The 57,671-nt window shown below is 71.8% G+C and carries 46 protein-coding genes, 1 pseudogene and 1 riboswitch (1 of these 48 running past the window's edge); of the genes and pseudogenes, 13 read left to right on the top strand and 34 right to left on the bottom strand.

Annotated features, from left to right (window positions below):
• Window positions 1-139: 139 nt before the first annotated feature.
• Window positions 140-796: pseudogene (locus AB0M30_RS38005) on the bottom strand (DDE-type integrase/transposase/recombinase); the annotation flags it as partial.
• Window positions 797-816: 20 nt separating this feature from the next.
• Window positions 817-2,880 carry an MMPL family transporter gene (locus AB0M30_RS38010; protein WP_364594483.1) on the bottom strand — a complete coding sequence of 688 codons (2,064 nt, stop codon included), beginning with the start codon at window positions 2,878-2,880 and terminating at the stop codon, window positions 817-819.
• A 77-nt stretch (window positions 2,881-2,957) separates the two neighbouring features.
• Between AB0M30_RS38010 and AB0M30_RS38015 the strand changes: the two genes are divergently transcribed.
• Entirely contained in the window at window positions 2,958-3,389 is a 432-nt protein-coding gene (locus AB0M30_RS38015; RefSeq protein WP_364594486.1) for a MarR family transcriptional regulator, read from the top strand.
• 274 nt (window positions 3,390-3,663) lie between these two features.
• Window positions 3,664-3,969, top strand: a complete 306-nt coding sequence (locus tag AB0M30_RS38020) for a hypothetical protein (RefSeq protein WP_364594489.1) — start codon at window positions 3,664-3,666, stop codon at window positions 3,967-3,969.
• Window positions 3,970-4,057: 88 nt separating this feature from the next.
• On the opposite strand, the gene AB0M30_RS38025 is transcribed toward AB0M30_RS38020, so the two are convergent.
• The 9 genes from AB0M30_RS38025 to AB0M30_RS38065 form a co-directional block, all read right to left on the bottom strand.
• The gene (locus AB0M30_RS38025; RefSeq protein ID WP_364594492.1) at window positions 4,058-4,684 is read right to left on the bottom strand and encodes a DUF4360 domain-containing protein; all 627 of its coding nucleotides are present in this window, start codon (window positions 4,682-4,684) and stop codon (window positions 4,058-4,060) included.
• 184 nt (window positions 4,685-4,868) lie between these two features.
• Window positions 4,869-5,741 carry a spermidine synthase gene (locus tag AB0M30_RS38030; RefSeq protein WP_364594495.1) on the bottom strand — a complete coding sequence of 291 codons (873 nt, stop codon included), beginning with the start codon at window positions 5,739-5,741 and terminating at the stop codon, window positions 4,869-4,871.
• Window positions 5,741-6,100 carry an adenosylmethionine decarboxylase gene (gene speD / locus AB0M30_RS38035; protein WP_091311046.1) on the bottom strand — a complete coding sequence of 120 codons (360 nt, stop codon included), beginning with the start codon at window positions 6,098-6,100 and terminating at the stop codon, window positions 5,741-5,743. Before speD ends, AB0M30_RS38030 begins: the two co-directional genes overlap by 1 nt.
• Window positions 6,093-7,241, bottom strand: coding sequence for a type III PLP-dependent enzyme (locus tag AB0M30_RS38040; protein WP_364594498.1), 1,149 nt, complete (start codon window positions 7,239-7,241; stop codon window positions 6,093-6,095). Before AB0M30_RS38040 ends, speD begins: the two co-directional genes overlap by 8 nt.
• Before the next feature lie 22 nt (window positions 7,242-7,263).
• Complete coding sequence (locus AB0M30_RS38045; protein WP_364594501.1) at window positions 7,264-9,807, bottom strand: DUF5127 domain-containing protein; 2,544 nt, start codon at window positions 9,805-9,807, stop codon at window positions 7,264-7,266.
• 343 nt (window positions 9,808-10,150) lie between these two features.
• Window positions 10,151-10,627 (bottom strand): MSMEG_6728 family protein, encoded by a 477-nt coding sequence (locus AB0M30_RS38050; protein ID WP_364594722.1) that lies wholly within the window; start codon window positions 10,625-10,627, stop codon window positions 10,151-10,153.
• Window positions 10,628-10,725: 98 nt separating this feature from the next.
• Window positions 10,726-11,019 carry a DUF1883 domain-containing protein gene (locus AB0M30_RS38055; RefSeq protein WP_360181118.1) on the bottom strand — a complete coding sequence of 98 codons (294 nt, stop codon included), beginning with the start codon at window positions 11,017-11,019 and terminating at the stop codon, window positions 10,726-10,728.
• A 113-nt stretch (window positions 11,020-11,132) separates the two neighbouring features.
• The gene (locus AB0M30_RS38060; protein ID WP_364594504.1) at window positions 11,133-11,840 is read right to left on the bottom strand and encodes a hypothetical protein; all 708 of its coding nucleotides are present in this window, start codon (window positions 11,838-11,840) and stop codon (window positions 11,133-11,135) included.
• Window positions 11,841-13,064: 1,224 nt separating this feature from the next.
• A complete protein-coding gene (locus AB0M30_RS38065) occupies window positions 13,065-13,553 on the bottom strand; it encodes a MarR family transcriptional regulator (RefSeq protein ID WP_364594507.1) in 489 nt (162 codons plus the stop codon).
• Window positions 13,554-13,581: 28 nt separating this feature from the next.
• Between AB0M30_RS38065 and AB0M30_RS38070 the strand changes: the two genes are divergently transcribed.
• Together AB0M30_RS38070 and AB0M30_RS38075 are read left to right on the top strand one after the other, a co-directional pair.
• The gene (locus AB0M30_RS38070) at window positions 13,582-15,027 is read left to right on the top strand and encodes a phenylacetate--CoA ligase family protein (RefSeq protein WP_364594510.1); all 1,446 of its coding nucleotides are present in this window, start codon (window positions 13,582-13,584) and stop codon (window positions 15,025-15,027) included.
• A 181-nt stretch (window positions 15,028-15,208) separates the two neighbouring features.
• A complete protein-coding gene (locus tag AB0M30_RS38075) occupies window positions 15,209-15,883 on the top strand; it encodes a class I SAM-dependent methyltransferase (protein ID WP_364594513.1) in 675 nt (224 codons plus the stop codon).
• A 93-nt stretch (window positions 15,884-15,976) separates the two neighbouring features.
• Here AB0M30_RS38075 and AB0M30_RS38080 read toward each other — a convergent pair whose 3' ends face one another.
• Both AB0M30_RS38080 and AB0M30_RS38085 read right to left on the bottom strand, forming a co-directional pair.
• Entirely contained in the window at window positions 15,977-18,547 is a 2,571-nt protein-coding gene (locus AB0M30_RS38080; RefSeq protein WP_364594516.1) for a hypothetical protein, read from the bottom strand.
• Between the two features lie 49 nt (window positions 18,548-18,596).
• Window positions 18,597-18,905 carry a DUF4326 domain-containing protein gene (locus AB0M30_RS38085; RefSeq protein WP_364594725.1) on the bottom strand — a complete coding sequence of 103 codons (309 nt, stop codon included), beginning with the start codon at window positions 18,903-18,905 and terminating at the stop codon, window positions 18,597-18,599.
• A 242-nt stretch (window positions 18,906-19,147) separates the two neighbouring features.
• Here AB0M30_RS38085 and AB0M30_RS38090 point away from each other — a divergent pair, with 242 nt between their 5' ends.
• A complete protein-coding gene (locus AB0M30_RS38090) occupies window positions 19,148-19,537 on the top strand; it encodes an STAS domain-containing protein (protein WP_364594519.1) in 390 nt (129 codons plus the stop codon).
• 4 nt (window positions 19,538-19,541) lie between these two features.
• Here the strand turns inward: AB0M30_RS38090 and AB0M30_RS38095 are convergent, their stop codons facing one another.
• The 7 genes from AB0M30_RS38095 to cutA all read right to left on the bottom strand — a co-directional run bounded on the left by AB0M30_RS38095 (window position 19,542) and on the right by cutA (window position 24,134).
• Complete coding sequence (locus AB0M30_RS38095; protein WP_364594522.1) at window positions 19,542-19,922, bottom strand: response regulator transcription factor; 381 nt, start codon at window positions 19,920-19,922, stop codon at window positions 19,542-19,544.
• Window positions 19,919-21,340 (bottom strand): PAS domain S-box protein, encoded by a 1,422-nt coding sequence (locus AB0M30_RS38100; RefSeq protein WP_364594525.1) that lies wholly within the window; start codon window positions 21,338-21,340, stop codon window positions 19,919-19,921. Before AB0M30_RS38100 ends, AB0M30_RS38095 begins: the two co-directional genes overlap by 4 nt.
• Before the next feature lie 51 nt (window positions 21,341-21,391).
• Window positions 21,392-21,790 (bottom strand): ATP-binding protein, encoded by a 399-nt coding sequence (locus AB0M30_RS38105; protein WP_364594528.1) that lies wholly within the window; start codon window positions 21,788-21,790, stop codon window positions 21,392-21,394.
• A gap of 71 nt (window positions 21,791-21,861) precedes the next feature.
• Complete coding sequence (locus AB0M30_RS38110) at window positions 21,862-22,509, bottom strand: response regulator transcription factor (RefSeq protein ID WP_364594531.1); 648 nt, start codon at window positions 22,507-22,509, stop codon at window positions 21,862-21,864.
• A gap of 52 nt (window positions 22,510-22,561) precedes the next feature.
• Window positions 22,562-23,026: a DUF6292 family protein gene (locus AB0M30_RS38115; RefSeq protein WP_364594534.1), complete on the bottom strand. Its 465-nt coding sequence runs from the start codon at window positions 23,024-23,026 to the stop codon at window positions 22,562-22,564.
• Window positions 23,027-23,093: 67 nt separating this feature from the next.
• Window positions 23,094-23,795 (bottom strand): RraA family protein, encoded by a 702-nt coding sequence (locus tag AB0M30_RS38120; protein WP_364594537.1) that lies wholly within the window; start codon window positions 23,793-23,795, stop codon window positions 23,094-23,096.
• 9 nt (window positions 23,796-23,804) lie between these two features.
• Complete coding sequence (cutA, locus tag AB0M30_RS38125; RefSeq protein WP_364594540.1) at window positions 23,805-24,134, bottom strand: divalent-cation tolerance protein CutA; 330 nt, start codon at window positions 24,132-24,134, stop codon at window positions 23,805-23,807.
• 100 nt (window positions 24,135-24,234) lie between these two features.
• Between cutA and AB0M30_RS38130 the strand changes: the two genes are divergently transcribed.
• Together AB0M30_RS38130 and AB0M30_RS38135 are read left to right on the top strand one after the other, a co-directional pair.
• Window positions 24,235-25,641, top strand: coding sequence for a hypothetical protein (locus AB0M30_RS38130; RefSeq protein ID WP_364594542.1), 1,407 nt, complete (start codon window positions 24,235-24,237; stop codon window positions 25,639-25,641).
• Window positions 25,642-25,775: 134 nt separating this feature from the next.
• A complete protein-coding gene (locus AB0M30_RS38135; protein WP_364594545.1) occupies window positions 25,776-26,927 on the top strand; it encodes an FAD-dependent monooxygenase in 1,152 nt (383 codons plus the stop codon).
• On the opposite strand, the gene metH is transcribed toward AB0M30_RS38135, so the two are convergent.
• Entirely contained in the window at window positions 26,909-30,553 is a 3,645-nt protein-coding gene (gene metH, locus AB0M30_RS38140; RefSeq protein ID WP_364594548.1) for a methionine synthase, read from the bottom strand. The genes AB0M30_RS38135 and metH overlap by 19 nt on opposite strands.
• Before the next feature lie 14 nt (window positions 30,554-30,567).
• Window positions 30,568-30,646: riboswitch (S-adenosyl-L-homocysteine riboswitch) on the bottom strand.
• A gap of 302 nt (window positions 30,647-30,948) precedes the next feature.
• Here metH and AB0M30_RS38145 point away from each other — a divergent pair.
• Window positions 30,949-31,809 carry an LLM class F420-dependent oxidoreductase gene (locus AB0M30_RS38145; protein WP_364594551.1) on the top strand — a complete coding sequence of 287 codons (861 nt, stop codon included), beginning with the start codon at window positions 30,949-30,951 and terminating at the stop codon, window positions 31,807-31,809.
• Window positions 31,810-31,861: 52 nt separating this feature from the next.
• Here AB0M30_RS38145 and AB0M30_RS38150 read toward each other — a convergent pair whose 3' ends face one another.
• Window positions 31,862-33,262, bottom strand: coding sequence for a sugar porter family MFS transporter (locus AB0M30_RS38150; protein ID WP_364594554.1), 1,401 nt, complete (start codon window positions 33,260-33,262; stop codon window positions 31,862-31,864).
• A gap of 312 nt (window positions 33,263-33,574) precedes the next feature.
• On the opposite strand from AB0M30_RS38150, the gene AB0M30_RS38155 reads away from it, so the two are divergent.
• Window positions 33,575-36,337 (top strand): cellulose binding domain-containing protein, encoded by a 2,763-nt coding sequence (locus AB0M30_RS38155; protein WP_364594557.1) that lies wholly within the window; start codon window positions 33,575-33,577, stop codon window positions 36,335-36,337.
• A gap of 341 nt (window positions 36,338-36,678) precedes the next feature.
• Here AB0M30_RS38155 and AB0M30_RS38160 read toward each other — a convergent pair whose 3' ends face one another.
• The 5 genes from AB0M30_RS38160 to AB0M30_RS38180 are packed head-to-tail and all read right to left on the bottom strand — an operon-like array spanning window position 36,679 to window position 41,472.
• On the bottom strand, window positions 36,679-37,680 hold the full coding sequence (locus AB0M30_RS38160) for an NAD(P)-dependent alcohol dehydrogenase (protein ID WP_364594560.1): 1,002 nt from the start codon (window positions 37,678-37,680) through the stop codon (window positions 36,679-36,681).
• 28 nt (window positions 37,681-37,708) lie between these two features.
• Window positions 37,709-38,410 carry an HAD family hydrolase gene (locus AB0M30_RS38165; protein WP_364594563.1) on the bottom strand — a complete coding sequence of 234 codons (702 nt, stop codon included), beginning with the start codon at window positions 38,408-38,410 and terminating at the stop codon, window positions 37,709-37,711.
• Window positions 38,407-39,222 (bottom strand): carboxymuconolactone decarboxylase family protein, encoded by an 816-nt coding sequence (locus tag AB0M30_RS38170; protein WP_364594566.1) that lies wholly within the window; start codon window positions 39,220-39,222, stop codon window positions 38,407-38,409. Before AB0M30_RS38170 ends, AB0M30_RS38165 begins: the two co-directional genes overlap by 4 nt.
• Window positions 39,223-39,262: 40 nt before the next feature.
• Window positions 39,263-40,063 (bottom strand): AfsA-related hotdog domain-containing protein, encoded by an 801-nt coding sequence (locus AB0M30_RS38175; protein ID WP_364594569.1) that lies wholly within the window; start codon window positions 40,061-40,063, stop codon window positions 39,263-39,265.
• A 32-nt stretch (window positions 40,064-40,095) separates the two neighbouring features.
• Complete coding sequence (locus tag AB0M30_RS38180; RefSeq protein WP_364594572.1) at window positions 40,096-41,472, bottom strand: hypothetical protein; 1,377 nt, start codon at window positions 41,470-41,472, stop codon at window positions 40,096-40,098.
• 601 nt (window positions 41,473-42,073) lie between these two features.
• Between AB0M30_RS38180 and AB0M30_RS38185 the strand changes: the two genes are divergently transcribed.
• Window positions 42,074-43,258: a cellulose-binding domain-containing protein gene (locus AB0M30_RS38185; RefSeq protein ID WP_364594575.1), complete on the top strand. Its 1,185-nt coding sequence runs from the start codon at window positions 42,074-42,076 to the stop codon at window positions 43,256-43,258.
• A 10-nt stretch (window positions 43,259-43,268) separates the two neighbouring features.
• Here the strand turns inward: AB0M30_RS38185 and mgrA are convergent, their stop codons facing one another.
• Both mgrA and AB0M30_RS38195 read right to left on the bottom strand, forming a co-directional pair.
• Complete coding sequence (gene mgrA / locus AB0M30_RS38190; protein WP_364594578.1) at window positions 43,269-44,264, bottom strand: L-glyceraldehyde 3-phosphate reductase; 996 nt, start codon at window positions 44,262-44,264, stop codon at window positions 43,269-43,271.
• Between the two features lie 50 nt (window positions 44,265-44,314).
• A complete protein-coding gene (locus AB0M30_RS38195; protein ID WP_364594581.1) occupies window positions 44,315-45,508 on the bottom strand; it encodes an AGE family epimerase/isomerase in 1,194 nt (397 codons plus the stop codon).
• A gap of 167 nt (window positions 45,509-45,675) precedes the next feature.
• On the opposite strand from AB0M30_RS38195, the gene AB0M30_RS38200 reads away from it, so the two are divergent.
• Complete coding sequence (locus AB0M30_RS38200; protein ID WP_364594584.1) at window positions 45,676-46,800, top strand: lytic polysaccharide monooxygenase; 1,125 nt, start codon at window positions 45,676-45,678, stop codon at window positions 46,798-46,800.
• A gap of 64 nt (window positions 46,801-46,864) precedes the next feature.
• On the opposite strand, the gene AB0M30_RS38205 is transcribed toward AB0M30_RS38200, so the two are convergent.
• Window positions 46,865-47,815 carry a LacI family DNA-binding transcriptional regulator gene (locus AB0M30_RS38205; protein ID WP_364594587.1) on the bottom strand — a complete coding sequence of 317 codons (951 nt, stop codon included), beginning with the start codon at window positions 47,813-47,815 and terminating at the stop codon, window positions 46,865-46,867.
• 272 nt (window positions 47,816-48,087) lie between these two features.
• Between AB0M30_RS38205 and AB0M30_RS38210 the strand changes: the two genes are divergently transcribed.
• Both AB0M30_RS38210 and AB0M30_RS38215 read left to right on the top strand, forming a co-directional pair.
• Window positions 48,088-49,359, top strand: a complete 1,272-nt coding sequence (locus AB0M30_RS38210) for an ABC transporter substrate-binding protein (protein ID WP_364594589.1) — start codon at window positions 48,088-48,090, stop codon at window positions 49,357-49,359.
• Window positions 49,360-49,407: 48 nt separating this feature from the next.
• Complete coding sequence (locus AB0M30_RS38215; RefSeq protein ID WP_364594592.1) at window positions 49,408-49,935, top strand: GNAT family N-acetyltransferase; 528 nt, start codon at window positions 49,408-49,410, stop codon at window positions 49,933-49,935.
• A gap of 184 nt (window positions 49,936-50,119) precedes the next feature.
• Here the strand turns inward: AB0M30_RS38215 and AB0M30_RS38220 are convergent, their stop codons facing one another.
• From AB0M30_RS38220 to AB0M30_RS38235, 4 genes are all read right to left on the bottom strand, one after another.
• Window positions 50,120-51,949 carry a glycoside hydrolase family 6 protein gene (locus tag AB0M30_RS38220; protein WP_364594595.1) on the bottom strand — a complete coding sequence of 610 codons (1,830 nt, stop codon included), beginning with the start codon at window positions 51,947-51,949 and terminating at the stop codon, window positions 50,120-50,122.
• A 34-nt stretch (window positions 51,950-51,983) separates the two neighbouring features.
• Window positions 51,984-53,516 carry a cellulase family glycosylhydrolase gene (locus tag AB0M30_RS38225; protein WP_364594598.1) on the bottom strand — a complete coding sequence of 511 codons (1,533 nt, stop codon included), beginning with the start codon at window positions 53,514-53,516 and terminating at the stop codon, window positions 51,984-51,986.
• 10 nt (window positions 53,517-53,526) lie between these two features.
• Window positions 53,527-56,445, bottom strand: a complete 2,919-nt coding sequence (locus tag AB0M30_RS38230; RefSeq protein WP_364594601.1) for a glycoside hydrolase family 48 protein — start codon at window positions 56,443-56,445, stop codon at window positions 53,527-53,529.
• Between the two features lie 635 nt (window positions 56,446-57,080).
• Window positions 57,081-57,671, bottom strand: partial view of a LacI family DNA-binding transcriptional regulator gene (locus tag AB0M30_RS38235; RefSeq protein ID WP_364594728.1) — the 3' portion only. Its footprint extends 405 nt past the window's final position; the window shows 591 of its 996 coding nt (coding positions 406-996); its start codon lies off the right edge, out of view; the stop codon is at window positions 57,081-57,083.

Genomic DNA, 57,671 nt, shown 5'->3' on the forward strand with positions numbered 1-57,671 from the left:
AAGGCCGCCTTGGGTGCGTTCAACGCAACCAAGGCCACATTGGGGCGCTCGGGGACCGGGCCGCTGTCACTGAACTTCGGACGCGCGACACTAGCTGCGGTGTCTCGGGGAAGTTGGTCAACCGGCGGCTTGCCGCCGTTTAGCTGTGGGGTCGGTGGTGATGGGAGAAGCGCGGCCATCCCGGTAGCGCGGTCCGCCGGAGGGTTCCTGACGGGAGATGCGGGCGTAGGCCCATCCCTCGGCCATGGTGCGGTGGAACCGTTCGATTTCCCGTGGGTCTGTGGCCAATCTGGCCGGGTCCGTTTCGGGGTGATCGCCAGTTTGGTGCAGGTGTCACGCCAGGCGTGAGACCTGTAGGCCGACCCGTTGTCCGACAGCACACGCCCGACGGTGACGCCCCGGACGGCGAACCAGGCCACTGTCCGCCGCAGCACCGCGGTGGCGGTGGCGGCGGTCTCATCAGCGTGGACTTCGGCGTAGTCGACGCGGAAGTGGTCGTCGAGCACCGTGTGCGCGAACCCGGTCCCGATCTTGGGGCGGTGGTAGGCGATGCCGGGGTCGCCCGGCGTGGCGGCGCGGTTGCGGTCGCCTTGGGCGCGGCCGACGAACCGGGGTCCGCCGCCGTTGATCCGGCAGCGCACCAGGATCGCGTGCACCGCGGATGCGGGCAGGCCGAGCCAGCCGCCGATCCGGACTGGCCCAGCCGCTTGCGCCACCGCAGCCGCACGATTGCCCGCACGAGCCGTTCGGGGGTGCGGGCCGGGCTGTGGTGCGGGCGGCAGCCGCGGTCGGCCATCCCAGCCAAGCCGGCGCGCCCTACGCTTCTCCGCGCGCCAGCTTCGACGGCCACCAGATGCGCCGCCCGACGTCGACGGTCAGCGCCGGCACCAGCAGCGACCGCACCAGCAGGGTGTCCAGCAGCACGCCGAACGCGACGATGAACGCGATCTGGGCCAGGAACAGGATCGGGATCACCGCAAGCGCCGAAAACGTCGCCGCCAGCACCACGCCGGCCGAGGTGATCACCCCGCCCGTCAGCGACAGCCCGCGCAACGTCCCGGCCCGCGTTCCCCGCGTCAGGGCCTCCTCCCGCACCCGGGTCATCAGGAAGATGTTGTAGTCGATCCCCAGCGCCACCAGGAACACGAACCCGAACAGCGGCACCACCGGGTCCGCGCCCGGGAAGCCGAAGATGTGGTTGAACACCAGCGCCGACACGCCCATCGTCGCCGCGAACGACAGCACCACCGTGGCGATGAGCAGCAGGGGCGCCAACAACGATCGCAACAGCAGAGCCAGGACCAGGAAGATCACCAGCAGCACGATCGGGATGATCAGCGCGCGGTCGCGCTTCGACGTCTGCTGGGTGTCCAGCTGGATCGCGGTCGGGCCGCCCACCTTGGCGTTCGCCTCCGGGACCGCGTGCACCGCGTCGCGCAGGCGGGCGACGGTGGCGACCGCCGCTTCCGAGTCCGCCGGGTCCGTCAGCACCGAAAGGATCTGGACGCGGCCACCGACCTCCTTGGGGCGGCCTCCGGGGCCCGGCAACGGGAAGGACTGCGCCACTCCGTCTATTGTGGACGCCTTCAGGACCGCCGGCAGCGCGCCGGCGTCGGCGATCGTGATCGCGGGTGCGCCGAGGCCGCCCGGGAAGTGGCGGCCGAGAATGTCCTGGCCCGTCCCCGATTCGACCTCGGTCAGGAAGACGTCCGACTGCGCGGTGCCGGACGCCTTGAGCTGCGGCAGGAACGCGACGCCGATCCCCAGCACCAGGGCCGTCACCACCCAGACCGTGCGCGGCCGGCGGCCGACCAGGCGCGCCACCCGGCCCCAGATCCCGGCCGTCTCCGGGTGCGGCGAGCCCAGTGCCGGCTTGAACGGCCAGAACGCACCACGGCCGCACAGGGCCAGCGCGGCCGGCAGGAACGTGGTGGACGCCAGCAGCGCGGCGCCGATGCCGATCGCCGCGACCGGGCCCAGCCCCTTGTTGGAGTTGAGGTTGCTGAACAGCAGGCACAGCACGCCGAGCACGACGGTGCCCGCCGACGCCGCGATCGGTTCGAGCGTGGCGCGCCAGGCGAGCTTCACGGCGTCGAACCGGCTCGGCGTGTCGCGCAGCTGCTCGCGGAACCGCGCCACCAGCAGGAGCGCGTAGTCGGTCGCCGCGCCGAAGACGAGGATCGAGAGGATGCCCTGGCTCTGGCCGTTGAGCGCGAGGACGTCGTGCTTCGCCAGCAGGTAGACGACGAGGCTGGCGAGGCCGAGGGCGAACACGGCCGACAGCAGCACCAGGAACGGCAGCAGCGGGCTGCGGTAGACCGCGACGAGGATCAGCGCGACCACGCCGCCGGCGACGAGCAGCAGGATCCCGTCGATGCCGCCGAAGGCCTTGACCAGGTCGGCGATCTGCCCGGCCGGCCCGGTGACGAGCACGGTCAGGCCGTCCGGAGCGCCGCCGAGGCGCGCCCGGACCTCCTTGACGACGTCGGCGGGGTTGCCGTCGGCGAAGATCGGCACGGCGAGCTGCGCGGCCTGGTCGTCCCGCGGCGCCTGCTCCGGTTTGCCGAGCGGACCGGCCACCCCGGGCACGCGCGCCAGCTCCTGCGCCTTGACGTCGAGGAACTGCCGGTCCGCGGCGGTCAGGCCGCTCGTGCGCTCGGCGACGACGGTGGCGGGCAGCACCTGGCGCGGGGTGAACGCCTTCTGCTCGTCGGCGACCTCCGTGGCCTCGGCCGAGCGCGGTAGGAAGGCGGCGTTGTCGTTCTTCGCGACCTCGCTGAGCTTGCCGGCGAACGGCCCGCCGAACCCGCCCAGGCCGAGCCAGGCGATCACCAGCAGGGCGGGGATCAGCCAGCGGAGGCGGCGCGGGTTCTCGTTCATGGTCGCTAAGGTCCCTTCAGGCGCGAACACGCCCAATTGTTCAGCAAGCTGAACATTTTGCACGACGACCCGGAGTGATGGTGAGCACAACCCCCGAACCCGACCTCGGCACCTGGCCGACCGGCCGGCTGCTGGCGGTGGCCGCGCGGCTGGTGGAACAACGCTGGGTGGCCGTGCTCGACGGCATGGGCCTCACCCACGCGGGTCTCATCGCGCTGCACACGCTGCGTGACGGCCCGCTCCCCCAGCGGACGCTGGCCCAGCGCTGCCAGGTGACCGACCAGACGATGAGCCGCACCCTCGACCGCCTGGCCAAGGCCGGCTTCGTCAGCCGGGCCGCGGACCCGGCCGACGGCCGCCGCCAGCTGACCCGGCTGACCGCGCCGGGCCGGGCCGTGCACGAGCGGGCCGTGCGGGCCGAACCCGCGCTGCTCGGCGGCCTCGGCGACGACGACGCGTTCCGCGCCGGCCTGCTGGATCTGATCACCCGGCTGTCCGCGGGCGATTGAGAGCACGCGGTGCTGGGTAGCTCTTCCTACATGTGGATCGCGGTGAGCACCCCAGTGGCCGTCCTGATCGCCACCGTTCTGATGGAGCGGTTCGAACGCCGGTTCCGCTTGGCGCCGAGCGCCGAGACCGAACCCGGTGCGGCCCCGAGCTGAGCGGGCCCGCTCTCTCGCGTGATCCGCGTCTCACTCTCCACCGGAGAGAACCTCGAGCACCCCTTCACCGACTGACCGGGTAGCTCCGGTTCGCGGAGAACCGGGCACGAGGGAGGCAGCGATGACGCACGAAAACCAGCCGCCGAAGGGCGCGCGAGCCACGGTGCGGGTGAGCCCGAATCCCACCACGCACCGGGGCCAGGAAGTGACGATCACCGGGACCTGCGGCGGAGGCACCGGACTGAAGTCCGTGCTCGGCGGGTTTCCCGACCGGCCCGCACTGGAAAACATCCGGATCCTCGAGTCCGGGCCGGACCGGTTCGTGGCCACGGCGAACGTGGCCGGGCACATCGGCAACGGAGTGGGGCCGGTGTTCGTCGACTGCGGCGGCGAGGCGGGCGTGACGTTACTGGTCACCCACGTCTGAGGGGCACCGCTAATGGGGTACGGCAAACCCGCTCACCGGCCAAAGCCCTCAGCCGGCGAGCGGGCGCCTCGGCAATGACCGCCCTAATTCAGCAGGTCTTCCACGCGAAGTGGTAAATCGTGTCCACGCTCGCGTGTTCGGAATCCATTTCGATGTAACTGCCACCGGCCGAGGAACCGGCGTCCGCCCGCAGTTCCGCATTGATGTTCAGGTTGCGGCTCTCCCCGCACGGGGCGAACACCAGCTCGGCCACGTCGGTGGTGTCGGTGGCCCGCCACACGCCGTGGAACGGGCCGGGGAAGGTGTGCCGCACCCGGGCGGTCGGCGACGTCCCGGTGAAGTAGTAGTTGGCTTGCTCGAGCGCGCTCGCCCCGCTCTCGATGTGCGCGAAGCCGCGGTACTCCACCTCGGCGATCGCGTACGTGAATCCTTGCGGCACGTGGACGAGCACGTTGATCTGGCAGTTCTTCCGGCCTTCGAGCGCGGACACGCCGCCGCCGGCCTTCGCGGTGAAGTTCGTGTAGCGCACCGTGAACGAGGTGTTGTCGGACGCGACGTCGGCCGACGCGGTGGCCGTGCCCGCCGGGCAGCCGGAGCCGTTGATCGTCTTGATGTCGAGCGTGATCTTTTCGCTCGGGGCCGAATCCGCCGTGGCATCGACGGGAGCGACGAGGGTGGACAGAATCAATGCGCCTACGACCGACATACCGAGCATGACGCTCCTCCAAATGGGCCACGGTGCCTGGTGGTGATGATGATCGCGCGCGGAGAGGATCGTAGCGCGATCGCAACCTTTTCGACGGCCACTGAATGGAGTAACACGAACACGCAGCGAGCGCGGGAAATCCATTTCCCGCTAATTCACCTTTCCCAGGCCTCGATATTCGGGGAATCGAAGGTCAAGACGCCTGGTTCAGACCATCGACGCGGAGGGACCGGGGCGGGGTACATCCGCCGAGCAGCGCTTCGGCGTCCAGCGTCGCCGCCCCGCTCCCCCGCTCCGCGAACCGCCGCGCCACCAGTGCGCCGGCGTCCTCGACCGGTTCCGCGCGGCCGGACAGGAACGCCCATTCGTGTTCGTCGGAGCCGAAGTACAGCACCGCGCCGAACACCTCACGGAACCGCCGCCAGGATGCCCGCAGCGTCTCGTTGCGCCACAGCGTCGGGCAGCCCGCCTGGCAGGTCACCACCCCGCCCGGCGCCAGCAGGCGCGCGCAGCGGGCGAGGAAGTCCGTGCCGTACAAGCGATTGTGCTGGGCCTCCGGATCGGTGTTCTCGTCGGGGAGGTCGATGACGATCACGTCGTAGTGCTCGCCCCGGCTCTCGGCCGCGGCGAGGAACGCCCAGCCGTCCGCATAGGACACCCGGACCGGCCCGTCGCCGCGTTCGGCCCGCGCCAGCTCCGCGGGGGTGTAGCCGTAGGGCAGGTGCTCGGCGCAGGCGCGGACGGCGTCGGCGTCGATGTCCACGTGGTCGACCAGCGAAGCACCGGCGGCGACCGCGAGCTGGCTCGCGACCCCCTCGCTCGAGCCGACGACGAGCACCCGGCGCACCCGCTCGGCCAGCAGCAGCGCGGGCACCATCAGGGCTTCGTGGTACACCAGCTGGCTGGCTTCGGTGCTCTGGCGCTCGCCGTCGCAGAACAGCGAACCCCCTTGCGCCGTCGTCCCGATCAGCACCTCCTGGTACGGCGTGCGCTCGTGGAACCGCACGTCACCGACCTCCCAGACGCGGGTGAGGCCGTCGCCGACCGGTTCGTGGATCAGGGGCATCAGCGTTCTCCCCGGTGGAGGACCGACAGGTGGACCGAAGCGGCGTGCAGCGAGGTCGCCAGCAGCCGCAGGGCGTGCTCGGGATCGGCGCGTTCCCCGCAGGTGAACACGTCGGCGAAGAGCGACCCGTGCTCCGGGTAGGTGTGGACGGACGCGTGCGACTCGGCCAGCAGCGCGATCACCGTGGCGCCCTGGGGCGCGAACCGCTGCGCCACGACGTCGAGGACCGTCGCGCCCGCTTCCGTCACCGCGGCCCGCAGCAGCTCCCCGAGGCGCACCGGGTCGTCGAGCAGGCCCGGGTCGACGCCGTGCAGCTCGGCGAGCACGTGGCGCCCGGTGAACCGGCCGACGTCAGGCATCTCCCCACCGCCCGACGCAGTACGTGCGCAGCGGCTCGATCCCGTTGAACGCCACCGACGCGTAGCTCGCGGTGTAGGCCCCGGTGCCCGGCAGGTCGAGCCGGTCACCGGTCCGCAGCGAGCGGGGCAGTGCGTACCGCGTCCGCTGGTAGAGCACGTCGTCGCCGTCGCAGGTGGGGCCGGCGAGCACCACCGGCCCGCTCGGGCCGTCGTGCCCGCCCACCGGCTCGAAGCGGTAGGCGATCGCTTCGTTCTCGGCCTCGGCAAGGCCGTTGTAGCGGCCGATGTCGAGGTACACCCAGCGCCGGCCGTCCCGGTCGGCGACCAGCACGACCTCGGTCCGCAGCAGGCCGGCGTCCGCGACGAGGACGCGCCCGGGCTCGAGCAGCACTTCCGGGCGCCCGGCCGGGAAGGCCGAGTCGAGCGCCGCCCCGATCGTCGCCGCGTACGCGGCCAAGGACGGGACGGCGGTGCGGTGGGCGGTGGCGAAGCCGCCACCGAGGTTGAGCCGCGTCATCTCGACGCCGTGCGCCGCGGCCTCGGCGAACAGCTTGGCCGCCGTGGCGACCCCGATCTCCCAGGCGGTGACGTCCGGTTGCTGCGAGCCGACGTGGAAGGCGATCCCGGGCCGCAGCCCCAGCGCGGCCGCGCGCAGCACCAGGTCGAGGGCCTCGGCCGGGGCGCAGCCGAACTTCCGGCCGAACGGCGTCGCCGACGCCGGCGCGTCGAGCACGATGCGGATCGACACCGCCGCGCCCGGCGCGTACCGGCCCAGGTGGTCGACGTCGGCGGGCGCGTCCGAAGTGAACTCGCGGACGCCGCGTTCGAACGCGAAGGCGATGTCCCGCGGTTTCTTGATCGGGTTCCCGTAGGCGATCTCCCCCGGGCCGGCGCCGCGGGCGAGGCACAGCTCGAGCTCCGCCGGCCCGGCCACGTCGAAGCCGATCCCGGCCGCCACCAGCGCGTCGAGCACCGGCGGCGCCGGGTTGGCCTTGACCGCGTACCGGATCAGCGCGCCGGGGAACGCCGCGCCGAACTCCGCCGCCCGGGCCGCGACGGCGTCGGTGTCGACGACCAGGCACGGCGTCGGCGGGTCGCGCTCCTCGAGGAAGCGGCGGATCCGGGTGAAGTCGGCGCACACGGCGCCAGTGTCGCAAACGGCGTCAGACGAACCGCCAGAGGTGGTCCGGCGACCCGTTGTCGTCCCACTGGGTGACCTGCGCGCCGTCCGCCGTGGACTGCTGGTCGACCGCCAGCACCTTGCCGCTGCGGACGTTGACGAGCTTCGACCAGCCGTCGCCGGCGTCGACGATCCGCCAGTTGTGGTCGGGGGTGCCGTTGTCCTGGTACTGCTGGACGTGGGCGCCGTTGTCGAGGCTCTGGTCGTGCACGGCGAGGACCTTGCCGCTGTTGCGGTTGACGATCCGGACCGTGCCGTCGCCGCTGTCCACGACGGCCCAGAGGTGGTCGGCGGTGCCGTTGTCCGACCACTGCGTCACCTCGACGATGTCGCCCAGGGACATGTTCGAGACGGCCAGGACCTTGCCCGACCGCTGGTTCTGCAGCTTCCGCCACACGGTCGTCGACGCGGCCGGGCGGGTCAGCAGCGCCAGGTAGCCGCCGGCGACCGGGCGGGCCTGGAAGCCGCGCTGGGTGGCGTCGGCGACGACGTACCAGTCGCTGAACGGCACGCGCTGGGGCGTGGTGTTCGCGTAGCTGTAGACGCCCTCGACGAGGGTGGTGCGGATGTTCGGCTGGTCGGTCAGCCACGCCGCGGTCCACAGCTCCCAGTCGGCCTTCGTGTAGTTGTTGCGCGGGTCGAGCACGACGCCGTGGGCGCCCGCGCGGGCCTGGTACCAGGCGGCCTCCTGCGCCGCGACGCCGACCGGGACCAGGTCGAGGCCGAGCACGCGGTCGGCGAAGCCGTTGTACTTCAGGCTCCAGGTGCCCGGCTGGTCGTAGGCGAGGCGCAGGTGCTGGCCGTCCTCGGCGAGCGTCACCCACTGGCTGACGTAGCCGCGGGAGATCGACCGGTATCGCTGCACGTCGGCCGCGTTGCCGGTCGCGGCGGCGAGCACCCCCATCGCCCCGATGCCGATGATCCCCTTGAGCGCGAGGTTCGCGCTGTGGGCGATGAACCCGGTGAAGTCGTCGGTCTGGTTCTGGAAGCCGGGGTCGAGGGTGTTGCCGACCAGGTACTCCGCCCACTGCCGGAGGATCCGGTAGTGCGCGGTGACGAACGCGCTCGCCTCCGCCGCGGGCAGCCGCTGCACCAGGGCGGCCGCCATGATCAGCAGGTTCGCCGACTCCTCGACCGGCATGCTCTCCTCGTTGCCGTCGTTGTGCCCGGTCGCGTCCGGGTAGTGCGTGCCGAGGTCGTGTTCGGCGAACGCCATCGGCCAGCCGCCGCGCTCGGCGTAGTCGAGCAGGGGCTCCAGCAGCAGCCGCAGGTAGGTGGGCGAGAGGTAGAGGTAGGCGGGGAACGCCGGATAGGTGACGTCCACTGTGGACATGTTGCCGTTCGAGGAGATCTCCTTGAGGAACGCCCAAGGCGCGCCGCCCCGGTCGACCAGCTCCGTGCCGCCGAACGCCTGGCGCAGGGCGAGCGCGCAGATCCCGGCGTAGTGCTCGCCGGTACCGCCGCCCCCGGCCGCGGCGACGGCGTCGTCGTGCAGCCGCTGGTCGATCGCGGTGGCGGCCGACAGCGCGGCGGCGTAGTCGTTCGCGAACCACACCACCATGTCTTGCCAGCTGCCCCAGTAGTGCGTCCACCAGGGGCGCAGCTCGGTGCCGAGGTAGCGGACGGCAGGCGTGCGGACGTGCCCGATCGCGAGGGTGAACGGGGTCGCCGTGCCGCCGGCCGGGATCGTGCCGAGGTTCTTGTTGAACGCCAGCACCGGCCAGCGGTCGTTGATCGCGCGTGGCTGCGCGGTGTCGCTGGTGTTGCCCAGGGCGCCCTGGCCCGCCGACGCGGCCCGCACGACGGTGTCCGGCCCGATCTGCCAGCTGACGCCGGCCGCCGGCGCGGCCAGCACGAGCGAGCCCCAGCTCGCCTGGTCGCCGTTTTCCTGCAGCACGCCCGGGCTCGCCGGGGTGCAGCTGAGCAGGGTGTAGCCGGATGCTTGCTGCTGCTGCCAGGTGACCGGGGTGGCGGAGTTGCCGTGCACCCACTCGGCGGAGGTGTCGAAGTGCAGGTCGACGGCGTGCGCGCGGCCGTCGGCGCTCGCGGCCTGGATCGTGACGTACCCGAACGGGACGCACTGGCGTTGCAGGTTGGCCGGGTCGACCGGGGAGAAGAACGTGACGGTGAGGTTCACGCCGCCGCCGGTGAGCACGTAGCTCGAGCGGGTGCCGGTGACCTGCAGGCTCACCTGCGTCATCGGGGTCAGGGCCGGCCCGGACGGCAGGGCGGGCGCGCCGGCGAAGACGTAGGCGGCGCCGTCGATGCGCGCGAGGCCGCACAGCGCGGTGACGTGCCCGGTCCAGAAGCTCGACCAGGTGCCGGGGAGGGTGTCGGCGGCCTGCCAGGTCGACAGGTAGGGCGAGCGGACGATCAGCGGGGTGGCGGGCGGCCGGATCGGGCTGAAGGTCCCGGCGGCAGCGGCGGTCCCGGGCAGCCAGAGAGCGGCGGCGACGGCGGCGGCGGTGCCCCCGGCGAGCCGGAGCAGATCGCGGCGGGTGAGGTGATCGCGTTCTCGGGAGGACATCGGTGGCCCCTTCCAACGGCGGGCGAGCCGGGCAGGGACTTTTTTACATCGTTGGTACAACGTTGTAAATCCGCCGAAGGGTCGGTGGGTCCGGGGTGCGGACCAGCGGAGCCACAGGTCCGGTGCGGTTTTGCTGCCTGCTCGCGGGTGGGGGCGGCCGAGCGGGCTGGGCTCGGGCCGCTCGGGCTGCTCCGGTGCAAGTGCCCCTGGGCGGCTTCAGGCGCCGGCTCGGTCTCGATGCCGCTCGCGGGCGGCAGCGGCCGAGCGGACCGGACCCGGGCCGCGCGGCCGCCCCCGGTGCAAGTGCCCCTGGGCGGCTTCAGACACCGGCCGCCGCGGTTGCTCAAGCCGTCCGGCTCGGGCGGTCCGAGGGCGGCCACACGTACGGCAAGTCCGGCGGCACTCCCGGGAACCGCGGGCCGTAGTGGTCCGGGTCCTTCCGCACCAGCGCCGACTGGTGGCTGCGGTGGAGCGCTTCGTCGCCCAGCCACGGCGGCACGTCACCCGCCGCCGTGAGCTCGGCCTGCGTGCGGACCTCGCGACTGCCCACCGATCGGGTGAACTCCTCCCCCAGCTTCCCCGCGCACGTGTCCGCCGCGCCCAGCTCGCACCACACCGCGCAGACCTCGAGGCCATACCGCGTCAACGCCTCCTCGTACCCGGTCCACATCTTCGCCGCCGGGTGGTGGCGCCAGCCGTAGCCGGGCACGACGAGCGCGCGCAGCACCTGGAGCGTCTCCACGCGCTGCTTGCCGAGCCGGCGGCGGTCGAGCGTGCGGGCGCTGGCGGTGAAGTCGGCGCACGGCAGGAACGTCTGCATCCGGGCCGGGTACCCCGGCGCCCGCCCGCCGATGCGGGCAAGATCCGCCCGCGCCGGCCGCGGCCCCGACCGCGGGTGCGGGGCCGCGAAGGCGACGGTCACCGGGGGCCGCTGGACCCCCGGGTCGTGACGGCCGCTTCCGGTTCGACGCTCACCCGCGGGCGCAGGGGCCGGGCTTCGAGGCCCTCGACGTCGATCACCAGGAACCAGTGGGCGTTGGCCGGAATGTGGATCTTGAACATCGGTGCGGTGGCCACCCCGCCGTGCATCCGGTAGTACTGCCGGCGCCGGTAGGCCTGGAAGTTGACCGCGGTCAGCAGCCTGACGTTGGCCATCGCGTCCAGGCGGACGGTGACCACCGCGTCTCTTCGCACCTTTCCCAGGTCGAACACGCTCGCTTCCATTTCGTCCCTCTTCCACGCGTGGTTGTTCGATTCGAGTACGACGGTCGCGGGCAGCGCGGATCGCGCCGCGCAGCACACGACGGCGGAAGATCGGAACGCGACTAACCGGGCCCGGTGCCCGGTTCGGAGGGCCGCCACAGCGGCACGAAGTCCCCGTGCGTCCAGGGGGACGCCCGGAAGTGGTGCGGAACGTGACCCGCGGCCAGGAAGGCGGGCGGGAAGCTCGAGCCGCCGCCGGAGACGACGTCGGAGGAGGACACCGGCACGCCGGGATGCGCCGGGGGTTGCCCGGGACGGTGGCCGCCGAGCCGGGAGGCGGGGTGGCGAGCCGCACCTCGGTGCGGACCGGCTTCGGCGGTGGCGGCGGTCGCGGTTGCCCGGGCGCAGGCGGGACTGACTGGCTGCGCCTGCGCGTCGGCGGCCGCGGGGCCGCCGGCCACGGTGGGAACGAGCTGCTGGTTGGCCGGCGGGCTGGTCACCACCCGGGCGAGCGGGAGCACGGCCTGCACGGCGAAGCCGGCCTCGGGCGCCGCGGCGAACTCGGCCACCGGAGCCCCGGCGCCCGGGGTGAGGAGGTCGGTCAGGGCGGGAGAAGCGGTGCCGAGCACGGGCCGGGCGACGGGCGCCACGACGCTGCCCAGGGCGTCGACGAGCCCGGTCAAGGGCGCGGCAACGAGCGGTTCGACGACCGCGGCGGCGGTCTTGGCCAGCGGGGAGAGCAGCGCCTTCGCGGCGCTCGCGACGGGCTCGATCACCGGCACGGCCGAGCGCACCACAGGCCCGGCAACGGCACCGGCGGTCGCGCTCACCGGAGCGACCACCGCCCCCACGGCTCGAGTCACGGGCCCGGCAGCACGCACGGTTCCCGACACCGGCGCTAGAACGGCGGCAGTGGTTCCGCGCAACGGCGAGGCAACCGCCCCAACGACACGCGCCACCGGCGCAGCCGAGCTCACGACCCCGGACACCGGCTCCACAACCGAGGCAGTGGTCTCACGCAGCGGCGCGGTAACCGTCCCGACGACACGCGCCACCGGCGCAGCCGAACCCGCCACCCTCGACACCTGCGGCACAACGGCGGCGGTGGTCTCGCGCAGCGGCGCGGCAACCAGCCCAACAGCTCGCGCCACCGGCTGCGCGGCACGCACAACTCCCGACACCGGCTCCACAACCGCGGCAGTGGTCTCACGCAACGGCGAGGCAACCACCCCCGCAGCCCGCGCCACCGGCGCAGCCGAACCCGCCACCCTCGACACCTGCGGCACAACGGCGGCGGTGGTCTCACGCAACGGCGCGGCAACCAGCCCAACAGCTCGCGCCACCGGCTGCGCAGCACGCACAACTCCCGACACCGGCTCCACAACCGCGGCAGTGGTCTCACGCAGCGACGAGGCAACCACCCCCGCAGCCCGCGCCACCGGGACAGCCGAACGCACCACTCTCGACACCGGCGCCACAGCAGCCGCACCCGAAGCGCCAGGCGCAGCAGCCACTCCAGCGGCGCGCGTCACCGGCCCGCTCGCCGTTCCAGGAGGCACCAGCGCCTTGCCCGCGCGCGAATCCGGCCGCGCAGCCGCCACCGCATCAGCGACCGGTCGCGAGAGCCGAGTGGCCGCCCGTTGCCCGCCCCGGGGCACAGCATCGACCTTCGCCTGCGAGGCATGGTCCGGCGGGGCCAGCACACCCACCACCGCCCCGATCGGATCGACGGCCCCAGGCACGCCCGAGGGCGCCGCGTCGGCGTTGCCGGACGTCAGCCATGACACCAGCCAGAAGCCCGCCACGGCTCCCGCCAGCACCAGCAGCCGGCGAGCGGCGACGGACGCGCCGCCCACCTCGCGAGCCCGGGTCACGTCGGCGAACCTCCACGATGAGAACAGGCCTGGGACGTACCCTCCAACGCCGCGGGTCACACCCCTGCTACGGGCCGTCCGGCGCGACCACTCTTCCGGCCTAGTCGCGAAACCGAATCGAGACTCCAGTCGGGTGAGGTCGATGGACCGGGTGACCGCTCGGCGATACCTCCGCCGAATTCAAGCTTCCTGCGCCCGCCGCTGTCCCGAGAGCGTGCCGAGCGCCGTGACGCCGTGCTGCAGGCCTTCGCGGAACGTCGCGCGCTGGCCCGGGCTCAGGTCGGCCAGGAGCGCGTTTTCCAGCTCCACGACCGCCGGCGCGCACCCCGCGAGCAACTCGCGTCCGGCGTCGGTGAGGCCGGCCAGCAGGACCCGCTTGTTGCCCGCTTTGGGAGTCCGCGCGATCAGGCCGCGCTTTTCCAGTGTCAGCACCATTTCGTGCATGGTCTGCGGCCGCAGGAACGACCGGCGGGCCAGCTGCGCCGAGGACAGCGCGCCGCTGGCTTCGAGCACGGTCAGCGCCGTGTACTGCAGCGTGGTGAGCCCGAGCGGCCGCAGGGCGTCGTCGAGCAGGGCCCTGATCACCAGCTCGAGCCGTTTGACCAGGTAAAGGGTCAACGGCGCGCCGGCGGGGTGCTCCTGGGCGGAGGTGCTCACGGCGCCCATCATGACACGCGGCCGCCGCTATGCTCCGATCATGGACCTCGGTCGGCAGACGCGCGTGCGGCAGGCGTTCGACACCTTCTTCGGGGCCGCGGAACCGCCGTCGGACGACCACGTCCTCGAGCTCTTCCACCGCACCGCCGAAACCGTGCCCGCGTACCGGAAGTTCCTGCGGGAACACGGGATCGAGCCGCAGACCGTGCACACGATGGCCGACTTCGCGCGGCTGCCCCTGACCGACAAGGCCGGCTACCACCGGAAGTACCCGCTGCCCGAACTGTGCCGCGGCGGCACGTTCGACGAGCTCGACATGATCGCCGTCTCCTCGGGCTCCAGCGGCCATCCGACCGTCTGGCCGCGGGCGCTCGAGGACGAACTGCACGTCGCCCGCCGCTTCGAGCAGGTGCTGGTCGACGCCTTCGGCGCCGATCGGCGCCGCACCCTCGCCGTCGTCTGCTTCCCGCTCGGCACCTGGGTCGGCGGCCTGTTCACCACGGCGTGTGTGCGGCACCTGGCCGCCAAGGGTGCCCCGATCACCGTCGTGGCGCCCGGCAACAACAAGGCGGAGATCCTGCGGGTACTGCCCGAGCTCGCCCCGCACTTCGACCAGGTGGTGCTGCTGGGCTATCCGCCGTTCGTCAAGGACGTCGTCGACACCGGCCTGGCCGAAGGCGTCGACTGGCCCGCGTACGCGATCAAGCTGGTGCTGGCGGGCGAGGTGTTCAGCGAGCAGTGGCGGGAGCTGGTGGCCCGGCGCGCCGGGATCGCCGACCCGGTCCGCGACATCGCGTCGCTGTACGGGACGGCCGACGCGGGGGTGCTCGGCACCGAAACCCCGCTTTCGGCGAGCATCCGGCGGTTCTTCGCCGGCCACCCGGAGCCGGCCCGCGAGGTCTTCGGCGACGCGCGCCTGCCGACGCTGGTGCAGTACGACCCGGCGAGCCGGTTCTTCGAGGCGCACGAGGGCACCCTCGTCTTCTCGGCGGACGGCGGCATCCCGCTGATCCGCTACCACATCGCCGACGACGGCGGGGTCCTGCCGCACGCCGAGCTGCTCGCCCACTGCGCCCGGCACGGCTTCACCCCGCCGCCGGGTCCGGAGCTGCCGTTCGTGTACGTGTTCGGCCGCTCGCTGTTCACGGTGTCGTTCTTCGGCGCGAACGTCTACCCGGAGAACGTCACCGTCGGCCTGGAGCAGCCCGGCATCAGCGACACGGTGACGGGCAAGTTCGTCATCGAGTCGGTCGAGGACGCCGACCGCGACCGCCGGCTGCGCGTCACCGTCGAGACGGCGCCGGGCGCCACCGCCGACGCCGGCCGGATCGCGGCGGCCGTGCGGGCCCAGCTGGTCCGGCTGAACAGCGAGTTCGCGCACTACGTCCCGGCGGAGCGGCAGCTGCCGGACGTCGTCCTGCGCCCGGCCGGCGACCCGGAGTACTTCCCGGCCGGCGTCAAGCACCGCTATACGCGACCGTCCTAGCGCTACTTCCGGCCGATGGCTATCCTGCGCGGATCACCGGGTCGTCGCCCGGAGATCCGCATGCCGTCACGCAGGGGGCGATCTCATTCCGAGCGTCGAGGAAAACCACCACCGCTGGGCGAACTACGAATGGTCCGGCCAGGGTGATGAATGGTCGGTCGGCTACGGCGGCACCGAGAGCATGTGGTCGTGGGCGATTCAGCCGAGGATCAGTCCCTTCCTGCCGTCGGCGCACACCCTGGAGATCGCGCCCGGGTTCGGCCGCGCGACGCAGTTCCTCCTGCCCGCCAGCGCGAAGCTGACCTTGGTCGACCTCGCCGAGCCGTGCATCGAAGCCTGCAAAAAGCGCTTCGCGGACCACGAAAACGTCGAATACCACGTGAACGACGGACGATCACTCGACATGGTCGCCGACGACACGATCGACTTCGTGTTCAGCTGGGATTCCTTGATCCACGTCGAAGATGACGTGATCGAAGGCTACCTGGCGCAGCTCGGCCGCAAGTTGCGGCCCGGCGGCACCGGCGTCTTCCACCATTCCAACATGGACTCCTACCGGGATCAGAAGACCGGGGAGCTCACGATCGGGAACGAGCACTGGCGCGCGACGAGCATGTCGGCCGCCAAGTTCCAGCGGTTCTCGGCGGCGGCCGGCCTGCGGTGCGTCGCCCAGGAGCTGATCCCGTGGGGCGGCACCGACTTCACCGACTGCATCTCGGTGTTCCGGCGTGAGGCCGGGCGGTCCCGGCGCCACCGCACCACCCAGATCCGCAACGACCGCTTCTTCGAGCAGGTCCAGCAGCGGCGAGCGGCGGAAATCCGCGAGGTGACCAGCCTCTACCGCGACGCCGCCTGACCGGCGGCCCGGTCCGGTCCGGTCCAGTTCGGACCGGTCCAGTTCGGACCGGTCCAGTTCGGACCGGACCGGGCGCCGTCGGCTGCCGACGCGCTAAGGACGCGCAAGCTTGCGAAACCGTTCGCGGCGCTCGTCGGCCGACGAGCCGTCGGCGATGTCGTCGTCGAACCACGAACACAGCGCCGCCCACAGCTCCGCGCGGGCCGCGAAGTCGTCCGCCGCCCCCGGGGGCTGCTCGAGTTCCGCCACGTCCGCCACCAGGTGGTCCAGGCGGCGGTCGCACAGGCGGACGTACTCGCGCACGACGATGTTCGCGTCGAGGCCGGTCTTCGCGCGCGGGCCCGCCGCGCCGCGCAGCTGGGCGTGCAGGCTTTCCTCGCAGTACCGCGGGAAGCCGGAGATCGAGCCCGGGTAGCCGCAGTCGGCCGCCCACTCGCGGAACGCGCAGATCGCCTGGTAGCGCGTGTACCAGTCCTGTTTCCCGGCCGCCAGGTTCGCCAGCTTCCGCCAGGCGTCGCGGTCGGCCGAGCGCCAGCGGTCGACGGTGCGGCCGTCCGGCGGCGGGCCCTCGTCGAGCGCCCGGACGCGCCAGAAGTGCGCCCGGCAGCCCGCGATCTCGGCGACGAGCCGGCGGACGTACCCGACCTGCTCCCAGACGTGGGCGCGTTGCGGCCGCAGCGGTGCCGCGCGGTCCGGCGAGAACGTCACCATCTCGAACACCCGGAACAGCTCGTGCCCGCGCAGGGCCGCCAGGTCGGGGTCCTCCCCCATCACCCAGGAACGGCGCTCCGGCAGCCGCCCGCTGTGGCTGATCGTCGCCGCGTGGTAGAGCTCGCGGACCGCGCGGCGGGCCACCTCGTCCCGCGATTCGCCGAGCAGGCGCGGGTTGCGCGCGCGGTCGCGCAGGTCGCGTTCGCCGCGCGGGCCGACTTCGAGCATCGCCACGGCGTACACGCTCGCCGCGTTGTAGCACTCTTCCCACGAGCGGCGGGGTCCGGCGGCTTCGACGGTGGCGTCGAGCGCGCCCGGGTCCGGCGGCCAGCGCCGGTCCGGGCAGACGTCGGCCAGCCGGACGCGGCTGCCGGGATAGGCGGGCTGGGGCTCGGGCACCGCGCCGGTGGTCGGCTCGACGTCCGCCATCGCGCGCCGCACCACCGACCAGACCAGGGACAGGTCGAGCGCGCGGTTCGTCAGCTGCTGCCAGCTGCGGCGCCAGCGGCGGCCGAACCGCCGGTAGTCCTCGATGAGCCGTTCGATCTCGTACTGCGACAGCGCGCCGAAGTACGACCGCATCTCCGCGGCGCGCTGGTTGTACTCAGCCAGCTGCGCCGGGGTCGCCTCGCTGACCAGGAGTTCCTCGACCGGCACGCGCAGCACGCGCCGGTGCAGCTCGAGCCGCTTCTCCCGCGGGATCGCGTACGGCCGCGTCCGGACGTCGAGGTCGACGTACCGGCGGAAGCGCAGCTCGATCGCCGCCCGCAGTTCGGCGCGGCGCTGCGCCCGCGCGTCGCCGGGGGCGCCCGCGGTGGTGCGGCGCACCCACCAGGACCCGGCCACGGAGTCGCCGTGGCCGAGCACGAGGGCGTGCCGGTAGCGGGCGATGAGCAGGGCGACGTCGCGGTCGCGACCGGCGTGGCGGGGCTGGCGGGCGAAGTCGGGGCCGATCCACCAGCGGGCCAGCCGCGGGTGTCCCCGGCTGCAGACGGTGATCACGTCGTCGTAGGTGGCGAGGGCGTCGAGGTGCAGGTCGAGCTGCTCCTGCAGGGCGGCGATCTCGAGCCGGATGTAGACGTTGGCCGGGTCGAGGCTGACCGCGCGGTAGTACTCGGCGAGGGCCTCGTCGTAGCGGCGGTAGGCGATGAAGTGATTGGCGCGCTGGTAGGCGTCGAACAGCTCGCACGGGATCTTCGCGCCGCGCCAGGCGGCCCAGTGGATGTTCGTGCGGACGTAGGCGCTGCGCGGGATGACCAGCGCGGCCACGGAGTTGGCCGCGCGGTGCAGCACGCGCGCCCAGTTCGCGTCCTCGATCACCAGCGGGCTCGCGGCGAAGCGCGGGACGCGCACGAGTTCCAGGATGAGCTGGTGGCGGCCGGGGGTGTTGCCGGGCCGGACGGTGCCGGTGACGGTGAACGCGGCCGGGGGCTGGGCGAGCCGGATCAGCTTGGTGACGGCCTTCCACCAGCCCTCCGCCGCGTCGCCGGCGTGCTCGACGATCTGGAGGAAGTCGTAGGAGCTGCCGGCGCCCGGGACCGGCGTCGGGGTGTAGAGGCGGGAGTCGTTGAGGAACCGCTTGAAGGTGGCGGTGAGCTCGACGGCGGAGTCGATCTCGCGGTCGTGGCTGCCTTCGGGCCGCTCGTCGACGAACACCCGGATGTCGATCTGGTTGGCCCGGTAGGCGGCGGACTCCAGCCGCGCCTTGCCGGTGAAGTAGAGCGTCAGGACGGCGGAGACGAGCACCACGGACGTCTGCAGGACGGTCCAGGTGATCACGGTGGCGACCTTCGGGTCGCGCACGAACGTCCAGGCCTGGAAGAACGGCAGGTACGGCACGACGGCGAAGCCGGCCGCGACGAGCCCGGCCGCCACCGCCGCCAGCCACCACCGGATCCGGTGCGCAGCGGGCAGTTCGGCCTGGTCGAAACCCCCGAGCCGACGCGCGTGCATCAGCGATCACCCCCTCGTGTCAGATTACTCGCAGAGGGAGTGCGTTGCGTTACGGCCCGTTATCCGCGAGCTCGGCGATCACCTGGGCGTGGCAGGGTGCGGGGACGCACCAGCAGCCGAGCCGGCGGCCGCGGAGCCCGGGCAGCAGCGCGAGCAAGTCCGGCCGGGACAGCAGGTGCTCGCGGTACTTCGCGACCACGTCCTCGCGCGTGCCGTCCGGACCCGGCCGGAACGGGCTGGCCAGCTTCGACCCCGCGAGGTGCCAGCCCCCGCGGTGCACGGCCCGCCCGACGTAGACGACGTCGGCGTAGCCGGGATCATCCCGGTGACCCTTCAGGTTGACGACCGTGGTCGGCATGCGGCCCTCCGGCACGGCGTCACCTCCGGTGACCCCGGTCGTCCGTTGTCCACCGAGTACCTCTCCATCCGGTTACACCCGATGGTTCATCTAGTGCAGATGCACTATGCTGAAGGCTCACGGCTGAGCCGTCAGCCGCTGCCGGACGTTCCGCGCCCGGGCCGGCAGGCTGCCTCACGTCCGGCATCCCCGGCCCGCAACGTCCGGTCCGCTCCCGCTGCCCGATGAAAGGGTGTGTCGCGATGGTTCCGGAACCACGCTCGGCCGACCACCAGCTCACCGCCGACTGGCTGACCGCCGGCGGCCACATGTCCGTGCGCGTGCGTTCCACCGGCACCCGCACCCTGCTCGTCGAGGTGAGCGGCGAGGTCGACCTCGGCACCGCCCGCCGACTCGACGCGGTCCTGCAGGACCGCGTCGACGGCGATGTCGGGGAACTCGTCATCGACCTCCGCGGCGTCACGTTCTTCTCCGTCGCCGGGCTGAACTCGCTGCTGCGCGCCCAGCTGCTCGCCGACTCGGCCGGAGCCCTTCTCACCGTCGACGCCGGGCGGTCCCGCGCGGTGCGGCGGCTGTTCACGCTGCTGCCGACCGACTTCGACAGCGTCGCGAACGTCCGCCCGGTCCCGTGACCGCTCATCCGGCGGCCTGACGGCCCAGCCGCCGGACGGCTTCGACGATCGCCGCGTTCGGCACGCCTTTCACCAGGTACTCGGTGACCCCGGCCGCGGCGAGCCCGGCGATCGAGGCCCGGTCGGCGTAGGCGGAGAAGGCCAGGATGGCGGTGCCCGGGCTGCGCCGGGCGATCTCGCGGGCCGCCCGCGCCCCGCCGCCGCCCGGCATCCGGACGTCGAGGACGGCGACCGCGGGCCGGAGCCGCTCGGCGAGCCGGATCGCCTCGTCGGCGTCGCCGGCCACCCCGACCACGGCGATGTCGGCCTCGGAGTCCAGGACCTCCTTCAGGACGTCCCGGATCATCCCGTCGTCGTCGGAGATCAGCACGCTCAGCTCGGTCACGGTTCGAGCTCCGTCGCGTCGGGCAGCAGGGGGAGCCAGAACTCGACGACGGTGCCCACGCCGGGCCTGCTGTCCACGGAGAGCCAGCCGTGCGCGGCTTCGGCGCGTTCGTGCATCTCGACCAGCCCGAAGTGGCCGGCGCCGGCGTCGTCCCCGGCCGTGCCGACCCCGTCGTCGGTGATCCGCACCAGGGTACCGTTGTCCACAGTGGACAGTGTGACGCCGACCCGGGTGGCGCGCGCGTGCTTGTGGACGTTGCTGAGCGCCTCCTGGCAGATCCGGTACACGGTGATCGCCGCTTCGGGGGACGGCTCGGCGGTGAGCTCGTCCCGCACCTCGTGCGCCAGTCCCCAGCGGCCCGCGACGTCGTCGGTGTAGGCGGAGACCGCTTCGACCAGGCCTTGCTGGTCGAGTTCCGGCGGTCGCAGCCGGGAGACCAGGCCGCGCAGCCGGGCGACCGCGGCGGTGACCGACTCGTCGAGGGTGCCGATGGCGCTCGCGTGCGGTTCCGGCAGCCGCGAGGCCAGCAGCTGCAGGCGCATGCCGACGGCGACCATGGACTGGATCGACTCGTCGTGGACGTCCCAGGCGATCCGGCGCCGCTCCACCTCCTGGGCCTCGACGAGGTGCCCGACCAGCCGGCGGCGTTCGCGCAGGGCCTGCTCGGCGTTGCGGCGTTCGGTCATGTCGCGGGTGACCTTCCCGAAGCCGTGCAACCGCCCGTGCTCGTCGTACAACGCCGTGATCACCACATTCGCCCAGAACCGCGTGCCGTCTTTCCGCAGCCGCCACCCCTCGTCCTCCAGCCGACCCTGCTCGACCGCGACCTCCAGCTCCCGCGCCGGCTTCCCCGCCGCCACGTCCTCAGCCGGGTAGAACACCGAAAAATGCTGCCCGATGATCTCCGCGGCCGTGTACCCCTTGATGCGCTGGGCGCCGGCGTTCCAGCTCGAAATGTGTCCCCCGGTGTCCAGCATGAAGATGCCGTAGTCCTGGACGCTCTGGACGAGCAGGCGGAACCGTTCTTCGCTCTCCCGCAGCGCCAGCTCGGCCGTGCGGCGTTCGGTCACGTCCCGGGTGACCTTCCCGAAGCCGTGCAACCGCCCCTGCTCGTCGTACAACGCCGTGATCACCACATTCGCCCAGAACCGCGTGCCGTCCTTGCGCAGCCGCCACCCCTCGTCCTCCAGCCGACCCTGCTCGACCGCGACCTCCAGCTCCCGCGCCGGCTTCCCCGCCGCCACGTCCTCAGCCGGGTAGAACACCGAAAAATGCTGCCCGATGATCTCCGCGGCCGCATACCCCTTGATGCGCTGGGCCCCCGCGTTCCACGTCGAGATCCGGCCCTCGGTGTCCAGCATGAAGATCCCGTAGTCCAGTACTCCCTGCACCAGCAGGCGGAACCGGTCGTCGTCCATGCGGCAACTCTGCCGGATCGCCGGCCGCCCGGCACGACCACCGGCCGCGGCTCAGCCCGCGAACTCGGCGGCCGTGGCGGGCAGGACGCACCAGACCACCTTCCCGCGGCCGTGACGGGCGGTCCCGCGCACCGAGGACAGGCGGTCGACGAGCACGAGACCCCAGCCGCCGTCGGCCCCCGCGGGCCGCCGGACCGGCGGGGCCGGGTTGTCGTCGAAGACTTCGACGCGGACGTCCGCGCCGTCCACGCTCAGCCGCAGGACCGGGTCACCACCGCCGTGGCGCAGCGCGTTGGCCGCGAGCTCGGTGACGACCAGCAGCGCGTCGTCGATGGCGACGGCGGCGGTCCAGGCGAGCAGGACGAGCCGGGTGAACCGGCGAGCGATGGCCAGGCCGCCCGTCGAGTCGGTCAGCACGCATTCCGCGGTCAGCGGGCCTGGGATGTTCACGCTGCCAGCCTGCTCGCCGGGCACCGGGCGGCGCGAGATGCAAAAGCCCCCACCCGGCTGATGCAGGTGCATCAGCCGATGAGGCCCTCCCGGCGGGCCACCGCGACGGCTTCGAGCTTCGACCGCGCGCCGAGCTTCTCCAGCACGCGCTGCACGTGGTTGCGCGTGGTGTTGCGGGAGACGCCCAGCCGGCGGCCGATCTCGTCGGTGGTGGCGCCTTCGGCGAGCAGGTCGAGGGTTTCGCGTTCCCGCGCGGTGAGCGCCGCGCCCGCGCCAAGGCCCCGGCCGGCGAGCCGGTCGAAGACGCCGGGCAGCAGCTCCGGGTCGAAGACCACGCCACCGGCGGCCACGTCCCGCACCGCGGATTCCAGCACGCCGAGCTGGGCGGACTTCAGCAGCAGCCCCGCGCCGCCCGCCTTGGCGACCTGCACGGCGACCGCGGGCGTCGCGTCACCGGTCAGCACCAGCACCCGCGCACCCCCCGCATCGAGCTGCGCGATGACGCCGATGGCGTCACCGTCGGCGAGCCGCCGGTCCAGCACCACGACGTCCGGGGCGTGCTCGCTCGCGTAGGTCACCGCCTCCGCCCGGGAACGCGCCCGGCCGACCACGGTGATCCCGTCGGCGCGGTCGAGGGCCAGCTGCAGCGCCTCCGCGACCATGTCGTGGTCCTCCACCAGCAGGACCCGGACGGGACGGGGCTCATCGGCGCTGCTCACGGTGTTCCCTCACTCCGGTGGTGACTGACCGCCCATCCTAGGCGCCCGCCGGTCACCAGGCGGCGGAACTCGGCCGCAGCAGTCCTTCGGGCCCGGTGACCGGCAGCCAGTCGACGAGGTCCTCGTGGTGGCCCGCCGCGCGGAACACCGGCGGCCGGAACGAGCCGGCGGGCAGCCCGGCGACCCGCAGCACCTCGAGGAACCGGGCGACCACGCGCGGTGGGGGCAGGACTTCCGGGCCGCCGAGGTAGGCGAGCGCCTTCGCCGCACCGCCGCCCACCGGCTCGACGACCGCCGACCAGCCGTGCACCTCGTCCCAGATGAGGGCCAGGTCGTGCCCCGGCAGGTCCGGCAGGGTGCGGTCGAGGGCGACGTACCCGGACGTGGGCACGTCGAGGTCGAGCGAACACGATTCGAAGCCGACACCGACCGCCCGGGCGACCCGAGCGAGGTAAGCACGCAGCCCCCGGGCGAAGTGGTACTCGATGTCCCTGCCGAAGCCGATGAGCGTGTTCATGGTTCCGCCTCCCGCACCCGCTGCAGGCGCGGAATACCCGATTCGGGCAGCGATCACACTTTCGTGGTTATTCTTCGATCGCCCCGCCGACGGCGCGGAGGTGCGCGCGGAAAGTCAAGGACGGATCCGTTTCCCGCGCCGCAAGGAATTCACCGAATCGCACTTGCTGCCGCAACGGTTCGCCGCCGCGGATCCGGTCGGCCTGGCGGCGTTCGGTGTCGCGGATTCCTTCGGCGAGGGTGAACAATTCACCCGCGCGGGCGAGCGGGACGAAGAGGACGCCGTCGTCGTCGCCCAGCACGAGGTCCGGCGGGCAGATCCGCCAGGTCCCGACGATCGCCTCGGCCAGCCCGCCGTCGACGCGGGGGCCCAGGCTGAGCGGGCCGGTGGGCAGAGAGCCGAGGCTGAACACCGGCAGCCCGATGGCGCGGATGTCCGCGGTGTCGCGGTGCAGGCCCCAGATCACCACCCCGGAGAGCCCGGCGGCACGCGCCTCGAGGACGACGAGGTCGCCGACGCAGCTTTCGTCGAGCCGGCCACCGTTGTCGACCACCAGGACGCCGCCTTCGGGGGCGTCCTCGAAGGCTTCGAGGAAGACGTCGACGCTGCCGACGTGCCGGGCTGGGACAGCCGGGCCGAACAGGCGGCTGCCCGGCACCACCGGGCGCGTCGGCGCCGGTGCGCAGCGCACCGGGAGCCCGGCGCGGATGCACGCGTCGGCGAGGTGGGCGGTGGTCAGCGTCGCGAAACGCTGTCTGAGATCGTCCATGCCCCGAACTTAGCCAGCATCGCCGGTCTCCCCGCTCAGCCACGCCAGGTACTCGGCGCTGCCGCCGACGATCGGGGTGGCGATCACCTCCGGCAGGTCATAGCCGTGCAGCTGCCGCAGGCGTTCGGTCAGCGCGGGCACGCGGCCGGCGGTCGTCTTGATCTCCACCCGCCACTCCTGATCGGTCCGTACGGCGCCCTCCCACCGGTAGACGCTGGTGATGGGGCCGACGACCTGGGCGCAGGCGCCGAGCCGGGCGGCCACCGCCTGCGCGGCCAGCTCCCGCGCCGCCGCTTCCGAGTCCGTCGTGGACGTCACGATCACGTGTTCTGCCGCCATGACGCCGAGGCTACCCAGGGTTTCACCCGGAATTCGAGACAGCGCCACCGCCCGGGCGCCAGGATGGGCGGCGCCCTGCCGCCGACGTGAGGACCCGAGGATGCGCCGTCTGCCCGCACTCGCCACCGCCGTGCTCACCGCCTCCGCGCTGCTGACCGCCGGAACCGCGCACGCCGCGAGCCCGCCGTTCCCCGCGTCGGTGTTCCGCGCGACCCACAACAGCTATTCGGGCAACGTCGACGGCGCCAAGAACTCCCTCGCCTACCAGCTCGACCACGGCGTGCGGTTCCTGGAACTCGACGTGCACGACAACGGCTACTCGACGTCCCACGACTACGCCATCGGGCACGACTCCCCCGGCAACCTCGTGGACCACGGCGGCGGCAACCCGGCGTCGAACGACCTCCGCGACTGGCTGGCCGTGGTGAACACGTGGTCCGCGCAGCACCCGGCCGCCGCGCCGATCGTCGTCATGCTCGACCTCAAGGACGACCTGACCGACAACCCGTCGTTCGCCGCGGGCAACCTGACCGCGCTCAACCAGGAGCTGGAGTCGGTGTTCGGCGCGCGGCTGCTGCGGGCGCAGGACTACCCGGCGGCGCAGCCGGACGTCGACGCGCTGCGCGGGCGCGTGCTGCCGCTGCTGTCCGGCGACGGCGGCTCCCGCACCGAGTACAAGCGGGACGTCGGCTACCACCCGGCGGTCGCGCTGAACGGCCGCGGCCAGGTGGTCGAGGTGCACGACTCCGGGGCCGGCGCGCTCTGGTACTGGACCGGGACCTACGGCGCGGACGGGCGGGTCACCTGGCTGCGGCACGGGAAGTACGACAGCGGACAGACGCCGGCCGTCGCGCTCAACGACAACGGCGACCTGGTCGAGGTGCACCAGTCGCAGGGCGCGACCACGCTCTGGTACCACGCCGGCAAGCTCGGCGCGGACGGCGAGATCACCTGGCAGGCGAGCCACCAGTACGACAACGGCGTGCTGCCGACGGTCGCCTTCACCGACGCGACGCACCTGCGGGAGATCCACCAGAGCCAGAGCGGCAGCCAGAACTGGGCCTGGACCGGCGTACTGGCCGGGACCACGGTGTCGTGGACGGGCAACGCCAAGACCTCCGACGCGCCGTTCGCGAAGGCGACGGCGACCAGCGCCGGCCGCACCGTGTCCGTGTGGACCGGCGCCGACGGCCCGACCTCGGCGCAGACGCTGCGGGCCGACACCGACCGGGTCGGCGGCGACCGGATCCGCTACCGCCAGGTCGCCTTCGACGAGTTCCAGAAGGGTGACAGCGCGGAGCTGCAGCAAGGTGCGCTGTTCTACGGCGCCCCGGCGACGGAGCCGGCGTTCATCACCGCGGCCCGGCAGGCGGGCAAGCTGGTCCGCGGCTGGGACTTCGACTCGGCGAGCCAGGCCACCGCTCCCCTGGCGAACTACCCGGCGACGAACCACCCGTACGACGCTTGGTACCAGAACCTGCTCGCCCAGGCGGGCGCGGTCGAGTAGCGGGCCCGCCGGCGAAGGTCCGGAACTGTCGGTGCCCTCCGGTAGCGTGGAAAACGGGGGGCGCCCCCGCGGCTGACGGCGGCCGTCAGCGCTTGGCCAGGGAGTGGTAAGCGGCCCTGGCGAAGCTCGGCCGCATGAAGAACCCGACCGTCCTGATCTCCGGCGCGAGCATCGCCGGACCCGCCCTCGCCGGCCTGCTGACCCGCTACGGCCGCACCGTCACCGTCGTCGAACGCGCGCCCGCGCTGCGGCCCGGCGGCCAATCCGTCGACTTCAAGGGCGCCACCCACCGGACCGTCCTCGAGCGCATGGGCATCCTCGACGACGTCCTGGCGCGCCAGACCGGCGGGCAGGACCAGACGATCGTCGACGCCGCCGGCCGCGCGCGGGCCGTGATCCCCGGCGAATTCACCGGCGGCGACATCGAAATCCGGCGCGGCGACCTCGCCGAAATCCTCTCCGCGCACTCGGGCTGCGAGTACCTCTTCGGCGACACCATCACGTCCCTGACCGAAACCGCCGACGGTGTGGACGTCACCTTCGCCCACGCCGAGCCGCGCCGGTTCGACCTCGTCGTCGGCGCCGACGGCATCCACTCGAACGTCCGGCGGCTGGCGTTCGGCCCGGAGCGCGGCTACGTCCGGTACCTCGGCTACCACTACGCCCTGGCCGAGCTCGGCGAAGACATCGCCGACGGCGACGCGGTGATGTACAACGAGCCGGGCCGGATGGCCGCGGTCGGCGGTCCGAAGGCGTCGGCGTTCTTCGTGTTCGCCTCGCCCGAGCTGGACTACGACCGCACCGACACCGGCCGGCAGCGGCAGCTGCTGATGGACGCCTACCGGGGCGGCGGCTGGCGGCTGCCCGAGCTGACGGCCAGGATTCCGCAGGCCCGGGAGTTCTACCTGGACTCGCTCAGCCGCGTCACGATCGACCACTACGCCCGCGGCCGGGTCGTGCTGCTCGGCGACGCGGCCTACGGCAACACCCTCGGCGGCTTCGGGACCGGCCTGGCGGTCGTCGGCGCGTACGTGCTCGCCGGGGAACTGCTCGAAGCCGGCGGCGACCACCGGGTCGCCTTCGCCCGCTACGAGCAGCTGATGCGGGACTACGCGAAGGTCTCGCAACGCGGCAGCGCGGGCCCGTTCCTCGCGCCGCCGTCCCGGCTCCGGATCAAGCTGCGGGACCGGACGTTCAAGTCCCGCTTCCTGCTCGGCCTGATGCTCAAGGCGACCGACAGGTTCGCCACGGACATCGAGCTGCCGGACTACGCCCCGGGCTCGTAAGCCAGGTTCGGCCGCAGCCACTGCTCGACCTCGGCGATCTCGACACCCTTGCGGCGGGCGTAGTCCTCGACCTGGTCGCGGCCGAGCCGGCCGACGGTGAAGTAGCGGGAGTCCGGGTGGGCGAAGATCAGCCCGGACACGCTCGCCGCCGGCGTCATCGCGTACGACTCGGTCAGGGCCATGCCCAGCTCGTCCGCCTCCAGCAGCTCGAACAGCTCGCGCTTCTGGCTGTGGTCGGGGCTGGCCGGGTAGCCGAGCGCCGGGCGGATGCCGCGGAACCGCTCCGCGTGCAGGTCTTCCAGCTCCGGCTGCGCGTCCGGCTCGAACCAGTCGCGGCGGGCCCGCAGGTGGATGTGCTCGGCGAACGCTTCGGCGAGCCGGTCGGCCAGCGCCTTGACCATGATCGCGCGGTAGTCGTCCTGCTCGGCTTCGAACCGCTTGGCCAGCGCCTCGGCGCCGTGGATGGCCACCGCGAAGCCGCCGAGGTGGTCGCCGACCGGCGCGATGTAGTCGGCCAGGCAGCGGTTCGCGCGGTCGGCGGGCTTCTCCGTCTGCTGCCGCAGCATCGGGAACCTGACGTGCGCGTACTCGCCGTCGAGCAGGATGTCGTCGCCTTCGCTGTGCGCCGGCCAGAACGCGTACGCGCCCTTCGCGGTGAAACCGCCGTCGGCGATGATCTGGTCGAGCAGGGTGTTCGCGTCGTCGAACAGCTCGCGGGCGACCGGCTGGTCCAGGATGGCCGGGTACTTGCCCTTGAGCTCCCAGGCCAGGAACAGGAACTGCCAGTCGACCATCTCCCGCAGTTCCGCGATGCTCGGCTCGAGCACGCGGACGCCGGTGAACTCCGGCGTCGGCAGCCCGTCGAACGCGACCTTCTCGGGGTTCGCGCGGGCCTGCTCGAGGGTGAGCAGCGGGCGGCGCTGCTTGCTCGCGTGCTGCTCGCGCAGCACCTCCTGGTCGGCCCGGTTCTTCTCGGCCAGCACGACCGAACGGTCCGCGTCGAGCAGGTCCGACACCACGCCGACCACGCGCGACGCGTCGAGCACGTGCACGGTGACGTTGTCGTAGGCCGGGGCGATCTTGACCGCGGTGTGCTGGCGGGACGTCGTCGCGCCGCCGATGAGCAGCGGCAGCTTCAGGCCGCGCCGCTGCATCTCGGTGGCGACCGCGACCATCTCGTCCAGCGACGGCGTGATCAGGCCGGAGAGCCCGACGGCGTCGGCGCCTTCGGTCACCGCGGTGTCGAGGATCTTGGCCGCCGGCACCATCACGCCGAGGTCGATCACCTCGTAGTTGTTGCAGCCGAGCACGACGCCGACGATGTTCTTGCCGATGTCGTGGACGTCGCCCTTGACCGTGGCGAGCACGATCTTGCCCTGGCCACCGGTGGAGGCCAGGCGGCCTTCCTGGCGCGCCTTCTCCTTCTCCGCCTCCATGAAGGGCTCGAGGTAGGCGACGGACCGCTTCATCACGCGCGCGCTCTTGACCACCTGCGGCAGGAACATCTTGCCGGAGCCGAACAGGTCGCCGACGATCTTCATGCCGTCCATCAGCGGGCCCTCGATGACCTCGAGGGGCCGCGCCATCTGCTGCCGCGCCTCTTCGGTGTCGTCTTCGATGTAGTCGACGATCCCGTGCACCAGCGCGTGGGACAGCCGTTCACCGACCGTGCCTTCGCGCCAGGAGAGGTCGATGACGCGCTTGGTGCCGCTGCCCTTGACGTTCTCCGCGAAGCTGACGAGGCGGTCGGTGGCGTCTTCGCGCCGGTCGAAGAGCACGTCCTCGACCAGCTCGAGGAGGTCCTTCGGGATGTCTTCGTAGACGGCGAGCTGGCCGGCGTTGACGATGCCCATGTCGAGGCCGGCCTGGACGGCGTAGAAGAGGAACGCCGAGTGCATGGCCTCGCGCACGACGTCGTTGCCGCGGAAGGAGAACGACAGGTTCGAGATGCCGCCGCTGGTCCGCGCGCCGGGGCAGCGCTCCTTGATCCGGGGCAGCGCCTCGATGAAGGCCTTCGCGTAGCCGTTGTGCTCGGAGATGCCGGTGGCGACGGCGAGGACGTTGGGGTCGAAGATGATGTCCTCGCCCGCGAAGCCCGCCTTCTCCGTCAGCAGGTCGTACGCGCGGCCGCAGATCTCCACCTTGCGGTCGGCGGTGTCGGCCTGGCCCTGTTCGTCGAAGGCCATCACGACGACGCCGGCGCCGTAGTTCCGGATCGTGCGGGCCTGGGCGAGGAACGGCTCCTCGCCCTCCTTGAGGCTGATCGAGTTGACCACGCCCTTGCCCTGAAGGCAGCGCAGCCCGGCCTCGAGCACGGTCCACTTGGAGCTGTCGACCATCACCGGGATCCGGGCCACCTCGGGCTCGGTGGCGATCAGGTTGAGGAAGGTCGTCATCGCCTGCTCGGATTCGAGCAGGTCGGCGTCCATGTTGACGTCGAGCAGGTTGGCCCCGCCGCGGACCTGCTCCAGCGCGACGTCGACGGCGCCCTGGTGGTCGCCGGATTCGATGAGCCGCCGGAACCGCTTGGAGCCGGTGACGTTGGTGCGCTCGCCGATCATCACGAACCCGGTGTCGGCACCGATGGCGAACGGCTCGAGCCCGCTGAAGCGCATGTGCGTGCGCGGCGCCGGCACCTCCCGCGGGCTGAGGCCCTTCGCCGCGGCCGCGATCTTCCCGATGTGCGCCGGTGTCGTGCCGCAGCAGCCGCCGACCACGTTGACCAGGCCGTCCCGCACGAACCCGCCGAGCAGCCCCGCCGTCTCCTCCGGCGTCTCGTCGTAGCCGCCGAACGAGTTCGGCAGGCCGGCGTTGGGGTGACAGGCGACGTAGGTGTCGGCGAGCCGGGAGAGCTCCTCGACGTGCGGGCGCGCCTCCGCCGCCCCCAGCGCGCAGTTGACCCCCACGACCAGCGGTTTCGCGTGCTCGATCGAGCTCCAGAACGCCTCGACGGTCTGCCCCGACAGCGTCCGCCCGCTCAGGTCGACGATGGTGACGGAGATCCACAGCGGCAGGTGCGGGGCGACCTCGCGCGCGGCGGCGACCGCGGCCTTGCAGTTCAGCGTGTCGAAGATCGTCTCGATCAGCAGCAGGTCGACGCCGCCTTCGGCGAGCCCGGCGATCTGCTCGGCGTAGGTGGCTTTGACCTGCTCGAACGTGACGGCCCGGTACGCCGGGTCTTCGACCTTGGGCGACAGGCTGAGCGTGACGTTGAGCGGGCCGATCGAGCCGGCGACGAACTTGCCGCCCACTTCGTCGGCGGCCTGGCGGGCCAGCTGCGCGCCGCGGACGTTCATCTCGTGGACGTGGGCCTGCAGGCCGTAGTCGGCCTGGCCGATGCCGGTCGCGGTGAAGGTGTTGGTCGTGGTGATGTCCGCGCCCGCGGCCAGGTACTGGCGGTGGACGTCGAGGATGACGTCCGGGCGGGTGAGGTTCAGCAGGTCGGGGTCGCCGGTGACGTCGTGGGTGTGGTCGCCGAAGCGGTCGCCGCGGTAGTCGGCCGGGGTCAGCCCGGCGCCCTGCAGCATGGTGCCCCAGGCGCCGTCCAAGACGGCCACGCGCTGATCGAGCAGCTCGCGCAGGCGTGCGGTCGCGTCGAACGCCGTGGACTCGTGCGGGGTGTTCACCGGCAGCCTCCCTCGATCGGGAGGCGCCCTTGGTTGGTCATTCCCGGCCGAGCGTGGCGGACCCCGTGGTCCGTTGCAGCGCCTCTCGGCCTGTGGTCCACGGTATCGGAACCGGGCCCGCGCACGCCATCCCGCCCCGCCGGCGCGTCCACGGACTGGGACGCTGTCTGTCCACAAAGGAATGTACCGGCCACGCTGCCTCCTCGTCGCGATCGGTTCGGATCCGTCCACCATGCCGCACCCGGCAGGCGGCACTCTGCTCCCTGCCTGCTTACCCGGGCCGCTTCCACCATCGTTCGATCGGCGCACAATGTTACTCTCCGCGGTTGTCGTCATCACTTTTCGTACTGCCGAGCCGGCTTGAAAACTGAAACACGTTCTAATAAGCTCCCCCGGTGGACTACGGAACAGTGCTGTTCACCAGCGACCGGGGGATCACCCCGGCGGCCGCGGCGCGGGCCGCGGAAGCCGCGGGGTTCTCGACCTTCTACGTCCCCGAACACACCCACATCCCGGTGAAGCGCGAGTCACCGCACCCGCGCACCGGGGACGCGTCGCTGCCCGACGACCGCTACAGCCGCACGCTCGACCCGTGGGTCGCGCTGGCGACGGCGGCCTCGGTCACTTCGCGCATCCGGCTCTCGACCGCCGTGGCCCTGCCGGTCGAGAGCGACCCGATCACCCTCGCCAAGACGATCGCCAGCCTCGACCACCTCTCCGGCGGCCGGGTCACCCTCGGCGCCGGCTTCGGCTGGAACGTCGACGAGCTGACCGACCACGGCGTGCCCGGGAACCGCCGCCGCACCGCGCTGCGCGAGTACCTCGAGGCGATGAGTGCACTGTGGACGCAGGAGGAAGCCGCCTACGCCGGGGAGTTCGTCTCCTTCGGACCGAGCTGGGCGTGGCCGAAGCCGGTCCAGGCACACATCCCGGTGCTGCTCGGCGCGGGCCCGACCGAGAAGACGTTCCGCTGGATCGCCCGCCACGCGGACGGCTGGCTCACCACGCCGGCCGACACCGACCTGGACGGGCACGTGACGCTGCTCAAGGAAATCTGGGGCGCCGAAGGGCGCGAAGGTGCTCCGCTGATCTGCGCGCTCGGCGAGCGGCCGGACCCGGAACGCCTGGCGCACCTGGATTCCCTGGGCGTGACCGAGACGATCTTCGGCCTTCCCGACCGCGCGCCGGACGAGGTCGAAGCCTGGATCGGGCGGCTGGCGGGCAAGCTCGGCCTCGCCGCCGTGCCCGCGCACTGAACCGGCGGGACACGGACGAATCCGTGCCCCGCCGGTGTTCGACCCCCCGGGGTCAGCTCTTGGCCGCGACGCCCTGACGGGCCCGCAGGTCGAGTTCGATCTGTTCCAGGCTGCGGCCCTTGGTCTCCGGGACCAGCCACTTGGTGAGCACGAACAGCACCACGTTCACCCCGGCGAACAGGAACATCGAGCCGCCGATGCCGAGGGACTTCGGGTCGGAGATGATCGGGAACACCGCGCTCACGATGCCCGTCGCCGCCCACAGGACCACGCTGCTGACGCCCATGCCGGTGGCCCGGTACTTCAGCGGGAACACCTCGGACATCATCACCCAGACGACCGCGCCCCAGCCCAGCTCGTACCCGACCAGGTAGAGCACCATCATCACCAGCATCAGCAGGCCGCGCGTGCCGGTGTCGTGGACGTTCAGCACGACCAGGCCGGCCGCCACCAGCGTGACCACCATGATGACGTTGCCGATGAGCAGCAGCGGCTTGCGGCCCCAGCGGTCCACCACGAACACGACCCACGCGGTGAACAGGAACTTCGTCACGCCCAGCAGCACGCCGGACAGCAGCGCCGCCTGGGTGGCGAAGCCGAGCCCGATGAGCATCGTCGGGAAGTAGGCGTTGATCGCGTTGACGCCGCTGAACTGCTGGCCGATCGCGAGCAGCAGCGCGACGACGATCATCGGCCGCACGAAGCCGGAGAACAGGTCGCGGATGCGCGGCTTCTCCTCGGTGTCGAGCCGGATGACCTCGTGGATGGTCGCGATCTCTTCGTCCAGGTTCACGCTGCTGCCGTGCGCGCTGGCCAGGACCCGCCGCGCCTCGTCCTCCTGGCCGTTCTTGACCAGCCAGCGCGGCGTCTCCGGCAGGAACACCAGCCCGATGAGCAGGATCACCGCCGGCACGATCGCGCCGGCGAACATCCACCGCCACGCCGAGATCGGCCCGAGCCAGTAGCTGACCAGGAACGCGATCAGGATGCCCAGGACGATGAAGATCTGGTTGAGCGCCCCCATCGCGCCCCGCCACTTCGCCGGGGCCAGTTCGGACAGGTAGGTCGGGACGGTCGACGAGGAAAGCCCGATGCCCAGCCCGATGATCAGGCGCGAGAGCACCAGCAGCACGAACGTCGGCGAGAAGCTCGCCGCCAGCGTGCCCACGATGACGATGCCCGCGGCGACCATGATCGTGCGGCGCCGGCCGAGGGCTTCGTTGGTGCGGCTGGACAACAGCGCGCCGACGATCGCACCGACCGACAGGCTGGCGGTGATCACGCCCTTGTCCCAGCTGGTCAGCGCCCACAGTTTCCCGATGAACGGGAGCACCCCGGAGATCACGCCGAGGTCGTAGCCGAAGAGGATGCCGCCGAGCGCGCCGAAGAAGTACAACGTTGTTCGGCCGATGTGCCGCGCCGATGCTGTCTGTGTACTTGACTGATCGGTCATTGCCGGGTCGCCTCTTTCTTGAGTGCAGTCGAGCGTAGGTCCAGTCCAGCCAGCGGCCACCACACTCACACGCCGGAAAATGGCGGGCAAGAAGATCCGCGATAACAATTCAGACACCTGATCGTCATTCACGTATGTGATTCCGGCAAAAGCGGCACCCACCGGACGCGAAGCCGGGTCCCACTCCGTCTCTGATCCACTGTGGACAGTGTGGATCGCCGAAATCGTCGAACGCTTTACAACGCTCCGAACACTGGTTTACCGTCCCTCTGGAAGCGCTCCCAGAATGTGGAGGCAGAGGTGCACAACGTCGTGCCAGAAACTCATTCCCCCGTCGGGTTCCGGTCAGCGAGACGGCTGCTCGCCAGTGCGCTCGCCGTTCTCGTGCCCGCCGTCGTCGCGGTCACCGCCGGCGCACCGGCCTCCCCCGCCGCGCCGGCGGCCGCCACCACGACGTGGCGCAACGCCGAGATCGCCGGCGGCGGGTTCGTCCCCGGGATCGTCTTCAACCAGACCGAACCCGGGCTGGTCTACGCCCGCACCGACATCGGCGGGGCGTACCGGTGGAACACCGCCACCGGCCGCTGGCTGCCGCTGCTGGACTCGGTCGGCTGGACCGACTGGGGGCACAACGGCGTCGTCAGCCTCGCCACCGACGCGGTCGACCCGAACCGCGTCTACGTCGCCGCCGGGATGTACACCAACAGCTGGGACCCGAACAACGGCGCCATCCTGCGCTCGGCCGACCGCGGCGCCACCTGGCAGGCGGCGGCGCTGCCGTTCAAGCTCGGCGGCAACATGCCCGGCCGCGGCATGGGTGAGCGGCTCGCGATCGACCCGAACCGCAACAGCGTCCTCTACCTCGGCGCGCCGAGCGGGAACGGGCTGTGGCGCAGCACGGACTCCGGTGTCACGTGGGCGAAGGTCACCAGCTTCCCGAACCCGGGCAACTACGCGCCCGACCCGAGCGACACGACGGGCTACTCCAGCGACATCGAAGGCGTCACCTGGGTGACGTTCGACCCGTCGACCGGCACCCGCGGGAGCACCACGCAGACGATCTACGCCGGTGTCGCGGACAAGCAGAACACCGTCTACCGCAGCACCGACGGCGGCACGACGTGGGCGCGGCTGGCCGGCCAGCCCACCGGGTTCCTGGCGCACAAGGGCGTCGTCGACCCGGCCGGCGGCTACCTCTACCTCGCGACCAGCGACACCGGCGGCCCCTACGACGGCGCGAAGGGCGACGTCTGGAAGTACGCCACGAAGACCGGCACCTGGACGCGGATCAGCCCGATCCCCTCCGACAGCTCCGACGACTACTTCGGCTACAGCGGGCTGACGATCGACCGGCAGCACCCGAACACGCTGATGGTGGCCACGCAGGTGTCGTGGTGGCCGGACGTGATCTTCTTCCGCAGCACCGACGGCGGCGCCACCTGGACCCGGATCTGGGACTTCTCGAGCTACCCCGACCGGTCGCTGCGCTACACGCAGGACGTCTCCTCGGTGCCGTGGCTGACCTTCGGTGTCCAGGCCGCTCCCCCGGTGCCCTCGCCCAAGCTCGGCTGGATGACCGAGTCGGTGGAGATCGACCCCTTCGACTCGAACCACCTGCTCTACGGCACCGGCGCGACCATCTACGGCACGTCCGATCTCACGAAGTGGGACAGCGGCGGGAAGATCACGATCAAGCCGGTCGTCGGCGGCCTCGAAGAGACCGCGGTGCTCGACCTGATCAGCCCGCCTTCGGGCGCTCCCCTGCTGTCCGGCCTCGGTGACATCGGCGGGTTCCGGCACGACAGCCTCGACGCGGTCCCGGCCACCATGTTCACGCAGCCGGTGTTCACCACGACCACCAGCCTCGACTACGCCGAACTGAACCCGGCGACGATCGTGCGCGCCGGCACGCTCGACCGGTCCGCGCGGCCGAACGACAACCGGATCGCCTTCTCCACCGACGGCGGGAAGAACTGGTTCCAGGGAGCGGAGCCGGGTGGGAACGCCAGCGGCGGCACGGTGGCCGCGGCCGCCGACGGCAGCCGGTTCGTCTGGAGCCCGGACGGCGCGAACGTCAGCTACTCCGTCGGCTTCGGCTCGTCGTGGACGGCGTCGGCGGGCCTCCCGGCCGGCGCGGTGGTCGAGTCCGACCGGGTCGACCCGAAGCGGTTCTACGGGTTCGCGGCGGGCAGGTTCTACGTCAGCACCGACGGCGGTGCGAACTTCACCGCGACCGCGGCCACCGGGCTGCCCGCCGGCTCCGCGCACTTCAAGGCGATGCCGGGCGTGGCCGGGGACATCTGGCTGGCCGGCGGCTCCGGCGCGGCGTACGGCCTGTGGCACTCCACGAATTCCGGAGCGTCCTTCACGAAACTGGCGAACGTCGCCGAAGCCGACAACATCGGGTTCGGCAAGGCCGCGCCCGGCCGGACGTATGCCGCGTTGTACACGATCGCCGGCATCGGCGGGGTGCGCGGGATCTTCCGCTCGGACGACGCGGGAGCTTCGTGGACGCGGATCAACGACGACCGGCACCAGTACGGCAACATCGGGGCGGCGCTGACCGGCGATCCGCGCGTGTACGGCCGGGTGTACGTGGGCACGAACGGCCGCGGCGTGATCGTGGGCGAGTCCGGGGGCAGCGAGCCACCGCCGCCCACGAGCACCACGCCGACCACCACCACGACGACCCCGACGACCACGACTCCGACGACCACCACCACGCCCACGACGACCACCACGCCGGTGCCGTCGGGGTCCTGCACCGCGGCCTACACGATCACCAACCACTGGCAGGGCGGGTTCCAGGCCTCGGTGAAGGTGGGCAACACCGGCACCGCCGCGGTGACCGGGTGGACCGTCACGTGGACCTACGCCGACGGGCAGCGGGTGACGCAGGCGTGGAACGCGCAGGTCACCCAGAACGGCGCGGCGGTGACGGCGCTGGACGCGGGCTGGAACAAGACCATCCCCGCGGGCGGGAGCGCGGAGTTCGGGTTCACCGGGACGGCGGGGACGGTGAACGGCAAGCCCGCGGCGATCTCGCTCAACGGGAAGGCCTGCACGACGTCCTGAGCAGGTGCCGCGAATGACTCGTTCGGGGCCGCCAAGGTCCGAATGAGTCATTCGCGACCTCGGGGAGCGCGGGCGGGAAGGGGGTTTCAACCCACCCCCAGGCGGTTGAAACCCCCTCCCCGCGCCCCCAGTCCGGGGCCTCGGCCCCGAGCAGCCGCAGCCTGCTCGGGGCGACATCCCCGGTGAGGTCCACTCTTCCCGGTGCCGACGGCAGCCGCCATTCCTGCCCAAAGGGGACTTTTTCGGCTGTTCATAACCCCGCTGAGCTGCGGAAACACGCTGAAGAGGTGCCGAAAATACCCACCCGGGCGGGCAAAAGTTACCCGGCGGACAGCGCCGGCTCAGGCACTCTCCAGCACGACCTTCCCGACGTGGGTCCGGGACTCCAGGTGCTTGAGCGCCTCGGCCACCTCGTCGAAGGCGAACCGGCGGTCGATCACCGGCTTCAGGCCGGTCCGCTCGATCGCCCGGTTCATCGCCCGGAACGTCTCGCGGGAGGCGTTGGTGAGGCCGCGCAGGGTCAGCTGCTTGACCAGCACCAGGATCGGGTCGGCGGCGCCTTCGTGGGTCAGGACGCCGGCGACGCTGACGTGCCCGCCGTACCGCGCGGCGAGCATCGACTGGCCGATCGTGCCGCCGCCACCGACGTCGACGACGTGGTCGACACCGCCGCCGGTCAGATCGGCCACCGCCGCTCCCCACTCCGGGGTGGTCACGTGGTTGAGCGTCTCGGCCGCCCCGAGCGCGCGCAGCCGCTCGAGCTTCTCGTCCGAGCCGGACGTCGAGACGACGTGGGCGCCGCCGAGCGCGGCGAACTGCAGCGCGAACGTGGACAGGCCGCCGCTGCCGAGGGTGAGCACGGTCTGCCCCGGCGTCAGCCGGCCTTCCTCGACGACGGCGCGCCAGGCCGTCACGCCGGCGCTGGGCAGCGTGGCGGCTTCGGCGTAGTCGAGGTGCGCGGGCACCGCCACCAGGGCGTCCTCGGCGAAGACGGCGTACTCCGCGAGTACGCCGTCGAGAGTGCCGCCCAGGTCGTCCGCGGTCTTCTCCGGCGTGCCGGGACCGGCCAGCCAGTCCGGGAAGTACGTCGCCGCCACCCGGTCGCCCGTGGTCCAGGCCCGCACCCCGGCACCGACCGCGACGACCTCGCCCGCGCCGTCGGACAGCGGGATCACGTCGGGCTTCACCGGCTTCGGGTAGAAGCCCTTGAGGATCATCAGGTCACGGGCGTTGACCGCCCACCCGCGCAGCCGGACCAGGACCTGGCCGGGACCGGGCTCGGGAACGTCCCGCTCGCCCAGGACGAGCCCGGCGCCGGGGCGGGGCAGGGAAAAGAACTTCACAGCAGCTCCAAGAGGTCGGGGACACGCCTCACCGCGGCCAGTGTGTCGAAGCCGCGAGCTCGCCGTCGACGGCCGCCAGCAGTTCCGGGGTGAGTCCGGCGAGCGAGGTCGCGAAGTGGCGGACGCCGAGGGCGGCCATGAACTCCCGCTGCCGCGCGTGAGCGGGGCTCGACGGGAACCCGACGAACCCGGCGCCGTGCGCGCGGGCGTCCTCGGCGACCCGGCTGACGTCGTCGACGAACACGATTTCGTCGAAGGCGACGCCGAACACGGTCCGCGTGATGTGGTCGACGCCCGGACGGTGCTCGTTGATGCTCACGTAACCCACCTCGGGATCGAGCAGGTCCGCGAAGTCACCCAGGTACCGGTCGAAGGTGTGCTCGCGGGTCCGGCCGCCGTAGCAGACCAGCCGCACGGGGAGCTTCGCCAGCGCCTCCAGGCAGTCCCGCGCGCCTTCGGCCACCCGGATCGGGTGCTCGGCCAGGTAGTCCTGCCGCGCGGCCCACAGCTGTTTCAGCGTCTGCTCGGCCGGCTGGTCCAGACCGCAGAGGCGGGTGATCTTTTCGGCGACGACGATGTCGCGCAGCCCGATGACGTCCCGCTCGGCCGCGGCGTCGTAGCGCCCGCCGTGCTCGGTGACGAACCGGGCGATCATGGCCAGGTAGGTGTCGTCGATGAGCACGCCGTCGCAGTCGAGCGCGACCACGCGCAGCTTTTCGAACCGGCTCACCGCTGCGCGAACACTTCCCGCGCGGCCGCGATGGCGTTGAGCGCGGCCGGGAAGCCGCAGTAGAACGCCAGGTGCAGCACGGTTTCCACGGCCTCCTGCTCGGTGCCGCCGACGTTGAGCAGCCCGTGGATGTGCACCTTCAGCTGCGGCAGCGCGGTACCCAGGGCGACGCAGGCGGCGATCGTGACGATCTCGCGGTGGCGCAGGCTCAGGTGCGGCCGGGTGTAGATCTCGCCGAAGGTGAATTCGACGATGTAGGCGGCCAGGTCCGGGGCGATGTCCCGCAGTCCCGCGGCGACCTTCTCCCCCGCCTCGCCGTCGACGGCCCGCATCGCCGCCAGGCCGCGCTCGTAGCGGTCCTCGATGCCCGCCCACGGCACGTCGGCGACCTCTTCGGCCGGGGCCGGCTCCTCCTCGGGCAGCCCCGCGAAGGCCGCCTTGAGGGCCCCCAAGGCGTTGAGCGTGGCCGGGAACCCGGCGAACGAGCTGACGTGGATCACGGCCTCGATCAGCTGACGGCGGGTGCAGCCGACGTTGAGCGCGGCCTTGGCGTGGAACTGCAGCTGCGAACCGGCGTAGCCGAGGGCGGTGAGCGCGGCGACGGTCACCAGCTGCCGCTCCGGCAGCGGCAGGCCGGGCCGGTGGTAGACGTCGCCGTAGATGAACCCGACGCACTGCTCGCCGAACTCCGCCTCCCCGATGCTCTCGAACAGGTCCAGCACGGCCGGCCGGTCGGCCCCGCCGAGTTGCTGGATGAGTTTCAAGCCCTGGGCGAAGGACGCGGAGCGGTCCTGCTGCTGCAGGTCGGACATCGTGGAGTGGTTTCCCTTCCGGTTCGGGGCCGGCCGCGGCTCAGCCGAGGTAGGCCCGGGTGGCCTGGCCGGCCTTGCGGCGTTCGAGGGTGCCGACGCGCCCCTGGGCGATCATCGAGTACTCGATGCCGGCGGTGGCCACGGTGCGCCCCTGCTGGCGCACCGACGTCGTGGCGCGGAACTTGAGGTGGGTGTCCCGGTCGAGGTCGGATTCGACGATCAGCGACTCGACCGTGGCCGGGAGCGGGAACAGGAAGTCCTGGAAGGACAGGTCGATCCGCTTCCACACCCCGGCGTAGGCCACCGGGGAGAGCCCGGGGCGGATCGCGGTCTCGAACTGCGCGATGCAGATCTGCCGCATCGCCTCGATGATCACGATGCCCTGCACGTGCTCGCCGGTGTGGTGGTCGAGGACCAGCTCGTTGTCGCGGTGGATCCGCAGCTCGGCCCGGCAGTGCGTGGGGGCCGGGCTGTGCACGCCGGCGAGCAGGACGTTCTCCGGCCGGTCCTTGTGGACGACGACGGGTGGCTCGGACGGCCGCCGGAACGTGGCCGGGTCCGCGAGGCACACCGTTCCTTCGCTCTTCTCGCAAGCGGTTTCGAGCCGCTCGGCGTCGGTCGCGTCGATGCCCTGGCCGAAGTGGACGATCCAGTGGCAGCCCGGTACCACCGGGCCGCCGGGGCCGAGCAGGGCCAGCAGGCCCGACAGCGTGAACACCCGGTCCTCCCGGGCGAACTGCGCGAAGCGGTCGGCGACCACGACGACGTCCCGCCGGGTGCGCCCCTCGAACGCCCAGGCCGCGCACGGGGTCATCGGGCACGAGACGTCGTGCGGTGCCACCTCGGGCGCCTCCGTCCGGGTCGGGTCTGGCGTCACGGCCGCGCCGAAGCGTGGGCGTCCTGGAGTGCTTCGGCGATGGTGCGGGCCGTCGTGGCCGACCGCCAGCGCGGCGCGGCCAGCTCGGTGACCATCAGCTTCAGCATGGCGCGCACCATGTCCGGCTGCTTGCCCACCCCCGCTTCCAGCAGCGGTCCGACCTGCGCGGCGGCGCCGTCGAGGTCGTCGAGCCGCAGGTGGGCGCGGCCCGTGTCGATCCGGATCATCGGATCCATGGCTTCCCAGCGGTTTTCCGTCGACAGCTTTTCGAAGGCTTCGCGGGCGGTGGAGAACTCGCGCAGCGCGGCCGAGGCCTGCCCGACCGAAAGCAGCGCGTTGCCCGCCATGTAGTGCCGCCGGTCCTTGGTGATGTTGAAGAAGCTGTCCTCCCCGCCGGCCCCCAGGTCCGGGTCCTCGATGGCCGTCCAGCGCGCGATCGCGTCCAGCACCTGCCGCTCCGCCCGCACCGACGACCAGCCGCGCGCCTCGGCGAGGATGAGCGGGGCGTCCGTGAGGCGCCCGCCCACCTGGTAGTTGAGCCCGTCGGCGGCGAGCTTAGCGGACTCGATGCCGTTCCCGGCCCAGAACGCCACGCGGGCCTGGGACGTGCGCACCCAGCGCCGGGCGAGGAAGTCGTCGGCGTACTGGGTGTAGAGCCAGGCGGCGGAATTGAGTTCGCGCGAGAGCCGGTACCGGCCCAGGTCCCCGGCGATCCAGGCCATCATCGCGCTCGACTTCGCCCCGACGAGCAGGAGGTCCTGCGTCTGTTTCGGCCGCTGACGCCCCTTCAGCAGGAACGCGGTCCGGTCGGCGATCACCGCGAGCTGGCCGAGGATGGAATCGGGCGCCATGCGGGTGTAGGCGCCGCCGAGGAAGTCGAGGTCTGCCCACAGATCGTCGAGCTGGGCGTCGTCCACGTTGGTGCTGGTGAGCAGCATGGCGTCGCCCAGGGCGCCGGCGCCGATCTCCTCGTCCGCCCGGGCGGCGATGCGTGCCGGCGGCGCCGCGGGCTCGGGGGCCGCGGCGATCGCGGGCTCCGGGTCGGCGTGGTACTCGGCGAGGTCCTTGGCCGGCAGCTGCTCGAGATCACGCAGGCCCAGCAGGCACTTCCAGCCGGTGCCGTAGACCTTGGCCAGCACCCGCAGCGCCGCGACGGTGGGCCGGACCCCGCGGTCGGGCCACTGTTCGTACTCCCAGATCCGGGTGCCGCGCATGCCCGCCCTGGGGTCTCCGGTGACGGCGTTGTACTGGTGCGCCGCGACGTCCAGGGAGAGCTCGGACGCCAGCCGCCACGCCGTGCGCGGCGGGATCCCGCACTCGACGATCAGGTTCTTCGCCACCTGGGCCGGGATCGCCTCCTCGGGAAAGCCCAACGCGGTCAGCCTGTCCCGCAGTTGCGCTCGGTAGGGCTTGCTCCCTGGTTTGGCCTGTCGACTCATCGTTCATCCAACGATTTCCGGAGTACGGGGGCTCCCCACGACGACCCTACCGCAGCGTGACGGCGGCGGCCCAGGTCGTCACGCGGGCGGGAACCGTGTGATTTCCGAGAAGTTGAGTACGCAACAAGGATTTCCGCCGGACGAGTCCGCACGTCCCCGCCTGAGAGCGCTCCCAATTCCGGCCGCCGGCGCCCGTTCGTAATCTTGGGAAGGATTTTTCGGAATCCACCCCAACGGCGGCGTCCCGGCCCCTGCCCCGGTGGCGCACTGCGACGGGGACATGTCCTGCGCCCCAACGAGTTCGGCCGTTCAGGAGCGTTCAGTGGCGAGGCCGGGCGCACCGGCTGCGGAAAACGGACCACCGGATGGGCCTGCGTCCGGGTCCCTCTTTACAAGCGCGACACACCGGGGTTACCTTTCCGGCGGCTGGAAGCGCTCCCATGCCAGGTCGCCTCGCCAGAACGCGGCCACCACCCAGGGGCGTCGTGGTGCAGGCCACGGCGCCCCTGTCCGCGTCCGGAGGAGGAGCCATCCCATGAACAGGACCGCCGGCGCACTGGCCGCGCTCTGCCTCGCCGCGGCCGGCACCACCGCGATCGTCGTGGCCGGTCCGGCCGCCGCCGCGCCCGCGTGCTCGGTCGCCTACCGCCTCAACCAGTGGCAGTCCGGGTACACCGCCGACCTCACGGTGACCAACGGCGCCACCGCGGTCTCCTCCTGGACACTCACCTGGCACTACGCCGGGAACCAGTCCGTCACGTCCGCGTGGAACGCCACCGTCCGCCAGAGCGGGACCGCGGTCACCGCGCAGAGCCTGTCCTACAACGGCGCGCTGCCGGCCGGCGGCTCGGTTTCCTTCGGCTTCCAGGGCACCTACAGCGGGACGAACGACACGCCCACGGACTTCGCGCTCAACGGCGTCTCGTGCGGCGACCCCGCGCCCCCGACCTCGACCACGCCGACCACCCCCACGACACCGACTACCCCGACGACGCCCACCACCCCGACCACGACGACGTCCGGACCGCCGCCCGCCGGCTGCGCGAGCGCCACGATCTGCGACGACTTCGAGCAGCAGACCGGCAGCACCCCGGGCGGCCGGTGGACCGTCGGCGCGGCCAACTGCACCGGCACCGGCACGGTCGCCGTCGACACCTCGGTCGCGCACTCGGGCGGCCGCTCGGTCAAGGTCGCCGGCCAGGGCGGCTACTGCAACCACGCCTTCCTCGGCACCAGCCTCACCGGCGTCGGCTCGAGCCACCTCTTCGGCCGGTTCTGGGTCCGGCACACGACGGCGCTGCCCACCGGGCACGTCGCCTTCATGGCGATGCGCGACAACGCCGACGGCGGCCGCGACCTGCGCGCCGGCGGGCAGAACCGGGCGCTGCAGTGGAACCGCGAGTCCGACGACGCGACGCTGCCCGCGCAGAGCCCGGCCGGGGTGGCCCAGAGCGTCCCGCTGGCCACCGGCACCTGGTCGTGCTTCGAGTTCGAGGTCAACGGCGGTGCGGGGCAGCTGCGGACGTGGCTGAACTCCACCGAGGTGCCCGGCCTGGTCGTCGACGGCGTGCCGACGCCCGACATCGACCAGCAGTGGCTCGCCAAATCCTGGCACCCGGCCCTGACCGACCTGCGGCTCGGCTGGGAGAGCTACGCCGGCGACGCCGACACGCTCTGGTTCGACGACGTCGCCGTCGGCACTTCCCGGATCGGCTGCTGAGGCGTCCCGGCTACCGGCCGAGGACCTTCTCGATCCCGGCCAGCTCGTCGTCGGTGAACTCGAGGTTCGCGGTGGCGGCGACGGTGTTCTCCAGCTGGGCGACGCTGCTCGCGCCGATCAGCGCGGAGGTGACGCGGCCGCGGCGCAGGACCCAGGCGATGGCCAGCTGGGCCAGCGTCTGCCCGCGCTGCCCGGCGACTTCGTTCAGCGCGCGGATGGTCGCCAGGGTGTCCTCGGTCAGCCGGTCGCCGGTGAGGAACGGGCTGGTGCCGGCCGCGCGGGAGTCGGCCGGGATGCCGTCGAGGTAGCGGTCGGTCAGCAGGCCCTGGCTCAGCGGCGAGTACGCGATCGAGCCGACGCCGCGGGAGTCGAGGGTGTCGAGCAGGCCGTCTTCGACCCAGCGGTCCAGCATCGAGTACCGCGGCTGGTGGATCAGCAGCGGCGTCCCCAGCTCCTTCAGCGCGGCGAGCGCGGCCTCGGTCTGCTCCGGCGAGTAGTTCGAGATGCCCGCGTACAGCGCCTTCCCCGACCGGACGGCGGTGTCGAGCGCGCCCATCGTCTCCTCGATCGGGGTGTCCGGGTCCGGGCGGTGCGAGTAGAAGATGTCGAAGTGGTCCAGCCCGGTGCGGGCCAGGCTCTGGTCGAGGCTCGCCAGGAGGTTCTTGCGGGAGCCCCACTCGCCGTAGGGGCCGTCCCACATCAGGTAGCCCGCCTTGGACGAGACCAGGATCTCGTCGCGGTAGGGGCGGAAGTCGGCGGCGAAGTGCCGCCCGAAGTTCGCCTCGGCCGAGCCGGGCGGCGGGCCGTAGTTGTTGGCCAGGTCGAAGTGCGTCACCCCGAGGTCGAACGCCCGGCGCAGCACGGCCCGCTGGACGTCGAGGGGTTTGTCGTCGCCGAAGTTGTGCCACAGGCCGAGCGACACGGCGGGCAGCTTCAGCCCGCTGCGCCCGGCCCGCCGGTAAGGCATGTCCGCGTATCGGTCTTCGGCCGCGGCGAAAGGCGACATGGTGCTCCTTCTCGGAAGGGGGCGGCGAGCGGTGGTGAGTTCGCCCGAGTCTAGCCGCGGGTGATCACCGCGCCGGCGAACGACGCCGCGGGCGGCAGGTCCGGCAGCACCGTCGCCTGGTAGGCGTGGTAGACGTCCGGCTTGCCGGCCCACACCGTCGCGGCGGGCCGGTTGCCCGGGTCGAGTTCGTGGTGCCACGAACCGAGTTCGCGGTCGACGAAGCAGGCTTCGGCGTGCGCGCACCATTCCCCGAAGCGGGCGAGGTAGGCCGGGTCACCGGTTTCCTGGTGCAGCGTCCACGCCGCGGCCATCGCCTCGGTGACCACCCAGTGCAGCCGGGTGCGCACCACCGGCGTCCCGGCGAAGTCGGTCGTGTAGACGAACCCCGGCCGTCCGTCGACGGCCCAGCCGTACCGGACGGCCGCCTCGAAGAGCGCGGCGGCGTCGGGCACCAGCCACGGCGGCGCGGCGTCCCCGAGCGCCCGTCCGAGGTGGACGGCCAGCCGCGCCCATTCGAAGAGGTGCCCGATGGTCGCCCCGAACGGGCGGAACGGGTGGGCGGGCTCGCCGCGGTTGAACTCCAGCCGGACGCGCCAGTCCGGGTCGTAGTGCTCCGGGAGCAGCCAGCCGTGCGCGCGGGCTTCGCCGTGGATCAGGCGCTCCACAATGGACAGCGCACGCGCCGCCCACACCGGGTCGCCGGTGACGTCGGCGGCGGCCAGGAAGGCCTCCACGGTGTGCATGTTGGCGTTGGCGCCGCGGTAGTCCTCCAGGCGCGTCCAGCCGCGGTCCCAGACGTCGGCGACGAGCCCGGCCGACGGCTCCCAGAACCGGCGTTCGACGACTTCGAGGGCTTCGCCCAGCAGCCGTTCCCCGCCTTCGGCACCGGCCGCGGCCGCGCTCGCGGCCGCCAGCACGACGAACGCGTGCTCGTAGGCCCGCTTTTCGGGCAGGGCCGTCGAGGCGTACCAGCCGCCGTGCTCGGCGTCCCGCAACGGGCCGGTCAGCGCCGCGACGCCGTGGGCGACCTGCTCGCCGGTGTCCGCTCCCCGCAGCGACGCGAGCGCGAAGACGTGCGTCATCCGGCAGGTGATCCAGGTCTCGACGGGTCGGTCGAGCACCGGCCGCCCGGCGTCGTCGAGCCAGGCGAACCCCCCGGCCGGGTGCGCCGCGCCGCGGGCGAAACCGAGCAGCCGGGCGGGTTCGGCCCGCACCCAGGCGGGAACCGAAGACGGACTGTCCACTCTCTGCCTTTCTCCACCGGCGCGCCCCGTTCGACGGCCCCCGCCAACGTAGGCCAAGGCCCCCGCCCCGGCCATCGCGGGCTGTTCCGGAAGTGACCCCCACCGCGTATCCTGACCTTGGAAGCGCTCCCAGTCTTCGACGCACGCAACCCAATGAAGGGACTGACGTGACCAGGAGACGAAGTACCATCCTCGCCGCCGTCACCGTGCTGCTGGCGAGCCTGACCGCGATCCTGCTGAACACCGGGACGGCCGAGGCGCACGGTGCCATGATGAAACCGGGCAGCCGGACCTTCCTGTGCTGGCAGGACGGGCTCAGCTCGACGGGTGAAATCAAGCCCCAGAACCCGGCCTGCGCGGCCGCGGTGGCGGTCAGCAGCGCCAATTCGCTGTACAACTGGTTCGGCGTGCTGCGGTCCGACGGCGCCGGGCGCACCCGCGGGTTCATCCCCGACGGGAAGCTGTGCTCGGGCGGGAACCCGAACTACGCGGGCTTCGACGGGGTCGGCAACTGGCCGCTGACCCACCTCTCGGCCGGTGCGCAGTTCGACTTCTCGTACAACGCGTGGGCGGCGCACCCGGGCTGGTTCTACACGTACGTGACCAAGGACGGCTGGAACCCGAACCAGCCGCTCACCTGGGACTCGCTGGAGGACCAGCCGTTCCTGACGGTGGACCACCCGCCGGTGACCGGCCAGGTCGGCACGGTGGACGGCCAGTACAAGTGGAGCGGCGCGCTGCCGTCGAACAAGTCCGGCCGGCACATCATCTACTCGGTGTGGAAGCGCTCGGACAGCGCCGAGACCTTCTACGGCTGTTCGGACGTCACCTTCGACGGCGGGCACGGCGAGGTCACCGGCGTGAAGGACCCGGGCACCGGCACGACGACCACGCCCACGACCCCGACGACCCCCACCACCCCGACCACACCCACCACCCCGACGACGCCCACCACGCCCACCACGCCGACCACCCCGACGACTCCGGCGGGCTCGTGCATGGCGATGTTCGAGATCACCAACACCTGGAGCGGCGGCTACCAGGCCACGGTGACGGTGATGAACCACGGCACGCGGGCGTTCACGAGCTGGCAGGCCGGGTGGACCCTGCCGGCGGGCCAGACGGTCGCCAGCGTGTGGAACGGCACGCTGAGCCAGTCCGGTTCGGCGGTCACGGTCCGCAACGCCAACTGGAACGGCACCGTCGCGGCCGACGGCACGACCACCTTCGGGCTGGTCGTCAACACCACGGGAGGCAGCGCGGCACCGTCGCCGACGTGCCAGGGCACCTGAATCGTCCTGAGTGGACAGTCCGTGAAGGCCACCGCGAGGGACTCGGAGTTCCTCGAGGTGGCCTTCACGGATTCGCCGGGCCGGTGCTGCCGCGGGTGATCAGCCGCGGCCGGGAGGCGCAGACGTCGCCGGGGCGCTCCCCCGCCAGCACGTCGTGCAGGACGGAGGCCGCGAGCGCGCCGAGTTCGGCCAGCGGCCGCCGGATCGCGGTGAGCGCGGGGCGGACCAGCCGGCAGAGCGGGGTGTCGTCCCACGACACCACCGAGAGGTCCTTCGGCACCGCCAGGCCGAGTTCGCGCGCGGCCGCGAGCGCGGCCACCGCCAGGTCGTCGGTGTCGCACAGCAGCGCCGTCGGCCGCGGGCGCGCGGCCAGCACCCGGCGGACCGCGTCGGCCGACGGTTCGGGGTGGACGGTGCCCGGGTACGGGAGGCCGGTCGCCGCCGTCGTGAACGCCCGCCGCCGCGCCGCGGGGTCGGCGAACACCGCCGCACCCGCGATGCGGACCACGTGCCGGTGCCCCAGCGCCGCCAGGTACGCCAGCGCTTCGGCGGCCCCGGTGACGTCGTCCACGAGCACCGAGGGCACCCCCGGCACGCCGCCCGGCCCGCCGAGCACGACCGCCGGCAGGCCGATCCGCACCAGCTCGGCCGCACAGCCCGGCGTGGTGAGCAGCACGCCGTCGACCTTCCGCTCGGCCCGCCACCGGCGGTAGACGGCCAGCGCGGCGTCGCGCCCGGCGGCGACCTGCACCAGCAGCTCGCCCTCGAACCCGTCGAGCAGGGCCGGGACGAACACCTCCGGGGGCCGGTCGAGCACCAGGCCCAGCGCCCCGGCCCGGCCGCCGGACAGCGCCCGCGCGGTGCTGCTGGGTGCCCACCCGAGCTCCCGGGCGATCTCGGTGATCCGCCGCCGGGTGGCCTCCGAGACGCCGGGGCGGCCGTTGAGGGCGTAGGAGACCGCGCCTTTGGAGACGCCGGCTTCCTTCGCGATGTCGGTGATCGTCGGACGCTTCATCGCAGCCTTCCTTCACACCACGAGTCTGTGCTCCACGGGTCTGGGCATGCCGGGTCCGGGCTCCCCGGGTCCGGGCTCCCCGGGTCTGGGCACCCCCGGTCCGGAAACGACAGGTCCCGAAACCACCGGGGCCGGAGCCCGCGGTCCGTGTCCGCGCGGACACCCGCTGTCGCGCACCTTGACACCCGCCGCACCGGGAAACAAGACTCGCCCCGGGAGCGCTCCCAGCCAACGGGGGCCGGGAGCGTGCCGCGGATGGGGAGTGCGCGCGCATGAGGCAGATCCGAAGACAACCGGCCTTCGCCGCCGTCGTCGTCCTGCTCTTCCTGATCGGGGGATGCGGACCGGGCACGCCGGAGCGGATCACGCTCACGGTGTCGACGTTCGGCCAATTCGGCTACGAGGACCTCATCCCCGGTTACGAGTTCACCCACCCCGGCCTCACCATCCGCCAGGTCCGGACCGAGCAGGGCGGACCGTACCACCAGGACCTGCTGGACAAGCTGCAGAAGGGCCAGGAGCTCGCCGACATCCAGGCCGTCGAGGAGGGCCACCTCGCCGACGTGCTCGCGTTCGCGGACAAGTTCGCCGACCTGACCGAGATCGGCCCGCCCGACGTGAAACCCGGCCGGTGGCTGGAGTGGAAGTACGAGGCCGGCCGCAGCAAGGACGGCAAGCTCGTCGGCTACGGCACGGACATCGGCCCGCTGGCCATGTGCTACCGCAAGGACCTGCTCGAAGCGGCCAACCTGCCCACCGACCCGGGCTCGGTGAAGACGATGTTCGCGACCTGGGACAGCTTCTTCAAGGCCGGCGAGAAGTACGTCCAGCGCTCGCACGGCAAGCCGTGGTTCGACTCCTCGGCGCAGATCTTCAACGCCAAGGTCAACCAGCTCCCGGTCGGCTACCTCGACCGCGAAAACCATCCCACGCTGGAGACGAACACCGCGCTGAGGGACGCCTGGAACCAGGTCACCGCCGCGGTCAAGCAAGGGCAGTCGGCCGGGCTCACCGCCTTCGAAGACGACGGCAACAACGGCCTGCGCACCGGCGCCTTCGCGACGAAGGTCTGTCCGTCGTGGATGCTCGGCATCATCGAACAGCAGGCCGGGGTCGGCAACGCGGGCAAGTGGGCGATCACCGACGCCTTCCCGGACGGCGGCGGCAACTGGGGTGGTTCCTACCTCACCGTGCCGGCCTCGAGCCCGCACCAGAAGGAGGCCGCCGCGCTCGCCGCCTGGCTGACCGCGCCGGAGCAGCAGCTGCACGCGTTCCGGGTGAGCGGGAACTTCCCCAGCCAGGTCGACGCCTTCACCTCCCCGGACCTGCTCAGCGAGATGAACGCCTACTTCGGCGGGGCGCTGAGCGGCCAGGTCTTCGTCGCCCAGGCCCGCAAGGTCGGGAAACCGCAGTACAAGGGGCCGGGCGACGGCAAGATCCAGGAGACGGTGATCGCGCCGGCGCTCAAGTCGGTCGAGCAGGGCGCCGATCCGGCCGCCGTCTGGCAGCAGGTGCTGATCGGGGTGCACCGGCTCGTCCCCTGACCGGAAACCCGCTCGTCGGCGCGGGCGGGACCGGGCAAGGTGACGGGCATGGTCACTCCCCTGCCCGACCCCTGGCGGCACCACACGATCCGGCACCCCGGCCCCGGCGACCACCTCCCGGTGCTGGCCGTCCTCGACCGCTGGTGGGGCGGCCTCGGCGGCGAGGCGGGCTCCCGGCAGCGCGCGCTGCTGCTGCCGAAGCTGATGTTCCAGCACTTCACCGACAGCAGCTTCCTGGTCACCGCGGACGACCGGATCGTGGCGTTCCTGATCGGGTTCCTCTCGCCGTCGCGGCCGGCCGAGAGCTACATCCACTTCGTCGGCGTCGAGCCCGCCGGACGCGGCCGCGGGCTGGGCGCGGCGCTGTACGAGCGCTTCTTCGCCTACAGCGCCGCGCACCGGCGCTCGGTGGTCCGGGCGATCACGTCGCCGGAAAACAAGGGTTCGCACGCGTTCCACACCCGGATGGGGTTCGTCACCGAACCAGGGCCGAAGGACATCGATGGGGTGCCGGTCCAGCCCGACTACGACGGGCCGGGCCTGGACCGGCTGAGCTTCCGCAAGGACCTCGGCTGAACCGCCGGAGGTGCGCGCCGCGGGATCCGGCCCGGGGTCACCCCCGGCCGGATCCCGCTGTCCCGCTCGGACGCCTCAGGCGTCCGGGCGTGACCAGGGCGGCGGGCCCGGCGGGACGGGCCGCGGCCGCCGTGGTGGAGGCCGGGCCGGGCGGCGGCTGCGCGGCACCGCCCGGCCCGGGGTCTTACTGCACCGCCGGGTAGGCGTTCTGGACCAGCTCTTCGAACTGGGCCTCGAACCACTTGCCGGACAGCGGGGCGTTCGGCAGGGCACCGGTCAGGTTGCCGCCGTTGGCCTGCTGCGTCCCGTGGAACGTCGGGTCGCACATCGGGTCCGCGCCCTTGCCCTCGTCGTTCGGGATCTGCTGGCTCGCGCCGTCGGACTCACCCGGCGGCTTGATCCAGACGTAGGCGTCGAAGTGCGCCGCCGGCGACGCCGTCGGCCGGACACCCAGGCCCGCCCCGCTCTGGTTGCACCAGTTGCCGCGGTGCAGCCGCCGGTCGATCCGGCCCGAGTTCACGTAGGCGTCCACAGTGGACCCCGAGGCTCCGCTCGGCCGGGCCGCGCCGCCCCAGCCGTTGCGGGAGGTGTCGACCAGCATGCCGATACCGCTGGGCAGGCCCGCCGACACGAACGCGTTGTACATCGCCGTGGCGAAGGGGATCTCGGCGAAGTACGGGTTCCACTGGTAGAACGTCGCCGACTTCAGCTGCTGCCCGCCGACGTTCAGGTTCGGGTCGGGCAGGTTCGGCTCGGTCAGCGGCGTGTAGTTGGCCGTGGAGCTGATGAAGCCGTCGACGCTGTTCACGCCGGCCGTGGTGCCCTGCAGCACCTGCTTGACCAGGTTGACGAACGGCTGGAAGTTGCTGTCCCAGCCGAGCCACGCCGAGTGCGCGATGTCCAGGTAGTTGTAGACGTTGGCGATCGCGTGCAGCTTGTTCAGCGCGTACTGGATGCCCTGCGTGTACACCCCGCTGGACTGCGCTTCCGCACAGGTCGCCATCGAGGTGTTCGTGATCAGGTTCGGCAGCGAGTCCGGCTCGACGACCGTCACGATCCGCAGCGACGAGTACTTCGGGTCGGCCATGATCGACGCGATCGGGTCGATGTACTCGCTCTTGTACCGGGCCAGGCCGTTCTGGGCGGCCTTCAGCTCACCGTTGGACGCCAGCGCCGCGCAGTCGCGGTTCGGCAGGTCGTACACGACGATCTGGATCGTCACCGGCGTCCCGCCGCTCGCCTGGGCCAGCGCCGCGTCGAGGTGCCCGCGCAAGCCGCGCGAGTCCGCCGTACCGGCGATCGCCGCGATCCGGTCCAGCCAGACCGCGGTCGAGGTGTTGGCCACCTTGGCCATCTGCGCGCCGAGCGTGCCGCCCTTGGCCGCGGCCGCCGCGCTCACCTCGCCGGACCAGTCCGGGTTCACGTACCCCTTGGCCCCGGCGTACGGGTTGTCCACGTGGGTCCCGGGCTGCGGCGTCGTGGTGACCGTCGTCGGGGTCGTGGGTGTCGTCGGCGTGGTGGGCGTGGTCGGGGTCGTCGGCGTGGTCGTCATGGTCGGCGTCGTCGGCGTGGTGGTCGCGGGCGTGCCGTCGCAGTGCGCGCCGTTGAGCGAGAACGACGTCGGGATCGCGTTCGTCCCCGAGAACGAGCCGTTGAAGCCGAAGTTCGCCGTGGCGTTCGAGCCCAGCGCCCCGCCCCACGACGGGTTCTTCGCGCTCACGTGCTTGCCGCTCTGGCTGAAGGTGGCGCTCCAGCCCTGCTGCACCTGCTGGTTGCCACCGAAGTCCCATTCGACGTTCCAGGACGAGACGGCGTCACCCAGGTTGGTCACGGCGAGGTTGGCGGTGAAGCCGGTGTCCCACTGGTTGACCGTGTAGGTGACCTTGCAGCCGGTGGCGGCGCCCGCCGGACTGCCCCCGGCCACCAGTAATCCGGCGGTGACGGCCGCCGCCGTCACCGAGGACGCCACGGCGAACCGTGACTTCCTCTTCGGGGACCAGAATTCACTCCTCATCGAGTGCGCTCCTTTGTCTTCTTCGGTGGGTGGGTCAGGTGGTGCAGGCGGTCGCGCCGACGGCGAAGCCGCCGGGCGTGCCGGTCGAAGCGCCGGTCGCCTGGATGCCGATCGCCGCGGTGGCTCCGCCGGCCAGGTCGGGCGCCCAGGTGGGCGCCTTGGCGCTCGCCTGCTGCCCGGTCTGCGTGACGGTCGCGTTCCAGCCGCCGGTGATCTGCGTCCCGGACGGCACGGTCCAGCCGAGCGCCCAGTTCTTCAGCGCCGAGCTGCCGGTGTTCTTCAACGTCACCGTGGCGGTGAAGCCGCCTTGCCAGGTGTTGTCGACGTGGTAGGTGACCGCGCAGCTCGCCGCGGGCGGCGGGTCGGTCGTGCCGCCGCCCGAGCCCACCGGCGGGATCAGGTACGGCTGCAGGATCGCCTGCTTGGTCTGGTTGACCGTGGTCCAGTCGTCGTTGAGGATGCCGCCGGTGTCCCCCGAGTTCGGGTTCCACGACCAGTACGTGAAGCTCATCCCGGACGGGCCGGTGCCCGCGTACTTCATCAGCTCCTGCAGCCAGACCTTGTCGCGCGGATCGGCGAGCGTGCTGCCGAACTCGCCGAGCAGCACCGGCGCGATGTTCTGCTTGTGCAGGTAGCCGAAGAAGTGGTCCCACAGCGCCGGCAGGTTCGCCGGGAACGCCGGGTCGGAGAACCAGGTCTGGGCGAACACCGACGTCGCGTACTCGTGCGCCGAGTACACCAGCTTGTCCGGTTTGGACAGCCGCACCGGGAACTGCCTGGCCCCGGAGAGGTTGCCGCCCCACCAGCCGCACTGCGGGTCACCGGTGCCGCTGACGCAGTCGACGCCTTCGACGACGATCAGCCAGTCCGGGTTCGCCGCGAGCACCGCGTTGCCGGCCCGTTCGGCGGCGAGCCGCCAGTCGGTCGCGGTGTCGCCGCAGCCCCAGCAGGCCCCGCCGCCACCCTGGATCGAGTGCGGCTCGTTGTGCAGGTCCGCGCCGATCACCGTCGGGTTGCCCTTGTAGTGCTGGGCCAGCATCGTCCAGTCGGAGATCCAGCGGCTTTCGGAGTACGCGCTGGTGTACCAGAGCGGGGACTGCGCACCGGAGTCCGGCCGGTGCCGGTCCAGCAGCACGCGCATGCCCTTGACGCCGGCGTAGGCGACGATCTTGTCGAGCACCTGCAGGCCGGACAGGCCCTGCAGGTCCGGGTTCTGCACGGCGTCGATGCTGACCGGCTTGGACCCGGCGTCGAACAGCTGGTTCGAGTACGGCAGCCGGAGCGTGTTGTACCCGAGCCCGGCCATCTGGTCGAGCATGTCCTTGTAGTTGCGGCTCCACAGCCCGTGCGGCGAGTAGTTGCCGGTCTCGGCGCCGAACCAGTTGATCCCGGTCATCCGCACCGGCGCGCCGGTCGCGTCGACCAGCTGGGAGCCGGCGGCGTGCCAGAACCCGGTGCCGGTGCCGGCTGCCGCCTGCACGAGCGGCGGGGCCGCGGTGGCCGGGGACGCCGTGAGAACGGCGCCCCCGACCAGTGCGGCGACCACCAGCGAAAGCAGTCGCTTCATCGAATACCTCTCAGCCGAACAGGGCGACGTGCACGGCGAACGCCGTGGCGATCTCCGACTGCGCCCAGAACCGGTGGTAGGTGAACGTCGGCGCGGCGCCGCCGTCCAGGTAGGCCTGGACCTTCGGCCACTGCGGGTCGCTCTTGTAGAACGAACGGATCGACAGGAACGTGGAGTTCGCGTTGATCGGGTCGCCGTTCGGCATCGTGCCCGTCCAGCCCGAGGGCACGTAGAGCCCCTGGTCCGTGGTGGCGTTGTACTTGTCGTCGAACCGGTCGTAGTCCGACCGGGTCTCCGGCACCGCGATGCCCTTGGTGTCCGTGTTCGCCGAAAGCGCGTTCAGCAGCTGCTCGCCGACCGTCTTCGCCTGGGCGTTGCTCGACCCGGACGCGTAGTAGAGCAGCGTCTTGGCCAGCGAAGCCGCGACACCCACGTCCTGGCTGTAGTTCTTCACCGAGACGTGCAGGCCGGTGTTCGAGCCCGGGCTGGTGGCGTTCCAGGTGTCCGGCGCGCCGCTCCAGGTCAGGTCGGACGGGATCTGGAAGCTCCCGCCGGCGCCGACCGTGGTGTTCGCGATCGCCCAGGGCACCCACTTGTCGAGGATCTTCTTCGCCCGGGCGTCGCCGGTCGCCTGGTAGTACTCGGCGATCCGCTCCATGCCCCAGGTCTGGAAGCCGAACCACTGGTTGCTCGGCGGGTCGTGCCAGACCGGCTGCTGGTCGTAGAACATCCCGTAGAACGTCGGCGTGCCGGACGGCGGGGTGCCGTACTGGCCTTCCCAGCTGTTGGTCGCACCGCCGGCGAGACCGCCTTCGGAGGACTGCAGCCACTGCAGGAACTCCATCTGCCGGCCGAGGCTGGTCGCCCAGTCGGTCGCACCGGTCGCCGAAGTGACCTTCAGGCCCGGATCCGCCGACAACGCATACGCGGCCAGGGGGTTCTGGTAACCCTGGTGCGCCGCGCCGTCACCGATCCGCCACGCCCAGGCGCTGGACGAGTCCATCGACCCGCCCCAGGCGTAGTACCACGAGATCAGGTAGTGCTCGCTGTCCTTGCCGGTCCCGGCCGGGCAGCTCGACGGCCCGACGCAGTTGCCGATCTTCTTGAAGTACTTGTCGAACAGCGAGTACCGCAGGTAGTCGCCCATCTTCGAGGCCTTCTTCAGCACGGCCGCGACATCGGCGCTCTTGCCCTGCTCCTGGGCCCACTTCTCGGCCTGGAAGGCCACCTGCACCACGCGGGCGTCCGCGTCCGGTGCGTCGGTGTACTTCCACTGCTTGGCGTAGGAGGAGTCCCCGGTGAACAGGTCGAGGTAGCCGTTCTTGCCACCGAACTTCAGGACGTCGCAGCTGGGCTGGGTGACCGTCTCCCAGACCGATTCCTGCGAGCCGCGCTGGAAGGTGTTGATGAACGCCGGCGCGGTGTTGGTGCCGTCCTCGCAGTGGCCGAACTTGTAGATGTTGTCCACGTCCAGCAGCCAGTGCATGCCGTAGACGTCCGGCGAGCCGTAGGCCGCCTTCAGCTCCGCCGCGATCGGGTCGCTGCCGACCGAAACGTTGCTCTGCAGCGGCGACGGGTAGGACTTCGGCGTCGGGTACTCCGCCGCGTAGGTCGCCGGCTTGCTCGCGTTGTAGCCGGAGTTGCCCGGCTGGTCCGCCGCCGACGGGATCGCGTACGTCTCGATCGAGGTCCACGCCTGGTTGAACGGGGCCCAGTCACCGGTCACCCGGCCGTAGGACGCTTCCAGCCACAGGTAGTAGCTGAACGCCTCCGACGTCGTCTCGTGCCCGTGGTCCGGGGCCTCGACGATCAGCGTCTCGATCGAGTGGTAGGGCACCAGGATGTTCCCGAACTTGCGGAAGTAGCCGTTGTTCGGGTCCTTGATCTTGTTGTACTGCGTCAGGAACGCGAGCTGGTAGTCCGAAGTGGACGACGAGATCTCGTTCACCGTCACCGTGGCCGCGGTGTAGCCGCTGCTGGTCGCGGTGAAGGTCGCGCTGCCCAGCGCTCCCCCGTTGTCGGCGCTGGTGACCGTGACGTTCTGCGGCGTGTTCCAGTTCGCCGTCGTGAACGTCAGGCTCGCCGGGCTCGCCGTGAGGTCCGTGCTCCCCGCCGTCCGCGCGACGGCGACCGTGACCGGTGCGGTCGGCGCGCCGGCGAGGCTGACGGCGAACGTCCCCGTGCCACCCTGCTTGACCTGCGCGGTCGCCGGGGTCGCGACGATCGTCGGCCCGGACAGGACCTTCACGCTCACCGGGCTCGACGTCGTCGACGCGTTCTTGTTGTCGTACGCCTTCGCCGTGATCGAATACGTCCCGGCCGGGACGTTGCCCCAGCTGCCTTCGAACGGCGCCGCGGTGTCGGTGGCCAGCAACGTGTCACCGGCGTAGAACTCGACCTTGCTCACCGTGCCGTCGCTGTCGGCGGCCGTCGCCGCCAGCGGGATCGTCGCCGGGGCGTAGTAGGTGCCGGTTGAACTCGGCGCGGTCAGGCTGACCGTCGGTGCCTTGTTGGCGCCGGTGCACGAGCTGCCGTTCACCGAGAAGTCCGTCGGCGGCCGGTTGGCCGAGCCCTTCGAGCCGTTGAACCCGAACGACGTGCTCGCCCCGGTGCCGAGGTGACCGTTGTAGGACAGGTTCGTCGCGGTGACCGCGGCGCCGGTCTGCGCGAACGTCGCGCTCCAGCCCTGCTGGACCTTCTGGCCGTCGAGGAACGTCCAGCCGACCTTCCAGCTGTCCAGCGGCGCCCCGTCGTTGCGCAGCGAGACGTTGGCGGTGAACCCGGTGTCCCAGTCGTTGGTGGTGTAGGTGACGGAACAGGCGATGTCGGCGCCGAGCGCCGGAGGTGGGGCGACCACCGCGCCCGTGACCGCCAGCACGGCCGAGGCCAGTGCCAGCGCACGCGCGCGCTTTCGGGGAGAGGAACGCATGGCTGCGGAACTCCTTTGTCCGTAGGGAGCCAGCGATCTGGGAGCGCTTCCAGGCGCAGACGGTAGCCAGCCGGAAACCTGGATGTAAAGAATCGAGTCAGAAGGACACCGCGGCACCAGGTGTCACACCTGCGCGCCCGGCGAACGCCGGCTCACTGAACACTCCTGAACAGCCGTACCCGATAGTTGCAGGACCACCCATTCGGCCTAATCAACCGGTCACGCCGGGTATCCGGAAAACGCCGTTTAGCGCCAAAGGCGTGCATCTCGGACCGGAACGTTCCCACCCATCGAGCCACGGACGCCAAGCCGGTTTTCACACCACGCGTGTCGACCCCTGAAACTCACGCGCCGACCCTCCAGGCACGCGAACCGACCCTCCAGGCACGCGGGTCGGCGTTCCGGGTACGCCGACCGACCCATCGGGTACGCCGGTTCGGCCCTCCGGCCCGGCGACCGGGGCGGGACGAGCGCGCAGGAATCGGACATGCGTGCTCGAAAAGGGGTCGGCGCACGTGCCCGGAGGGTCGGCGGCCTAACCGCAGGGCCGGCCGACGTGCCCGGAGGGTCGGCCGGCGTACCTGGAGGGTCGGGCGCGTACCCAGGGAGTCGGCCGGCGTACCCGGAGGGTCGGGTCAGCTGGAGGCGCGGACCGCCAGGGAGACCGGGAGGATGTGCTGGCGCGGCTTGAGGTTCTGGTCGTCGAGCAGGCGCATCAGGGTCTCGACCATCGCGTGGACCTGCTCGCGGGGGTCCTGGTGGACCGACGTCAGGGGTGGATCCATGGCCGGGGCCAGGGTCGCGTTGTCGTCGAAGCTGACCACCGCGACGTCGTCCGGGATGCGGCGGCCGGCCGCGTCGAGGGTGCGCAGCGCACCCACCGCCATCATGTCGCTGGCGACGAACACCGCGTCGAGGTCCGTGTGCCTGGCCAGCAGCGCCGACATCGCGTTCGCGCCGCCCGAAAGGGTGAAATCGGCCTCTTCGGCCAGGTCGGCGGGGTCGAGGCCGGCGTCGAGGAGGGTCTTGCGCCAGCCGGCGAGGCGGTCTATCGGGGCGCTCTGGTCCTGCGGCCCGGCGATCGTGGCGATCCGCCGCCGCCCGGCCGCGACCAGGTGCTGGACCGCCAGCCGGGCGCCGCCCTCGTTGTCGAAGTCGACGACGTGCACGCCGCGGCGGATGCCGGCCGCCTGCCCGCCGAACACGACGGGGATGCGCAGCAGCCG

Origin of the sequence: Amycolatopsis sp. NPDC051716 (assembly GCF_040681595.1) — a bacterium.
Taxonomy (GTDB): Bacteria; Actinomycetota; Actinomycetes; order Mycobacteriales; family Pseudonocardiaceae; genus Amycolatopsis.

Bases quoted from the DNA above. Each gene is read 5' to 3' on its own strand.
- AB0M30_RS38010 (WP_364594483.1), bottom strand. From the start codon at position 2,880: ATGAACGAGAACCCGCGCCGCCTCCGCTGGCTGATCCCCGCCCTGCTG.
- AB0M30_RS38015 (WP_364594486.1), top strand. From the start codon at position 2,958: ATGGTGAGCACAACCCCCGAACCCGACCTCGGCACCTGGCCGACCGGC.
- AB0M30_RS38020 (WP_364594489.1), top strand. From the start codon at position 3,664: ATGACGCACGAAAACCAGCCGCCGAAGGGCGCGCGAGCCACGGTGCGG.
- AB0M30_RS38025 (WP_364594492.1), bottom strand. From the start codon at position 4,684: ATGCTCGGTATGTCGGTCGTAGGCGCATTGATTCTGTCCACCCTCGTC.
- AB0M30_RS38030 (WP_364594495.1), bottom strand. From the start codon at position 5,741: ATGCCCCTGATCCACGAACCGGTCGGCGACGGCCTCACCCGCGTCTGG.
- speD (WP_091311046.1), bottom strand. From the start codon at position 6,100: ATGCCTGACGTCGGCCGGTTCACCGGGCGCCACGTGCTCGCCGAGCTG.
- AB0M30_RS38045 (WP_364594501.1), bottom strand. From the start codon at position 9,807: ATGTCCTCCCGAGAACGCGATCACCTCACCCGCCGCGATCTGCTCCGG.
- AB0M30_RS38050 (WP_364594722.1), bottom strand. From the start codon at position 10,627: ATGCAGACGTTCCTGCCGTGCGCCGACTTCACCGCCAGCGCCCGCACG.
- AB0M30_RS38065 (WP_364594507.1), bottom strand. From the start codon at position 13,553: ATGATGGGCGCCGTGAGCACCTCCGCCCAGGAGCACCCCGCCGGCGCG.
- AB0M30_RS38070 (WP_364594510.1), top strand. From the start codon at position 13,582: ATGGACCTCGGTCGGCAGACGCGCGTGCGGCAGGCGTTCGACACCTTC.
- AB0M30_RS38075 (WP_364594513.1), top strand. From the start codon at position 15,209: ATGTGGTCGTGGGCGATTCAGCCGAGGATCAGTCCCTTCCTGCCGTCG.
- AB0M30_RS38080 (WP_364594516.1), bottom strand. From the start codon at position 18,547: ATGCACGCGCGTCGGCTCGGGGGTTTCGACCAGGCCGAACTGCCCGCT.
- AB0M30_RS38085 (WP_364594725.1), bottom strand. From the start codon at position 18,905: ATGCCGACCACGGTCGTCAACCTGAAGGGTCACCGGGATGATCCCGGC.
- AB0M30_RS38090 (WP_364594519.1), top strand. From the start codon at position 19,148: ATGGTTCCGGAACCACGCTCGGCCGACCACCAGCTCACCGCCGACTGG.
- AB0M30_RS38100 (WP_364594525.1), bottom strand. From the start codon at position 21,340: ATGGACGACGACCGGTTCCGCCTGCTGGTGCAGGGAGTACTGGACTAC.
- AB0M30_RS38115 (WP_364594534.1), bottom strand. From the start codon at position 23,026: ATGAACACGCTCATCGGCTTCGGCAGGGACATCGAGTACCACTTCGCC.
- AB0M30_RS38120 (WP_364594537.1), bottom strand. From the start codon at position 23,795: ATGGACGATCTCAGACAGCGTTTCGCGACGCTGACCACCGCCCACCTC.
- cutA (WP_364594540.1), bottom strand. From the start codon at position 24,134: ATGGCGGCAGAACACGTGATCGTGACGTCCACGACGGACTCGGAAGCG.
- AB0M30_RS38130 (WP_364594542.1), top strand. From the start codon at position 24,235: ATGCGCCGTCTGCCCGCACTCGCCACCGCCGTGCTCACCGCCTCCGCG.
- AB0M30_RS38135 (WP_364594545.1), top strand. From the start codon at position 25,776: ATGAAGAACCCGACCGTCCTGATCTCCGGCGCGAGCATCGCCGGACCC.
- AB0M30_RS38150 (WP_364594554.1), bottom strand. From the start codon at position 33,262: ATGACCGATCAGTCAAGTACACAGACAGCATCGGCGCGGCACATCGGC.
- AB0M30_RS38170 (WP_364594566.1), bottom strand. From the start codon at position 39,222: ATGTCCGACCTGCAGCAGCAGGACCGCTCCGCGTCCTTCGCCCAGGGC.
- AB0M30_RS38185 (WP_364594575.1), top strand. From the start codon at position 42,074: ATGAACAGGACCGCCGGCGCACTGGCCGCGCTCTGCCTCGCCGCGGCC.
- mgrA (WP_364594578.1), bottom strand. From the start codon at position 44,264: ATGTCGCCTTTCGCCGCGGCCGAAGACCGATACGCGGACATGCCTTAC.
- AB0M30_RS38205 (WP_364594587.1), bottom strand. From the start codon at position 47,815: ATGAAGCGTCCGACGATCACCGACATCGCGAAGGAAGCCGGCGTCTCC.
- AB0M30_RS38210 (WP_364594589.1), top strand. From the start codon at position 48,088: ATGAGGCAGATCCGAAGACAACCGGCCTTCGCCGCCGTCGTCGTCCTG.
- AB0M30_RS38215 (WP_364594592.1), top strand. From the start codon at position 49,408: ATGGTCACTCCCCTGCCCGACCCCTGGCGGCACCACACGATCCGGCAC.
- AB0M30_RS38220 (WP_364594595.1), bottom strand. From the start codon at position 51,949: ATGAGGAGTGAATTCTGGTCCCCGAAGAGGAAGTCACGGTTCGCCGTG.
- AB0M30_RS38225 (WP_364594598.1), bottom strand. From the start codon at position 53,516: ATGAAGCGACTGCTTTCGCTGGTGGTCGCCGCACTGGTCGGGGGCGCC.
- AB0M30_RS38230 (WP_364594601.1), bottom strand. From the start codon at position 56,445: ATGCGTTCCTCTCCCCGAAAGCGCGCGCGTGCGCTGGCACTGGCCTCG.